This is a genomic window from Pseudomonas sp. GW822-FHT04H02 (assembly GCF_058800645.1).
Genome location: NZ_JBXAMM010000002.1, coordinates 703,733 through 759,712 on the forward strand (window position 1 = coordinate 703,733; position 55,980 = coordinate 759,712).

Genomic DNA, 55,980 nt, shown 5'->3' on the forward strand with positions numbered 1-55,980 from the left:
CTCCAGCAGGCGGTCGCGACCGGTGTGCAGCTCGGCTTCCAGGCGCTCGCGTTCGCCGCGGGCTTCGTCGATCAGCGCTTGCCACTCGCCGTCATCGGCATTTTCCAGCAGCGGCAGCAGGCGTGGGCCGAACTGGTGCTGCAGGGCGTTGCCGGTCGGGCAGGTGTTGAGGAAGGCGTTCAGGGCTTCGTGGTACCACTGGAACAGGCGCTCTTGCGGGCTGGTTTCCAGGTACGGCACGTGCAGTTCGATCACGTGCTTCTGGCCGATCCGGTCGAGACGGCCGATCCGCTGCTCCAGCAGGTCCGGGTGCGACGGCAGGTCGAACAGCACCAGGTGGTGGGCGAACTGGAAGTTGCGGCCTTCACTGCCGATTTCCGAGCAGATCAGCACCTGGGCGCCGAACTCTTCATCGGCGAAGTAGGCGGCGGCACGGTCACGTTCGAGGATGTTCATGCCCTCGTGGAATACCGTGGCCGGGATGCCGGAGCGCACGCGCAGGGCGTCCTCCAGGTCCATGGCGGTTTCTGCGTGGGCGCAGATCACCAGCACCTTGGTGCGCTTGAGCATTTTCAGTTGGTCGATCAGCCACTCGACCCGCGGGTCGAACTTCCACCAGCGTTGTTCGTCATCGCTGACGTCGGGCTGGGCCTGGAAGCTGACTTCCGGGTACAGCTCGGCGTGTTCGCCCAGGGGCAGTTCCAGGTATTCGTCCGGGCATGGCAGCGGGTAGGCGTGCAGCTTGCGCTCGGGGAAACCCTGCACCGCGGCGCGGGTGTTGCGAAACAGCACGCGGCCGGTGCCGTGGCGGTCCAGCAGTTCACGCACCAGGCGTGCGCTGGCTTCGCTGTCGCCGTCGTTGACCGCGGCCAGCAGGGCTTCGCCTTCGTTGCCGAGGAAACCGTGGATGGTCTTGTGCGCCTCGGGAGACAGGCGGCCTTTATCCATCAGTTCCTGCACGGCTTCGGCCACCGGGCGGTAGTTCTCGCTCTCGGCGCGGAAGGCCGCGAGGTCGTGGAAACGGTTCGGGTCCAGCAGGCGCAGGCGGGCGAAGTGGCTGTCCTGGCCCAGTTGTTCCGGGGTTGCGGTCAACAGCAGCACGCCAGGAATGGTCTCTGCCAGCTGTTCCACCAGGGCGTATTCCGGGCTGACCTGGTCTTCGTGCCACACCAGGTGGTGGGCTTCGTCCACCACCATCAGGTCCCAGCCGGCGGCGAACAGCGCGTCCTGGGCCTTCTCGTCGTCCACCAGCCACTCCAGGGCCACCAGGGCCAGCTGGGTGTCTTCGAACGGGTTGCTGGCATCGCTTTCGATAAAGCGTTCTTCATCGAACAGTGCCACTTGCAGGTTGAAGCGCCGGCGCATCTCTACCAGCCACTGGTGCTGGAGGTTTTCCGGTACCAGGATCAGCACCCGGCTGGCGCGACCCGAGAGCAGTTGGCGATGGATCACCAGGCCGGCCTCGATGGTCTTGCCCAGGCCCACTTCGTCCGCCAGCAGGACCCGCGGCGCGATGCGGTCGGCGACTTCACGGGCAATGTGCAACTGGTGGGCGATGGGTTGGGCGCGCACGCCACCCAGGCCCCAGAGCGAGGACTGCAGCTGGCGGCTGGTGTGTTCCAGGGTGTGGTAGCGCAGGGAGAACCAGGCCAGCGGGTCGATCTGCCCGGCGAACAGACGGTCGCTGGCCAGACGGAACTGGATGAAGTTCGAGAGTTGGGTTTCCGGCAGGGTGACGGCTTCGTTCTGCCCGTTGAGGCCGTGGTAGACCAGCAGGCCGTCGACATCATCGACTTCCTGTACGGTCATTTTCCAGCCTTCGAAGTGGGTGATGCTGTCACCCGGAGAGAACCTCACGCGAGTGAGGGGCGCATTCCGTAGCGCATACTGGCGGGTGTCGCCAGTGGCCGGATAGAGCACGGTCAGCAAGCGACCGTCCTGTGCCAGAACGGTGCCTAAACCCAGCTCGGCTTCGCTGTCACTAATCCAGCGTTGCCCCGGTTGATACTGCTGCGCCATGCTGCCTGACTCCCGCTTTGAAAAAGCCGACTATCTTAACGGAACGACGCTTCCAGTCCAAAGAACTCTGATCAATCCCCTGGATTAAAAGGTAGCGTACGGCGTGCATTCGTCGGGTAGGGGGGCACTATCGGCTGACGACTGGGTCACAGTTTTGCGACCGATGGCTCAAGTCGCCCATGCCGCAGCCGACAGCCTGCCGACAGGAGACCAATAATATGCTGCCACCGATGCTCCCCTTGAGTGCCGTGCCGATCACCGCCCAGCAGGATCCGATCCGCCAGCGACCGGACATCCCGCCTGTGGTACCGGTGCAGGAAAGCTCCAACGAAAGCACTATCGACCTGCAAAAGCGCGACCCCGAGGAGTCCGCCCTGCTGCTGCGCGAGGAACAGCGGCGCCAGCAACAGAAGCAGCGCCGTGAGCGTGAGGCCGAGGACGACCCCGAAGAGCACCTGGCAGTGCCCGGCGATGAACTGAACGCCGACAACACCGTGCCGGTGGTGCCGTTGATCGAAGATGCTCCGCGCCAGGGCCTGTGGGTGGATGTCGAGGTCTAGGAGCGCTTGTTCCCCGCCAGTTCCCCGAGGGCCTGCAACAGGCGCTCGATTTCCTCTTGTGTATTGAAGTAACTCAAGGCGATCCGGGCAATGTTGCCCAGGCCTCGGGCCTGCATGTCCAGTGGTGTGTAGTTGACGCCATTGGCGCCGATATTGATGCCGCGCCGCGCCAGTTCCTCCTTGAGTGCCAGCCCGTCCCAACCTTCGAGAGTGAAGGCGATCAGGCCCGATTGCTGCCCCGGGCTGCCCAGGTCCTGGAGTTGCAGGCCGGGCAAGCGCTGCAGCTTCTTGCGCAGCGGCTCGCTCAAGGCATTGATCCTTTGCGCAATGGCGGCCACGCCGATGCTTTCGAACTCCTGCAGGGCATTGGCCAGGCCAGCCAGCAGCACCATCGACACTTCACTGGTTTCAAAGCGTCGGGCATCGTTGCGCAGAGCGAAGCCCTGGCCGTCCCAGGGCGCCGACAGCACGTCCCGCGGCAGCGGATTCAACTGCTCGAGGAAGCCGGGCCTTATATAGAGCAGGGCCGTGCCTCGCGGGCCGCGCAGGTACTTGCGCCCCGCGCCCTTGAGCACATCGCAGTTGAGCGCCTGCACGTCGCAGGGCACCTGGCCCAGAGCCTGGCCGGCATCGATGAAGTAGGGGATGTGCCATTGGCGCGCCAGTTGGCCGATGGCTGCAGCCGGGTTGATCAGCCCGCCATTGGCCGGTAGCCAGGTCAAGGCGATGAGGCGCACCCGGGAGTCGAGCATGGACTCCAGCGCCGGGACTGAAACCGCACCGTGGCTGTCACAGGGAATGACTTCCAGCTGCGCGCCGGCGGCCACGGCCGGGGCCATGCAGGCCAGGTTGCCGGCCCATTCCTGGCGCCCCACCAGGATCCGGTCGCCCGGCTGCCAGGCGGGCAGGGCGTTGAAGGCCATGCCCCAGGCCGCCGAACCACTGCTGGTAAAGGCGATGGCTTGCGGGCAGGTGTTGAGCACTCGGGCGGCGGTCTGTCGCGCCTGCTCCTGCAACTGGGCGCCGGCGCCGGCCGCTTCCATCGGCCCGCTGTGGGCCTCCCGCTGCAGTTGCCCGGACATGGCGTCCAGGGTGCCCTGGCTGGGCAGGGACCCCCCGGCATGGTTGAAGTGACAGACCCGGGTGCAACCCGGTGTGGCCGCCCGTAGCCGGGCGATGTGGTCCGGGTTCAGGGGCATCACGGCTTGAGCTCGAAAATCCCGTCGACCTCCACGGCGACGCCGGCAGGCAGGCTGGCGACGCCCACCGAAGTGCGGGCATGCCGGCCTTTCTCGCCCAGGGCATTGACCAGCAGGTTGGAGGCGCCATTGGCGACCTGGCCATGGCCCTTGAAGTCGGCGCTGGCGGCAATGAACACCCCCAGCCGGCTGATGCGTTGCAGCCTCGACAAGTCGTCCCCCAGGGCCGCCGAGAGTTGCGCCAGCAGGGCCAGGGCCGCCAGTTCCGCGGCCTGGGCACCCTGCTCGATGCTGAGGTTGTCACCGAGCCGGCCCAGCAGATGGGGATGCTGCTCTGCTTGCGGTGTTTGCCCGGAGATGAACAGCAGGTTCTGGCTCTGGGCATGGTTGACGTAGTTGGCAATGGGCTGGCCGGGGATCGGCAGTTCAAGACCCAGTTGTTGCACTCGTTGCTGCAGAGAGTCGCGCATGGCAAGTCCTCGAATGGAAGGCTTGCAGCATCGGTGTTCAGGCTGGGGGCGACAAACGGATAGATCTAATCCGACGTATCTGAATTTTTCATGGGTCGCACCCTTGCTCCAGCAGCCATTGGGCGAAGCACTGCGCCGCCGGATTCGCCGGACCTTCGGCGGTCACCAGCCAGTAGCCGATCTGATCGTTGTGCAGAGCCGGGAGGTCGAAGGCATCCACCAGGCTGCCCTGGGCAAGGTGGCGCCGGATCAACTGGCGGCGGCCCATGGCGATGCCCTGGCCGGCCACCGCCGCTTCCACCACGATGTTGTAGTCGTGGAGCATGACGCTGGGGTGAGGGCTGAGGTCGACGGTGTTCTGCCTGCTCCAGTCGTCCCATTCAAAGGGCCGGTGGGAGCGGGCCATCAGCAAGGTGCCGTTGGCCAGGGCCCCGGCCTTGAACTCGGGGCTGCACACCGGTGACAGTTGCTCGGCGAGAAAGCGCGTGGCCTGGACGTTGGGCCAGTGGCCCTTGCCATAGCGAATGGCCAGGTCGACCTCGGCACCGGCCACATCTGCCAGGTTGATGGCCGGTTGCAGCTCCAGCTGGATCTGAGGGTGGCGGCGGCTGAAGTCCGCCAGGCGCGGCGCCAGCCACAAGGTGGCGAAGGAGGCCAGCAGGCCGATGCGCAGAACCTGCGATGGCTCTGCTGCCAACAGCGTCCGGGTGGCTTCGGCGATCTGCTCCAGGGCCGGCTGGATCTGTTGGTAATAGCTGGCGCCGGCGGTGGTCAGGTCGATGGCCCGGGTGCGTCGTACAAACAGCGGCTGGCCCAGGTGCTGTTCGAGTTTGTGCACTTGATGGCTGACCGCGCTCTGGCTGACGCACAGTTCCTGGGCCGCCTTGCTGAAACTCAGGTGCCGGGCCACGGCCTCGAAGGCGCGCAGGGCCAGCAGCGGGGGCAGGTGCTTGGGCATTTCCACATGCGGTTTCCTGTGGGGAGGGGCGGCCATTGTGCGGATAAAAAGTCTTCCCGGCAGCGACTTTATTGCAGTCGCCTTGGTCTGATCACTGGTCAGGTGCGGCGCCACGTCGCATTATTGGCACATTCGCCAGGGCCGCCCACCGCTTCAAGGCGTGCGGCCGATATTGACCACGAGTGATGCAAGCCAAGCCATGAATCAAGACGACAAGCTGATCGACCTGAACGCCGAGCGTGCCAAGCGTGTGCATGATCTCAATGAAAAGCGCCTGAACGAAGTACGCCAGGCATTCGAACACGCCATGCCCTTGGGCAAGGCCAAGAAAAAACCGAAAAACAAACCGAAAAAGCGCTGATCAGGGCGCTTTCTGTTGATGTAAGTCACTTATTCCCCCTTCCTCGCGCCCAGTCATGGGCGACATTGACCCCGGTCAATTTCCCCCGCCTCCCGTTTGGTTAACTTAGCCCCATCGCAACAGGGCAAGAGCAGGAGGCCAGTCATGTTTTTCGACAATGTGGTGATCGCCGGAGTGCTGACTGTCGGCCTCATGGTTCTGTTTTTCGCAGGGTTTGGATTCTTTATCTGGAAAGACGCGAATAAGCGCAAGAAGCCTTAAGTCTTTCCAGGGCAACGAGCACGCAAGGCATTTTGGGCAACTTCGGTTGCCCTTTTTTTTGCCTGCAAGAAAGCTCAAGGCATAAAAAAAGGTGCGTCCCCAGGGACGCACCTTTTTTGTTGCCGGCTGGGGTATCAGGTACCCAGGATCTTGGAGGCTGCCCAGAACAGGCCGGCGGACAGGGCCACGGTCGCCGGCAGGGTCAGGACCCAGGCCAGGAGGATGGTCCGTACCGTTCCGCTCTGCAGGCCGCTCTTGTTGGCGACCATGGTCCCGGCCACGCCGGAGGAAAGTACGTGGGTGGTGGAAACCGGCAGGCTGAAGATGTTCGCCAGGCCGATCAGGCCGGCGGCGGTGATCTGTGCCGACATGCCCTGGGCGTAGGTCATGCCCTGCTTGCCGATCTTCTCGCCAATGGTCTGCACTACGCGCTTCCAGCCGATCATGGTGCCCAGGCCCAGAGCCAGGGCGACAGCCAGGATGACCCAGAACGGTGCGTATTCGGTGGTGGCGGTCAGGTCTTTGCGCAGCTTGTCCAGGTCGGCCTTTTCACGGGCCGAGATGCCTGGCAGCTTGCCGACCTTTTTCGCGGTGTCATCCAGGCAAAGCAGGTAGCGACGCACTTCGATGCGGCTTTCCGGCGACAACGAATGGTAGTCGGAAACGCCCTTGAGGCTGCTCAGGAGCGCGGCGATGGTCGGTTCGGTTTGCTGCGGATTGCAGCGGAACTTGCCCGGCAGGTCGTCTTTCACGCTTTTGCCCAGGGCCAGGAACTCACCCAGGGACTCGTGATTGCGCTCGTAGAACTGGCTCAGGTGCAGGGTGGCGTCGCGGGTGCGCTCGATCTGGTAGGTGGTGCTGTTGAGGTCCATCACGAACTGGGCAGGCACGATACCAATCAGTACCAGCATGATCAGGCCGATGCCTTTCTGGCCGTCGTTGGAGCCGTGCACGAAGCTCACGGCCATGGCCGAGATCACCAGTACCAGGCGGTTCCAGAACGGCGGGTGCTTCTTGTCATCGACCTTGCGGCGCTGTTCCGGAGTCTTGTGCATCTTCGAAATCGGCCGCCACCATTTCAGGCCGATCAGTACCAGCGCTGCAATAATGAAGCCCGCCATCGGCGAGAACACCAGGGAAGCGCCGATGTCGATTGCCTTCTGCCAGTTCACGCCATCCCCCAGGGGGATGTCGCTGAGCAGGGCATTGGCCAGGCCGACACCGAGGATGGAGCCGATCAGGGTATGGGAACTGGAGGCCGGAATGCCGAAATACCAGGTGCCCAGGTTCCAGGTAATGGCCGCGGCGAGCAACGAGAAGACCATGGCCAGGCCGTGGCCGGTGTTGACGTTGATCAGCAGCTCGACCGGCAGCAGGTGGACGATGGCATAGGCCACGCCAACCCCGCCCAGCAGCACACCGAGGAAATTGAACACACCGGAGAAGAACACGGCCAGGTGCGGCGGCATGGCCTTGGTGTAGATAACAGTGGCAACCGCATTTGCGGTGTCATGAAAGCCGTTGATGAACTCGTAGGCGAGGACAAAAGCCAGGGCGAGCAAGAGGCTCACAAGCACCCAAGCATCCAGTCCGCTGAATAAATCGATCATGAAGGTTTTCTGACCCGGTCATAAGGGGGCGCGATTATGCCAGAAAACCCCGCTAATCAATGCACAAGGTGCTCGCCGGTAACATTCTTCAACGAAAAAACTGACCGGGAGCAGAGTTTTCGCACATCCCCCTCAAGCACGGCAAGCCATTGAGTTTATTGGGCACGAGCGGTCAATCCGATGGCCTGGGCGCGGAAATCAGAGGGTTAAAACGCGTGTATGAAATTTCAACCAAAGGGCTTGCCCGGTAGCCTCTCTCGCTGTGGATAGGCGAGATGGCCATGGGCCCGGGGTAACGAGCATCAATGGTCTGCCTGGCCGCCGGGATGATCGGGCGGGCAAGTAGAGCAAGCCCTGAATGAGTCAGGCTGCCAGCATTACGGCTGTTCGGCCTTGAGCTCTTTTTCCATCTTTTGCAGTTCTTGGGTGAAGGCCTGATCGAGAATACTGGCGCGTTTGCGCCAAGGTTTGCGTTCAGGTTCCGGCTGGGCGGCATAACGGGTGATCTCGCCGCCGTAAACTTCCTTGTAACGTTGCTCCTGGCGCTCAAGTTCCGCGCGCAGTTCATCTTTCGTCACAGTGTTACCTAATTGAGTGAAGGTCCAGTCCGGTGCGACGCATTGCTTGCGGGCATCTACGCGGAGCTGAAGTCAGTGCCAGTCTGGCCTTGACTTCGAGTCTCTCAAGCGTGCCGTTAATTGCATGCGGCCACGTCACCGGATGAAAACAACTGTCGTAGCAACAGTGTTGTTGGTTGCAAGCGGGCTGGCCGAATCTGGTTAGGGGTCAAGCGCTTGCGGCAGGTGACCGATTACCGTTTCAAGCCACCCGAGAGAGGAGCATGGGGCAACTGACTCCACATTCCTCACTCCGGCAGTATAGCTTCGGCGAAGAATAACTCTATGGGTGGCAAGTTTAAAATGACCAACTTTATTGTGAGCGTTTTGTGACACAAAAGTTCTAATCATTTCCTACACGAGGAAAGCCTGATTCTTACTCCGCTGGTACAAGTCTATATGGGGAGTCTGCATCTTGATGCAAGTGGTCGGTTGCAAAAGACTCGGGATAACCGGGCATTCCACTGGTGATTATTACTATGGTTTTTTGCAATAAACCCACGGGCTCACTGCCGCGGATGCCAGGTTTGGCGGATTGCGATTATCGGTCGATGGTTCGATAATCGCCCAATGTTGCCGGCCCCAGCTTGTGCTTCTTCGCCAATACGGCTTGTAATACCGAAGAATTTCGTCGCAGAGAGCCTGAAATGAACGATCAGATGCGTAATTCCTTTACCTCAGTGGCCCCGCCGATCGTGGCGTCTGCGGCAAAGAGGATTCAGGCGTTGACCGGTGACCCGGATTTCATGACCTCTCTGGCCCGGGGCCTGGCGGTGGTGCAGGCGTTCCAGGAGCGCAAGCGGCACTTGACCATCGCCCAGATCAGCCATCGCACGGAAATCCCCCGGGCTGCGGTGCGCCGTTGCCTGCACACCCTGATCAAGCTGGGTTACGCCACCACCGACGGGCGTACCTATTCGTTGCTGCCCAAGGTGCTGACCCTGGGCCACGCCTATCTTTCGTCGACGCCTCTGGCGGTCTCCGCCCAGCCCTACCTGGACCGCATGAGCGAGCAACTGCACGAGGCGTGCAACATGGCCACCCTGGAAGGCGACGACATTCTCTACATCGCCCGTTCCGCCACGACCCAGCGGCTGATCTCGGTCGACCTGTCTGTCGGCGGCCGCTTGCCAGCCTATTGCACCTCCATGGGGCGCATCCTACTCGCGGCCCTGGACGATTCGTCGCTGCATGAATACCTCGACCATGCGGACCTGCAAGCCAAGACCAGCCGCACCCTGCACACCCCGGAAGCCTTGCTGGAGTGCCTGCAGCAAGTGCGCCAGCAGGGCTGGTGCATCGTTGATCAGGAACTGGAGCAGGGCCTGCGCTCCATTGCGGTACCGGTGTATGACGCTTCCGGCCAGGTGCTGGCGGCGCTGAACGTCAGTACCCACGCCGGGCGGGTCAGCCGTGCCGAGCTGGAGCAGCGCTTTCTCCCCGGTTTGCTGAGCGCCAGCCGCGATCTGAGCGCGCAGTTGTTTGCTTAAGCTGTTCGATAAACGCACAGATACGCCTTTGGCGAATTGACGCTGTTTCCCCTGGCTCATTAATGTCGCGGCAGCGTCATCGGCGGCAAGCTGGCATCTTCGCCCGCCGCTGGTGGCCCGCCCAATAATAAAGAAGAGGCCAACACTCATGAGCACGCTTTCCCTGCGTCGTTGCCGCGACCGTTCCTGCCGTCCCGCTCGCATCGCCTGATATCGCCACCCCTTTAGTGACCTGATCAGCCCTGGCGGCCTGTGCTCGCCTGCGTTTTAGCGTGGAAATAACAACAATGAACCAACCCCAATCCGCTGTAGGGAACTGCCTTGATGTGCAGTCCTTCATCAATGCCCAGCCGCTGTCCCGTTACCAGTGGCGCGTGGTGATCCTGTGTTTCCTGATTGTCTTCCTCGATGGCCTGGACACCGCGGCCATGGGCTTCATTGCCCCGGCGCTGTCCCAGGACTGGGGCATCGACCGCGCCAGCCTCGGCCCGGTCATGAGCGCTGCATTGATCGGCATGGTCTTCGGCGCCCTGGGCTCCGGCCCCCTGGCCGACCGTTTCGGCCGCAAGGTGGTGCTGGTGGGGGCGGTGTTGCTGTTTGGTGCCTTCAGCCTGGCTTCGGCCTACAGCACCAACGTCGACCAGTTGCTGGTCCTGCGTTTCCTTACTGGCCTGGGCCTGGGGGCGGGCATGCCCAACGCCACTACGCTGCTTTCGGAATACACCCCCGAACGCCACAAGTCGTTGCTGGTGACCAGCATGTTCTGCGGTTTCAACCTGGGCATGGCCGGCGGCGGTTTCATTTCCGCCAAGCTGATCCCGGCCTTCGGCTGGCACAGCCTGCTGCTGATCGGCGGGGTCCTGCCGCTGATCCTGGCCCTGGTGCTGGTGCTCTGGCTGCCGGAGTCCGCGCGTTACCTGGTGGTGCGTAATCGCGGCACCGACAAGGTGCGCAAGACCCTGGCGCCGATTGCCCCGGCCATAGTCGGCGAGGCTGGCAGCTTCAGCGTGCCGGAACAGAAGACCGTGAAGGCGCGCAACGTGTTCGCGGTGATCTTCTCCGGCACCTATAGCGTCGGCACCCTGTTGCTGTGGCTGACCTATTTCATGGGGCTGGTGATTGTCTACCTGCTCACCAGCTGGCTGCCGACCCTGATGCGCGACAGCGGGGCGAGCATGGAACAGGCGGCCTTTATCGGCGCCCTGTTCCAGTTTGGCGGCGTCCTCAGCGCGGTGGCCGTGGGCTGGGCCATGGACCGTTTCAACCCGCACAAGGTGATCGGCTGTTTCTACCTGCTGGCTGGGGTCTTTGCCTACGCCGTCGGGCAGAGCCTGGGCAACATCACCCTGTTGGCCACCCTGGTGCTGATCGCCGGCATGTGCGTTAACGGTGCGCAATCGGCAATGCCGTCGTTGGCCGCGCGCTTCTACCCGACCCAGGGGCGTGCCACCGGGGTCTCCTGGATGCTTGGCATCGGCCGTTTCGGCGCCATTCTCGGTGCGTGGATGGGAGCGACCCTGCTGGGCCTGGGCTGGAACTTCGAACAAGTGCTGACCGCCCTGGTGATTCCGGCGGCCCTGGCCACCACCGCGGTGGTGATCAAGGGCATGGTCAGTCACGCAGACGCGACCTGACCGCGGACTACCCTGTAGCCGCTGCCGCAGGCTGCGGCCGGGCTCGAAGGGCCCGCTGCTCCTGAAGGGCGCAGAGGGTTCTTCGAACGTTATCCTCGCCCGCGGCAGCGGCCCCAGAAGGCCGGCAGGGCTGTGGCGGGGTTGAGGAAAAGCAATCGATAGCCCTGCAACAATCTGTTCGATAATCGAACGCTCAGTCGATTATCGGATTGTTTGGGGTTTGGCCCCGGCTTAATCTTCAGTCACTGCGGCGCGCCCAGAGCGCCTTTTTCTCCAGTCGCTGAATAACAATCGGGAGACCCCATCCATGGCTGAAATCCTTTCGCTGCACGACGCGGTGAAGCAATTCGTCAACGACGGCGACACCGTCGCGCTCGAAGGCTTCACCCACCTGATTCCTACGGCCGCAGGTCATGAAATCATCCGCCAGGGCAAGAAAGACCTGACCCTGGTGCGCATGACCCCTGACCTGATCTACGACCAGTTGATCGGTGCCGGTTGCGCTCGCAAGCTGATTTTCTCCTGGGGGGGCAACCCGGGCGTGGGCTCCCTGCACCGCCTGCGCGACGCCGTGGAAAAGCAATGGCCACAGCCCCTGGAGATCGAGGAACACAGCCACGCCGACCTGGCCAACGCCTATGTTGCCGGGGCCTCGGGCCTGCCCTTTGCCGTCCTGCGGGCCTACGCTGGTTCCGACCTGCCCAAGGTCAACCCCCTGATCAAGACCGTGACCTGCCCGTTTACCGGTGAAGTGCTGGCGGCGGTGCCTTCGGTGCGCCCGGACGTCACGGTAATCCACGCGCAGAAGGCCGACCGCAAGGGCAACGTGCTGCTGTGGGGCATTCTCGGGGTACAGAAAGAGGCCGCCCTGGCCGCCAAGCGCTGCATCGTCACCGTCGAGGAAATCGTCGACGACCTGAACGCGCCGATGAACGCCTGCGTACTGCCGACCTGGGCGCTGAGCGCGGTCTGCCATGTGCCTGGTGGCGCCCATCCGTCCTACGCCCACGGCTACTCCGAGCGCGACAACCGCTTCTACCAGGCCTGGGATCCGATCGCCCGCGACCGTGAGGCGTTCACCGCCTGGATCAACGAATACATCCACGGCAGTGCCGATTTCAGCGAATTCCAGGCCAAGCTGGCCGCAGCTTCGGAGGCCCAGTAATGACCTACTCCACCAATGAAATGATGACCGTGGCCGCGGCCCGTCGCTTGCAGAACGGCTCGGTGTGCTTCGTCGGCATCGGCCTGCCGTCCAAGGCCGCCAACCTGGCACGCCTGACCTCATCACCGGACGTGGTGCTGATCTACGAGTCCGGCCCGATCGGCGCCAAGCCCAGCGTCCTGCCACTCTCTATCGGTGACGGCGAGCTGGCGGAAACCGCCGACACCGTGGTGCCTACCGGCGAGATCTTCCGCTACTGGCTGCAGGGCGGGCGCATCGACGTGGGTTTCCTCGGCGCGGCCCAGGTCGACCGTTTCGGCAATATCAACACCACCGTGGTCGGCGACTACCACCGGCCCAAGGTGCGCCTGCCGGGCGCCGGCGGTGCTCCGGAGATCGCCGGTTCGGCCAAGAGCGTGCTGATCATCCTCAAGCAATCCTCGCGCTCCTTCGTCGACAAGCTCGACTTCGTGACTTCGGTCGGCCACGGCGAAGGCGGCGATTCGCGCAAGCGCCTGGGCCTGCCAGGGGCGGGGCCGGTGGGGATCATCACCGACCTGTGCATCATGGAGCCGGAAGCCGGTACCCACGAATTCATCGTCACTTCGCTGCACCCGGGCGTGACCCGCGAGCAGGTGGTGGCCGCCACTGGCTGGGCGATCCGCTTCGCCGACCAGGTGGCCGAGACCGCAGCACCCACCGAGGTTGAACTGACCGCCCTGCGTGACCTGGAAGCGCGCACCGCCGCGGCCCATGGCCAAGCCCCTGGAGAAGCCTGATGCGCGACGTATTCATCTGCGATGCCATTCGCACCCCCATCGGCCGTTTTGGTGGCGGCCTCTCGACAGTGCGCGCTGACGACCTGGCGGCGCTGCCGATCAAGGCCTTGATGGAGCGCAACCCCAGCGTGGACTGGAGCGAAGTGGACGAGGTGTGCCTCGGCTGCGCCAACCAGGCCGGCGAGGACAACCGCAACGTGGCGCGCATGGCTCTGCTGCTGGCGGGCCTGCCGGACAGCGTGCCCGGCGTCACCCTCAACCGTCTCTGCGCCTCGGGCATGGACGCCATCGGCACGGCGTTCCGCGCCATTGCCAGCGGCGAGATGGAGCTGGCGATTGCCGGTGGCGTCGAGTCCATGTCCCGCGCGCCCTTTGTCATGGGCAAGGCCGATACCGCCTTTTCGCGCAACATGAAGCTGGAAGACACCACCATCGGCTGGCGTTTCATCAACCCGCTGATGAAGGCCCAGTACGGTGTGGATGCCATGCCGCAGACCGCCGACAACGTGGCGGATGACTACAAAGTGTCCCGCGCTGACCAGGACGCCTTCGCCCTGCGCAGCCAGCAGCGTGCCGCGGCGGCCCAGGCCGCCGGTTTCTTCGCTGAGGAAATCGTTGCGGTGCGCATCGCCCACAAGAAGGGCGAGACAGTGGTGGAGCAGGACGAGCATCCCCGTGCCGACACCACCCTGGAAGCCTTGGCCAAGCTCAAGCCGGTCAACGGCCCGGACAAGACCGTCACCGCCGGCAATGCCTCCGGGGTCAACGACGGTGCGGCGGCGCTGATCCTGGCCTCGGCCGAAGCCGTCAAGAAACACGGCCTGACCCCGCGTGCGCGAGTACTGGGCATGGCCAGCGCCGGGGTTGCGCCGCGGGTCATGGGCATCGGCCCGGTGCCGGCAGTGCGCAAGCTGATCGAGCGCCTGGGCGTGGCGGTCAGCGACTTCGACGTGATCGAACTCAACGAAGCCTTCGCCAGCCAGGGCCTGGCGGTGCTGCGCGAGCTGGGCCTGGCGGACGATGCGCCCCAGGTCAATCCCAACGGCGGCGCGATTGCCCTGGGCCACCCCCTGGGCATGAGCGGTGCGCGGTTGGTGCTGACGGCTTTGCATCAGCTGGAAAAGAGTGGCGGTAAAAAAGGCCTGGCGACCATGTGCGTCGGCGTCGGCCAAGGGCTGGCGCTGGCTATCGAGCGCGTTTGACTGCCTGCCTTATATAAGAAGAGAACGAGGAACCACCATGAGTGACAAGCCCGGTTACCGGCGCCCGCAAGCGGGCACTCAGCCTGATTACCTGCACCCGGCCTACCAGTCGACCAACACCCGCTCGCCGTCCAAGCCGCTGGTGTTCATTCCCCACTCGCTGTCGGAAATCACCGGCCCGAGCATCGGCGCCGAGTCGATCCAGGAACGGGACAACGACCTGACGGCCCAGCACGAAGGGCAGCCCCAGGGCGAGCGCATCATCATCCACGGCCGGGTTCTGGACGAGAACGGCCTGCCGGTGCCGGGCATCCTGGTGGAGATCTGGCAGGCCAACGCGGCCGGTCGCTACAACCACGACCGCGACTTGCACGATGCGCCCCTGGACCCGAACTTCACCGGCACCGGGCGCACCGTGACCGACGCCGACGGCTGGTACCAGTTCCAGACCATCAAGCCCGGGGCCTACCCCTGGGGCAACCACCACAATGCCTGGCGCCCGGCGCATATCCATTTTTCGCTGTTCGGGCCGAGCATTCTTACCCGCCTGGTGACCCAGATGTATTTCCCTGGCGACCCGCTGCTGGCTTATGACCCGATCTACAACTGCGTGCCGGACACCCGCGCCAAGGAACGCCTGATCGCCAGCTTCGACCTGGAGAAAACCATTCCTTCCTACGCCCTCGGTTACCGTTGGGACATTGTCCTGCGCGGCCGCGACGCCACGCCGATGGAGAAATAACGTGACCCTGACCGCGACTACATCCCACACCGTCGGCCCCTACTACCACATCGGCCTGACCTGGCTGAACCGCGAAGACCTGACCGAGGAAGGCACCCTGGGCGAGCGGGTGGCGATCACCGGCCAGGTGGTGGACGGCAACGGCAACTTCGTCAACGACGCCATGCTGGAAGTCTGGCAAGCCAACGCCGCCGGCAAGTACCGCCACCCCGAAGACGATCAGGCCAAACCCCTGGACCCGAACTTCCAGGGGTTTGGCCGGGTGCCGGTGGACGCCGAAGGGCGCTTTCGCTTCACCACCATCAAGCCGGGCACGGTGCCGGGCCTGAAAGGCACGACCCAGGCCCCGCATCTGGTGGTACTGGTGTTCGCCCGCGGTTTGGTCAAGCACCTGCTGACCCGCATCTACTTCGAGGGGGAGCCGGCCAACGCCAGCGATCCGCTGCTGGCCTGCGTGCCCGAGGAGCGCCGAGGCACCTTGCTGGCCAAGGCCGATGCTGACGGTCACTACCAGTGGAACGTGATCCTCCAGGGTACTGACGCCGAAACCGTGTTCTTCGACTACTGACCCGACCTTGTGTGGCCACTGCCGCGGGTTGCGTAGCAGGCGCGGCGGGCTTGAGATCGGCAGAGGTTCGGCTTGAGGCCGCCAAGCAAGGCCCTTCGGGCCTTTTCGCAGCCTCGCCGTGGCTTGGCAGCGGCTACAGTCGCTACAGGTTGACAGGGTCGATTGACCCTTGCCCGGGAGCGGGCAGGGCGCTATCCGCAGGGAACGGGAATGTTGCCAAGTGTGTCTAGACTCACACTGTCCCCCATGAGTGAAAAAACCATGACAACAACGACAAGTCACTACACCGGAGAGGAACGCAGCAAAAGGATCTTTGCCATTGTCGGCGCCTCCTCCGGCAACCTGGTGGAATGGTTCGACTTCTATGTCTATGCCTTTTGCGCCATCTATTTCGCCCCGGCCTTCTTTCCCTCCGACGATCCGACGGTGCAGTTGCTCAACACCGCCGGGGTGTTCGCCGCCGGCTTTCTGATGCGGCCCATCGGCGGCTGGCTGTTCGGCCGGGTCGCCGACCGTCACGGGCGCAAAAACTCGATGATGATCTCGGTGCTGATGATGTGCGCCGGTTCCCTGGTGATCGCCTTCTTGCCCACCTACGCCAGCATCGGTGCCTGGGCGCCGTTCCTGCTGCTGGTTGCGCGCCTGTTCCAGGGCCTGTCGGTGGGCGGCGAGTACGGCACCACCGCCACCTACATGAGTGAGGTGGCGCTCAAGGGCCAGCGCGGCTTCTTTGCCTCCTTCCAGTACGTGACCCTGATCGGCGGGCAACTGCTGGCGGTGCTGGTGGTGGTGATTCTCCAGCAGTTTCTCGATGAGACCGAGCTCAAGGCCTGGGGCTGGCGCATTCCCTTCGTGATCGGTGCCATCGCCGCGGTGATCTCGCTGCTGCTGCGCCGTTCGCTGAAGGAAACCACCAGCAAGGAAATCCGTGAGGACAAGGACGCCGGCAGCATCGCTGCGCTGTTCAAGAACCACTCGGCGGCGTTTATCACCGTGCTCGGCTACACCGCCGGCGGCTCGCTGATTTTCTACACCTTCACCACCTACATGCAGAAGTACCTGGTGAACACCGCGGGCATGCACGCCAAGACCGCCAGCTACATCATGACCGGCGCGCTGTTTCTCTACATGTGCATGCAGCCGCTGTTCGGCATGCTGGCGGACAAGATCGGCCGGCGTAACTCGATGCTCTGGTTCGGTGCCCTGGGTACGCTGTTCACAGTGCCGATCCTGCTGACCTTGAAGACCGTCACCAGCCCGTTCCTGGCCTTTGTGCTGATCACCCTGGCCCTGGCCATCGTCAGTTTCTACACCTCCATCAGCGGCCTGGTGAAGGCCGAGATGTTCCCGCCGCAAGTGCGCGCACTCGGGGTGGGCTTGGCTTATGCGGTGGCCAATGCGATCTTCGGTGGCTCGGCGGAATGGGTGGCCCTGAACTTCAAGAACATGGGCATGGAAAACACCTTTTACTGGTATGTCACGGCGATGATGGCGATTGCCTTCCTGTTCAGCCTGCGCCTGCCGAAACAGGCCGCCTACCTGCACCACGACCTTTGACCTGTGTACCTGCGCCCGGCTCGGGCGCAGGTTTGCCAAGGACTGTTTATGACCCTGACTGCGAGCAATCAGTTGTTCGATGCCTACTTTACTGCCCGGGAAATGCGCGGGGTGTTCTGCGATCAGGGGCGGGTCCAGGCCATGCTCGATTTCGAAGCCGCCCTGGCCCGGGCCCAGGCCCGCGTCGGGGTGATCCCGGCCAGTGCCGTAGCGCCCATCGAGGCCGCCTGCCATGCCGGGCTGTATGACTTCCAGATGCTGGGCGAGGCGATTGCCACGGCCGGCAACTCGGCCATTCCCCTGGTCAAGGCCCTGGGCCGGCAGATCGCCCGCAGCGATGGCGAGGCCGAGCGCTTTGTGCACCTGGGGGCCACCAGCCAGGACGTGATGGACAGCGGGCTGGTGCTGCAATTGCGCCGCGCCATGCTCCTGCTGGAGCAGGACCTGGAGCGCCTGGGGGACATCCTTGTTGCCCAGGCCCAACGTTACGCCACGACCCCGATGGCCGGCCGCACCTGGCTGCAACATGCCACGCCGGTGACCCTGGGGATGAAGATCGGCGGCTGGCTGGGGGCATTGACCCGCAGCCGCGAGCGCCTGCAGCAGCTCAAGCCGCGTTTGCTGGTGCTGCAGTTCGGCGGCGCTTCCGGAACCCTGGCGGCTTTGGGCGAGCAGGCCTTGCCGATTGCCCAGGCCCTGGCCGACGAGCTGCAATTGGCCCTGCCGGAGCAGCCCTGGCACACCCAGCGCGACCGCCTGGTGGAGTTCGCTTCGGTGCTGGGCCTGTTGGCCGGCAGCCTGGGCAAGCTGGGGCGGGATATCAGCCTGCTGATGCAGACCGAGGCGGCGGAGGTCTTCGAGCCCTCGGCGCCGGGCAAGGGCGGGTCGTCCACCATGCCGCACAAGCGCAACCCGGTGGGCGCTGCGGTGCTGATCAGCGCCGCGACCCGGGTTCCCGGCCTGCTGGCGACGATGTTTGCCGCCATGCCCCAGGAGCACGAGCGCAGCCTGGGCCTGTGGCACGCCGAATGGGAAACCCTGCCGGAGATCTGCTGCCTGGTGTCTGGCGCGTTGCAACAAGCATTACTGGTGGCCGAAGGCCTGGAGGTCGACAGCGCGCGCATGGCGCACAACCTCGACTTGACCCAGGGCCTGGTGCTGGCCGAAGCGGTGAGCATTGCCCTGGCCCAGCGCCTGGGGCGGGAAACCGCCCACCATCTGCTGGAACAATGCTGCAAGCGCGCAGTGGCCGAGAAACGCCATCTGCGTGGGGTATTGGGGGAGGATTCCCAGGTTACCGCCGAGCTGTCGGCGGCGGACCTGGATCGTCTATTGGACCCGGCGCACTACCTGGGCCAGGCGCAGGCCTGGGTCGAGCGCGCCGTGGCTGAACATTTTGCCTTGAAGGCCTGAAGGAGACTGCTGTGGGATTCGTGAAACTCGCCGAGGGCGAACTGCACTATCAACTCGAAGGGCCCGAGGGCGCGCCGGTACTGGTGCTGTCCAACTCCCTGGGCACCGACCTGCACATGTGGGACAAGCAGATGGCGGCCTTCACCCGGCACTTCCAGGTACTGCGCATGGACACCCGTGGCCACGGCCGTTCCCTGGTCACCGAAGGTCCCTATAGCATCGAGCAACTGGGCCGCGACGTGGTGGCGCTGCTGGATGCGCTGGATATCCAGCGTGCGCATTTCTGTGGCCTGTCCATGGGCGGGCTGATCGGCCAGTGGCTGGGGATCAATGCCGGCGAGCGTCTGCACAAGCTGGTGGTGTGCAACACCGCGGCGAAGATCGGCGACCCGTCCGTATGGAACCCGCGGATCGAGACCGTGCTACGTGACGGCCAGGCAGCCATGGTGGCACTGCGCGATGCCTCCATCGCCCGCTGGTTCACCAGCGACTTTGCCGAAGCTCACCCTGACCAGGCCAAGCTGATCACCGACATGCTCGCGGCCACCTCGCCGCAAGGCTATGCGGCCAACTGCGCGGCGGTGCGGGACGCGGATTTCCGTGAACAGCTGGGGGCGATCAAGGTGCCCACCCTGGTGATTGCCGGCACTGAAGACGCCGTGACACCACCGTCCGGCGGGCACTTCATCCAGCAGCATGTGGCGGGCGCGGAGTATGCCGAGTTCTATGCCGCGCATTTGTCCAACGTCCAGGCCGGCGACGCTTTCAGCGCCCGGGTCGTGGATTTTCTGCTGGCCTGAGAGTCGATTCAAGGAGCCCTTTGTGGATGAGAAACAGCGTTATGACGAAGGCATGCAGGTTCGCCGCGCGGTGTTGGGCGATGCCCATGTGGACCGCAGCCTCAATGCCCTGACCGAGTTCAACTCGGAGTTCCAGGAAATGATCACCCGCCATGCCTGGGGCGACATCTGGACCCGCCCGGGCCTGCCGCGACACACCCGCAGCCTGATCACCATCGCCATGCTGATCGGCATGAACCGCAACGAGGAGCTCAAGCTGCACCTGCGGGCCGCAGCCAACAATGGGGTGAGCCGCAGCGAGATCAAGGAAGTGATCATGCAGAGCGCGATCTACTGCGGAATCCCGGCGGCCAACGCCACCTTCCACCTGGCGGAGTCGGTGTGGGACGAACTGGGCATCGAATCCCGCAGTTGAGGCGCCGGGGCTGCACCGCGCGATTTCAGACGGTGGCCAGAATGAACACCCGCTTGAACGGGAACAGCGTCCGGCCATCGCCTTCGGGCGGATAGTAGCGATGTACCCGTGCCAGGTAATGGTTGAGGAAGCATTGTCGTTGCCGCTCGTCCAGGCTCAGGAGTACGGGGCGCAAGGCCGAGACCTTGACCCAGTCGAAGATCGGCGACTGGCCTTCCACGACCTGCAGGTGTTCGGTTTCCCAGATGTCCAGTTCCCGAGTCAGGGGCGCCAGCAAACGGTAGTAGCTATCCAGCGACAGTACCCGGCGCTCGGCCATGAACGCCCGCAGCTCCGGGGTGCCCAGCGGCTTGCCGTCCGGTCCTGCCTGTTCCAGGCTTTCGAGTATCAACTGATACCACAGGGCGTCGCGCCAATTGGGCATATGCGCCGCCAGGCAGCCGCCGGGGTTGAGCTGGTTCAACAGGCGCGGCAGCAGGTGTTCGTGGTCACTCATGAAGTGCAGCACTGCGGCAGCGAACAACAGGTCTGCAGGCTGTTCGGCTTTCCATTGCAGCAGGTCGCACCTGCGCCACAGCGCCTTGATCGGCAGGCAGCTGGCTTCGGCAAGCATTTCCGAGGAGCTGTCCACGCCTGTCAGCTCCGCGTAGGGCCAGCGCTGCGCCAGCAGTTGAGTGGCGATACCTGTTCCGCAACCCAGGTCGTAGATGTGATGGGGGTGCTGCAGGGCGACATGATCCAGTAGCTCGACCGCCGGTCGTTCTCGCAGGCGCACGAACTGCTGGTAGGCCTGGGGATCCCATTGGGTGCTGAGGTTCCTGGCCGTGGTCGGCTGAGGCTTGGTACTCATGTAAACATCCTTTTTAAAGTTGTCGTCCAATGACATTCAGGGTTCTGAGGAGCAGGGCTGCGCCACGTCGCGTGTCCTCCTCACGCAGCAGCGAGAGCAGCCCGTACAGGCTGGGAGCGGTACCTTGCGCTGAGGTTTCGGCCTTGGCCATGCGTAGTGCATTGCCCAGCATCCAGGTGGCAGCGGTGGCTTCTTCAAACTGTTGCGCAAGTTTTTCGATCATCGCCTGATCGAGCATGTCGATCAGATCGCAAAGCAGGGACAACAGGTCGACCATGTTGTCCAGGCGAGCGCTGTCCAGCAGCGGCTGGAGCTTTTTCATCAGGGCTTCCAGGCCTGGCGTGCTGGCGACTTCAGGCTGGGTCGCCCTTGGACCAGGCATGCTTGGATCAAAGCTGTCCATGGCGTTGTCTCCTCCCTGTGTAGGGTCAAAGCATTCCGCGGGCTACGGCCCAGTACAGGCCGCGATTGAATCCGGTGCGCAGCAGGCCACCCAACTTGCTCGACGGGGTGGGCAGAACGTCGTGGGCATAGTCGTACCAAAGGGGCATGCCGGCATTGAGGCCCATCTGCGCGACCGCCTGGACCCTACCGTCATAAACCGCCTCGGGAGAGCCCAGGCGGATTTCTCCGGCAATGTTGTTGGCAATCACCGGGGCCTGGTTGTGGCAGGCGCCGCCGGCCTTGCTGATCGGCAGGTCGACGGTATCGCCAATCACATAGACCCGCTCCAGGCCATAGACTTGCAGGGTCTCGTGATGGGTCGGCAACCAGCCCTCCTGGCCCTGTGCCTGAGAGGCGCCGGATTCGAGCACGGCGTCCACGGCCCGGATCGGCGGGGTGGCCATGAGGATGTCGAAAGGCTGCTCAGCGCCTTCCTCCGAGTAGGCGATGCGCCGGTCCGGGTCGACCCTGGCCAGGGTGAAGCCGCGCTGGAAGCGGATGTTCCTCTGTTCGAAGATATCCGGCAGTACCTCGCCGACCGGGCGTTGCAGGAACAGGCAATTGCGCAGTAGCTGCGCGGTGCTGGGGTAGGTGTAGATGATCTCGACCCGATCCCGTACTCCGCGCCGCCGCAGGAAGTCATCGAGCATCAGGGTCGTTTCTACCGGCGCGATGCCGCATTGATGAGGAACATTGGGTGTTTGCGGAAACGACACGGTGATGAACACCCGGCCCTTGTCGATCCGGCTCAGGCGCTGTGCCAGTTGCCGGGCAGGCTGGTATTGGTAGAAGTGGTCGCCGGCTTCCTTGAGCCCCTCGATCCGTTCCGGTGCCGGCACGCAGCCGGTGGCGATCACCAGGAAATCGTAGCCAAGACGTTTGCCGCTGCGAGTGTGCAGGCTCTGGCCGGCAAAATCGAAGCGGGTGACGGGGTCGACCCGGAAGGTTATTTCGGGGCGTAGCAGGGAGCGTTCGGGTCGCTTGAGTTCTTCTTGGAAGAACAGGTTGAACGCCACATACATGAAGGCGGGCTTGTAGAAATGATCCGGCGATTCGGACAGCAGGGTGATTTTGACCTCGTCCCTGAGTATCTCCGGGTAGAGCTTGCTGACCAGTTGATTGGCCAGGATGGTACCGCCTACACCTCCTCCGACAATGACGATGTGCTTGCTCATAACGCAGACCCTCCAAGGCTACGCCAGCTTCACGTACGACATCCGATGGATAACGGAACTGAATCGATAGGTTTCCTTTCCTGGAAGCGAGCACTGCCCGCCTGAAGTGAATACCCCTTTACTTTATCTGTGTATTGGATTTTTTTTACTAAGCCCGACCAGCGGACCTCTCCTTGGGCGCCACGGTTCAAGGCCGACAACTGCAGGGGCCGGCCTTTTGGCTCGGCCCCGTGTTGGAGGGGCTTACAGCAGGCTGAGGGGATAGCTGATGATCAGGCGGTTCTCGTCGAACTCGTTGTTGCTGAAGTCCCGGCGCATGGTGGAGTTGCGCCACTTCAGGTTGAGGTTCTTCAGTGTGCCGCTCTGGACCGTGTAGGCCACTTCGCTTTCCCGGCCCCATTCCTTGCCGTCGCTGACGGTGGCGGTGTGTACGTTGCTGCCGCTGATGTAGCGGTTCATCAGGGTCAGGCCGGGAACGCCCAGCGCGGCGAAATTGTAGTCATGGCGCACCTGCCAGGACTTCTCCTTGGCGTTGTCGTAGCTGGCGTTGTAGCTGTCGTTGGCCAGGGTGCCGCCGCTGGTGCCATTGACCCGCATCCAGGCGCTGTCGCCAGTGAGCTTCTGCAGGCCTACATAGAAGGTGTTGCCGCCATATTTGGCCGAGAACAGGCCGGACCAGGTGCGGTTCTCCATGTCGCCGGCGCGGGCGCTGCCGTCTTCCTTGCCATAGAAGAAGCCCAGGTTGGCGCCCAGGGTCCAGTCGCCCAGGGGTTGGCTGTGGATCAGGTTGATGAACTGCTGGCTGTAGATGTCCTTGAGCTGGGCATTCCACAGGGCGATCTGGGTGCGCTTCTCGTTGAAGGCATATTCGGCGCCCTGGAAGTTGAAACGGTCGGAGGTGAAGGCCGCTTTGCCGAACATGCTCATGTCACTCATGCTGCTGTCGTCACGCGGGCTGTTGGCGCGGAACTGGCCGCCATAGAGAGTCAGGCCGGCAATTTCCTTCGAGGTGATCTGGCCGCCGCGAAAGGTCTGTGGCAGCGAGCGGCCGTCGTCGGAGCGCAGGATCGGCAGCACTGGCATCCATTCGCCGACCTTGACCTCGGTCTGAGACAGTCGCGCCTTGAAGGCTACTCCCAGGCGTCCGAAGTTGTCCGCCGGGCGGCCGTCGTGATCCAGGGGCAGCAGTTGGGTGCCGCCGGTGCCCTTGCCGCCGTTGAGTTTCAGCGAGTAGAGGCCCAGCACGTCCATGCCGAAACCGACGGTGCCCTGGGTGAAGCCGGACTTTGCATCGAGGATGAAGCTCTGGGTCCATTCCTCGGCCTTGCCCTGGGCCTTGGTCGGGTTGGTGAAGTTGCGGTTGAAATAGAAGTTGCGCAGGGTCAGGTTGGCCTGGGCATCTTCGAGAAAGCCCGACTCTGCGGCCAGTGCCGGCAGGGCGGTGCTGCTCAGCGCCAGGGCCAGGAGGCTGGGCAGAAGGTAGGACGGCGGGGTGCTTGGCTTCATTCGTCGGTCTCTCTAATTGTTAGGGGTGCAGCCGGCCAGTGCCGCGCAAAGGGTCTGGGCACAGGTTTCAGGGGAGCAGGGTGGAACCAGAGGTATCAGCCGCAGCGGGCAGGGCGTGGGGGCATGGCATCGGACCTGTTGTTATTGGTGTGTCCAGGTGCCGGGAATGGTGCGTCGCGGATCAGGGCCAATCAATTGGACGAAACACTTTTTGGGCGGTAATCGAACACAAATGTTCCAGTTGGTACATATAAAAAAACCCACCGTCAGGTGGGTTTTTCATATGGCCAGGTGACGCTTCAGAACAGGTGCAGCGCCGGGGCTTTTTCCGCCAGTGGCTCGTTCTTCGCTGTCTGTTCGCTCCAGCCACCGCCGAGGGCCTTGTACAGGTTGACCTCGCTGGTGAGCTGTGACAGGCGATCGGTGATCAGTGCCTGCTGGGCGCTGAACAGCGACCGCTGGGCATCGAGGAAGGTCAGGTTGCTGTCGACCCCGATACGGTAGCGGCGCTCGGCCAGACGATAGTAGTCCTGGTTGGCGTTGACGAAATCACGCTGGGCCTGCAACTGCTGGTTGTAGGTCTGGCGTGCCGCCAGGCCATCGGAGACTTCCTGGAAGGCGGTCTGGATGGATTTCTCGTACTGCGCGACGGTGATGTCTTTCTGGATTTTCGAGTAGTCCAGGCTGGCGCGCAGGCTGCCGGCGTTGAAGATCGGCAGGTTGATCTGCGGCTGGAACAGCCAGGTGCCCGAGCCCCCCTTGAACAGGCCCGAGAGATCCGGGCTCAAGGTACCGGCATTGGCGGTCAGGCTGATGCTCGGGAAGAACGCTGCCCGCGCCGCGCCGATATTGGCGTTGGCCGCTTTCAGCTTGTACTCGGCTTCGAGGATGTCCGGACGCCGTTGCAGCAGCTCCGACGGCAGGCCGGCTGGCAGGTCACTCAGCAGGTCGGCCGAGAGCGGTTGAGCCGCCGGCAGGTTGGCCGGAATCGCCGCACCCAGCAGCAGGGTCAGGCTGTTTTCATCCTGGGCCACCTGGCGGGTGTAGCGCGCCAGCTGGACCCGGGCGTTTTCCACCGAAGTCCGCGACTGGCTCAGGTCCAGGGCCGAGGCCACGCCCACTTCGTTGCTGCGCGAGGTCAGCCGGTAGCTTTCCTCGTAGGCGGCGAGGGTGTCCTGGGTCAGCTTCAGCAGTTCCTTGTCGGCCTGCCAGGTCATGTAGGCGTTGGCCACGCTGGCCACCAGGCTGATCTGGGTGCTGCGCCGGGCTTCTTCGCTGGAGAAGTAGGTCTGCAAGGCCTGCTCGCTCAGGCTGCGAACGCGGCCGAACAGGTCCAGTTCATAGGCACTGACGCCCACGGTGGCCGAGTACTGGCTGGTGATCCCGGCTTCGCCGGTCTGCGACATGCGTGCCGGAGTGCGCTGGCGGCTGCCGCTGGCGTTGGCCGAAACCGCCGGGAACAGGTCCGCACGCTGGATCTGGTACTGCGCGGCATAGGCATCGATGTTCAGCGCCGCGACCTTGAGGTCGCGGTTGTTTTCCAGGGACGTCTGGATCAGTTGCTGCAGCGCCGGGTCATGGAAGAACTGCCGCCAGCCCTGTTCGGCGGCCGCCACGTTGGCGGCCTCCTTTGGCGAGTAGGCAGGGCCTTGGGGGAACTGCGCCGCCACCGGCGCTTCCGGGCGCTGGTAATCCGGGATCAGCGAGCAACCACTTAGCGCGATGGCGGTGATTGCCAGGGAGAGTAGCGACTTGCTCATTGGCCAGCCTCATTAGGGGTTGCAGTAGTTTCTGACAGGTCCGCTTTCCTGCGGCCCATGGACGATACGGTGACGAAGAACAATGGCACCCAGAAGATCGCCAGGATAGTCGCGGTGAGCATACCGCCGATCACCCCGGTACCGATCGCATGCTGGCTACCCGAGCCGGCGCCCGTGGAGATGGCCAGTGGCACGACCCCGAGGACGAAGGCCAGGGAGGTCATGATGATCGGCCGCAGACGCATCCGGCAGGCTTCCACCGCGGCGTCTACCAGGCTGCGGCCCTGCTCGTGCAGTTCCTTGGCGAACTCGACGATCAGAATGGCGTTTTTCGCCGCCAGACCAATGGTCACCAACAGACCCACCTGGAAGTACACGTCGTTGGACAGGCCGCGCATGCTGGTTGCCATCAGTGCACCGATGATCCCCAGGGGCACAACCAGCATCACTGCGATCGGAATCGACCAGCTTTCATACAGCGCTGCCAGACACAGGAACACCATCAGCAGGGACAAGGCGTACAGCGCAGGTGCCTGGGAGCCCGACAGACGTTCCTCGTAGGACAGGCCGGTCCAGGAGATACCGACACCCGCCGGCAGCTTCGCGGCAATGGCCTCGACTTCGGCCATGGCTTCACCGGTACTGTAGCCAGGGGCCGGGGCACCGAGCACTTCCATGGCTTCCACGCCGTTGTAACGGGCCAGCTTGGGCGAGCCGTAGATCCACTCGCCCTTGGCGAAGGAGGAGAACGGCACCATGGTTCCGGCGCTGTTGCGTACGTACCACTTCTTCAGGTCTTCGGGGCTCATGCGGGCACCGGCCTGACCCTGGATGTACACCTTCTTCACCCGACCACGGTCGATGAAGTCGTTGACGTAGCTACTGCCCAGGGCAATCGACAGGGTGTTGTTGATGTCGGTGAGGGTCACGCCCAGGGCACTGGCGCGCTCGTCGTCGATGGTCAACTGGTACTGCGGTTCATCGTTCAGGCCGTTCGGACGTACCTGGGACAGCACCTTGCTCTGGGCTGCCATGCCGAGGAACTGGTTGCGTGCAGCCATCAGTTTCTCATGGCCGATACCGGCGCGGTCCTGGAGGAACACGTCGAAACCGGTGGCGTTACCCAGCTCCAGTACCGCCGGAGGGGCGAAGGCGAACACCATCGCGTCACGGAAACTGAAGAAGTGCTGCTGGGCGCGGGCTGCCAGGTTGAACACGTTGTTTTCCGCGGAACGCTCGCCCCACGGCTTGAGCATGATGAAGGCCATGCCCGAGCTCTGGCCGCGACCGGCGAAGTTGAAGCCGTTCACGGTGAACACCGAAGCCACGGTGTCCTTTTCCTTGTCCAGCAGGTAGGCGCGCATTTCGTCCACCACCACCTGGGTCCGCTCGGCACTGGAGCCGGCCGGCGTCTGTACCTGGGCGAACAGAACGCCCTGGTCTTCTTCCGGCAGGAACGCGGTCGGGATGCGAGTGAACAGCCAGATCATGCCCAGGACGATCAGCACGTAGGCCAGCAGGTACGGAACCTTGTGGCGCAGCATGTTGCCCACGCCGCGTTCGTAGCTCTTCACGCTGCGATCGAAGGTGCGGTTGAACCAGCCGAAGAAGCCGCGCTTCTCGGTGGCGTGTTCGCCTTGCGGTACGGCCTTGAGCATGGTGGCGCACAGGGCCGGAGTGAAGATCAGGGCAACCAGCACCGACAGGGCCATGGCCGAGACCACGGTGATCGAGAACTGCTTGTAGATCACCCCGGTGGAGCCGCTGAAGAAGGCCATGGGCAGCAGTACCGCGGACAGCACCAGGGCGATACCCACCAGGGCTCCCTGGATCTGGCCCATGGACTTTTTCGTCGCCTCCTTGGGCGACAGCCCTTCCTCGTGCATCACCCGCTCGACGTTCTCCACCACGACGATGGCGTCGTCCACCAGCAAGCCGATGGCCAGCACCATGCCGAACATGGTCAGGGTGTTGATGCTGAAACCGGCCGCCGCAAGGATGCCGAAGGTACCCAGCAGTACCACCGGCACCGTCATGGTGGTGATCACCGTGGCGCGGAAGTTCTGCAGGAACAGGAACATCACCAGGAACACCAGGACGATCGCTTCCACCAGGGTTTCAACCACACCCTTGATGGATTCGGTCACCACCGGGGTGGTGTCATACGGGAACACCACCTTCATCCCTTGCGGGAAGAAGGGTTCCAGGTCCTTGATGGTGTTGCGCAGGGCCTTGGCGGTATCCAGGGCGTTGGCGCCGTTGGCCAGTTTCACTGCCAGGCCGGACGCCGGCTTGCCGTTGAACTGGGCGCTGATGGCGTAGTTCTCGCCACCCAGGCCGACGTCCGCGACATCGCCCAGACGCACTTGCGAGCCGTCCTTGTTGACCTTCAGCAGGATCGCCTTGAACTGCTCGGCAGTCTGCAGGCGGGTCTTGCCGATGATGGTGGCGTTGAGTTGCTGGCCGGGCAGGGCAGGCAGGCCGCCGAGCTGGCCGGACGATACCTGGACGTTCTGCGCGGCAACCGCGGTCTTCACGTCCACCGGGGTCAGGTTGTAGTTGTTGAGCTTGGCCGGGTCGAGCCAGATCCGCATCGCGTACTGGGCACCGAATACCTGGAAGTCACCGACGCCCGCGGTCCGCGAGATCGGGTCCTGCATGTTCGACACGATGTAGTTCGACAGGTCGTCCTTGGACATGCTGCCGTCCTCGGAAACCACGCCGATCACCAGCAGGAAGTTCTTCACTGCCTTGGTCACGCGGATACCCTGCTGCTGCACTTCTTGAGGCAGCAGCGGAGTGGCCAGGTTGAGCTTGTTCTGTACCTGAACCTGCGCGGTGTCCGAGTTGGTGCCCTGTTCGAAGGTCGCAGTGATGGTCATGCTGCCGTCGGAGTTACTTTCCGAGGACACATAACGCAGGTTGTCGATACCGTTGAGCTGCTGCTCGATCACCTGAACCACGGTGTCCTGCACGGTCTGTGCGGAAGCGCCTGGGTAGGTCACGGAGATGGCGATCGCTGGCGGCGCGATGCTCGGGTACTGGTTGATCGGCAATTTGAGGATCGATAGAGCCCCGACCAACATGATCACCAGGGCGATTACCCAGGCGAAGATCGGACGGTCGATAAAAAATTTCGACATGGTTTACTCCCCTTTGCCGCCTGCAGCTTTGTCAGTTGCCTGTGCAGGGGCCGGGTTCTTCGCTGGAACGTTGGTTGCTTCGCTGGCCTTGACTTCAATGCCCGGCTTGACGAACTGCAGGCCTTCGGTGATCAGGCGATCGCCGGCTTTCAGCCCATCTTCCACCAACCACTGGCTGCCGACCGTGCGGCTGGCCTTGAGTTGACGCAGCTCGACCTTGTTATCCAGGCCAACCACCAGGGCGGTCGGGGTGCCTTTCAGGTCGCGCGTCACGCCTTGCTGGGGAGCCAGGATCGCCGCGCTGTTCACCCCGGCTTGCAGTTGGGCGTGGACGAACATGCCAGGCAGCAGAGTGTGCTCAGGGTTCGGGAACACTGCGCGCAGGGTCACCGAGCCGGTGGTTTCGTCCACCGAGACTTCGGAGAATTCCAGCTTGCCGTCGAGCTTGTACTGGCTGCCGTCTTCCAGGGTCAGTTTGACCTTGGCGGCATTGTCGCCGACTTTCTGCAGGCGACCGCTTTCCAGTTCGCGACGCAGTTCCAGCAGTTCTACCGAGGACTGGGTAACGTCGACGTAGATTGGGTCCAGCTGCTGGATCACGGCCATGGCATCGGCCTGGCCATTGCTCACCAGGGCGCCTTCGGTCACCGAGGAACGGCCGATTCGGCCGGTCAGTGGCGACAGCACTTTGGTGTAGCGCAGGTTGATCTGGGCGCTTTGCAGCGAGGCTTCCGACTGCAGGCGGTTGGCCACGGCAGTGTCGTATTCCTGGCGGCTTACGGCCTGCTCGTTGACCAGTTGCTTGTAGCGATCAGAAATCGACTTGGTCGATTGCAGATTAGCCTCGGCACTTTTCAGCGTTGCCTCATAGACCGATGGATCGATCTGATAAAGCTGCTGACCTTCCTTGACGTCTCCACCTTCTTTGAACAGACGCTTGAGAATAATCCCGTTTACCTGTGGGCGAACTTCGGCGATGCGGAACGCAGTGGTCCGGCCCGGGAGTTCGGAAGTCAAGGTAAAGGCTTGTGGTTGCAGGGTAACGACGCCGACCTGAGGGGCTTGAGGGGCAGGCGCCGCCTCTTCCTTTTTACATCCGCTGAGCAGCGATGCCAGGGCGACGGCAGTGACCAGAGCGGTAACAGCTGGCTTGAGTTGCATGAAAATCCTCGGGTCAGGCACGCAAGATGCGCACAAGAAAAGTGGAAGGGTAAAAATGCTTGGCTGAGTGGATAAGTAGCTTGCTAAGGAATATACTTACGTTCATGGTTGTTTGTAAATACCCCTGCGGCGTACCCATCCGGTTACAAAAGCCCCTGTAGGTGTTGAATTGTAGGCTGGGCAAACGGCACTCGAGATGCCGTTCCATATTTATTCAGAAGGTCTTCACGCATCGCTGAAAGATCCTGATCGAGGTTTTACTGCCATGGTCCGTCGTACCAAAGAGGAAGCTCAAGAAACTCGCAGCCAGATACTCGAGGCCGCCGAAAAGGCCTTTTACGAGCGTGGCGTGGCGCGTACCACCCTGGCCGACATCGCGGCGCTGGCGGGAGTCACGCGAGGTGCCATCTATTGGCACTTCAGCAACAAGGCCGACCTGGTGCAGGCCATGCTCGACAGCCTGCGTGAACCTTTGGATGAAATGGCCGCGGCCAGTGAGAATGTAGATGAAATGGACCCGTTGGGCTGCATGCGCAAGCTGCTCATTCATTTGTTTCATCAAGTTGCCCTGGACCCGAAAACCCGACGCATCAATGAAATCCTGTTTCACAAGTGCGAGTTCACCGACGAAATGTGCGACCTGCGCCGACAGCGTCGCGCTGCCAGCCTGGACTGCAACGTACACATCGAGCTGGCGTTGCGTAATGCAGTGAATCGTGGGCAATTGCCCGAGAACCTCGATGCGGCGCGGGCAGCTATCACGCTGCATGCATTCATCGATGGCATTCTCTACCAGTGGTTGCTGGCCCCGGACAGCTTCGCCCTGCACACCGAAGCAGAGCGCTGGATCGACATCGGGCTGGATATGCTGCGCTTGAGCCCCAACCTCCGTCATTAAGACAAAATGCGTAATTGAGTCCGGTTGTGTCAACATTTAAGGCGAGGGACGTTCATACCCGGGGTCGCACTTCACAATGGGGTGCTTTTATATACGGGCTTGCTGCAGGTTGATAGATAGCGAGCTACGTATTTTGTAGGGATTTTGTTGCGGGTGTGTGAATGAGTGTGAGCCCTTCACCGTTCAACGGCGCGGAACACCCCATCAAGGGGATCGCCCTGATCTGCCTGGCGGTCCTGCTGTTTGCCAGCCACGACACGTTATCCAAATACCTGTCGGCTTTTTATCCCATCGTCATGGTGGTCTGGGCCCGCTATGTGGTGCACACCCTGTTGATGCTGGTGGTCTTCGTGCCGCGCAGTGGTTTCTCTGCGGTGGTGCGCACCAAGCGCCCCGGGTTGCAATTGCTGCGGGCCCTGTGCCTGATCGGCACCAGCCTGCTGTTCACCACCGGCCTGCGCTATATACCCCTGGCAGAAGCGACCGCGGTCAACTTCCTGGCGCCCTTGCTGGTGACTGCCCTGTCGGTGCCGTTTCTGGGGGAGCGGGTCAGTCGCGCCCAGTGGCTGGCAGTGCTGGCGGGGTTCGTCGGGGTGCTGATTGTGGTGCGTCCCGGTGGCGCGTTGTTCACGCCGGCAATCCTGCTGCCGCTGGGGTCGGCGCTGTGCTTCGGCTTCTACCAGTTGCTGACCCGCAAGCTCAGTGGTGTTGACAGCCCGACCACCAGCAACTTTCTCACCGGGATCCTCAACAGCCTGATCATGAGCGCGCTGCTGCCGTTCTTCTGGAGCACGCCGACGTTGTTTCATGGGCTGTTCATGATCGGCCTGGGCACCTGCGGCATGCTCGGCCACATGTTGCTGACCCAGGCGTTCCGCCATGCCGCGCCGGCGATGCTGGCGCCTTTCAGCTATGGGCAGATTCTTTTCGCCGGGCTCTTTGGCTACCTGATCTTCGACCATACCCCGGACCAGTACGCCCTGGTCGGTATCGCGGTCATCTGCCTCAGCGGCCTGGCGGTGGCCTGGGCCCAGCGCAAACGCTGAATGGCTTTCTGTAGCCCCTGCCGCAGGCCGCGACAAGGTCCGCAGGACCTTCATCGAACTTGAGATGATCGCGCCCCTTCGGGGCGACCGTGCGTACGCGGCCCGAGCCTGCGGCAGCGGCTACAACGAATGTGCAGGCCATGAAAAAGCCCCGGCTCGCGAGAGTCGGGGCTTTTTATCGAGCGATGCAGGCTTACAGAGTCGGGTAGTCGATATAGCCGACCGGGCCCTTGCCGTAGAAGGTTTCCGGGTGCGCTTCGTTCAACGGCGCATCGGCCTTCAGGCGGGCTGGCAGGTCCGGGTTGGCGATGAAGGGCACACCAAAGGCCACGGCGTCAGCCTTGCCAGCGGCCAGCCAGGCGTTGGCGCTGTCCTTGGTGAAGCGTTCGTTGGCGATGTAGGGGCCGCCGAAGGCTTCTTTGAGTTGCGGGCCCAGGCTGTCGGCGCCTTCTTTCTCGCGGGAGCAGATAAAGGCGATACCGCGTTTGCCCAGCTCCCGAGCGACGTAGGTGAAGGTCTCCGCCAGGTTGGCATCACCCATGTCATGGGAGTCGGCACGTGGTGCCAGGTGCACGCCTACCCGGCCGGCACCCCAGATCTCGATGGCCGCGTCGGTGACTTCCAGCAGCAGGCGGGCACGGTTTTCCAGGGAGCCGCCGTACTGGTCGGTACGCTGGTTGGTGCTGCTTTGCAGGAACTGGTCCAGCAGGTAGCCGTTGGCGCCGTGGATTTCCACGCCGTCGAAACCGGCGGCCTTGGCGTTTTCCGCGCCGACCCGGTAGGCGTCGACGATGTCGGCGATCTCAGCGGTTTCCAGGGCCCGCGGAGTTGGGAAGTCGGCCAGTGGGCGCACCAGGCTGACATGCCCCTTGGGCTGGAGGGCGCTGGGTGCCACCGGGGTTTCGCCGTTCAGATAGGACGGGTGGGAGATGCGTCCGACGTGCCACAGCTGCAGGAAGATCTTGCCGCCGGCGCCGTGTACTGCCTTGGTCACATTGGCCCAGCCACGCACCTGGTCGTTGGACCAGATGCCGGGGGTGTCCGGGTAGCCCACGCCCATGGGGGTCACCGAGGTGGCCTCGCTGAGGATCAGGCCGGCGGAAGCCCGTTGTACGTAGTACTCGGCCATCAGCGCGTTGGGTACGCGGCCGGCATCGGCGCGGCAGCGGGTCAGCGGCGCCATGATGATGCGGTTGGACAGTTCGAGATCGCCGAGTTTGATCGGATCAAAGAGAGTCGTCATGGAATGCAGCCTTCTTTAAGGGATAGGGAGAGGATCAGTGGGTTGCAGGAGCCAGTTCGGCCTTGCCGCCCTGGCGAAAGGTAATCAGCGTCACCAGCAGGGCCAGGATCGCCAGGGCCGCTGCTGCCAACGGCACGCTGGTCAGGCCGAAGCCGTGGGCGATGACGCTGCCGCCGACCCAGGCACCCAGGGCATTGCCGATGTTGAAGGCGCCGATGTTCAGGGTCGAAACCAGGTTCGGTGCGGCCTTGCCGAAGGTCACTACGTTGACCTGCAACGCCGGCACTGCGGCAAACGAAGCGGTGGCCCAGAGGAACAGGGTGATCTCGGTGGGGATCAGCGCCACGCTGGTCCAGGTCAGTACGGTGGAGACCACGGCCATGGCCGCGAACACGCCGATCAGGGTGGCGCCCAGGCGCTTGTCCGCCAGTTTGCCGCCGATGATGTTGCCCAGGGTCAGGCCCAGGCCGATCAGCAGCAGGGTCCAGGTCACGCCCTTGGGCGAGACACCGGTGACATCACCGAGCAGCGGTGCAACGTAGGTGAAGAGGGTGAACATCGACGCGGCGAACAGCGCGGTCATGCTCAGGGACAGCCAGATGCCCGCGCCCTTGAGGGCTGCCAGCTCTGCACGCATGTCGAGTTTTTCCTCGTCGCGCTTGGCCGGCAGGAAGCGCAGCAGGCCGATCAGCGCCACCACGCCGATGACCGTCACCGCCCAGAAGGTCGAGCGCCAGCCCGCTGCCTGGCCCAGGGCGGTGCCCAGGGGCACGCCAAGGACGTTGGCCAGGGTCAGGCCGGTGAACATCAGGGCCACGGCCGAAGCGCGCTTGTTGGCGGGCACCAGGCCGGCGGCCACCACTGAACCGATACCAAAGAAGGCTCCGTGGCACAGCGCGGTGATCACCCGGGCAAACATCAGCACGTTGTAATCACTGGCCAGTGCACACAGCAGGTTGCCGACAATGAAGATTCCCATCAGCGCCACCAGGGCTGCCTTGCGGGGCAGGCGGGCGGTGGCCAGGGCCATGAAGGGCGCGCCGATGGCCACCCCAAGGGCGTAGCCGGTGACCAGCCAGCCGGCGCCGGGAATCGACACCCCGAGGTCCGCCGCCACATCGGGCAGCAGGCCCATGATGACGAACTCGGTGGTACCGATGGCGAAGGCACTCAAGGCCAGGATGAGAAGCGAAAGGGGCATTGTCGGGTCCTTGTCAGGTCAGAGCTGTTGGCTCATTTGCGTGAGGAACTGCTGGATGGTTTCCTCGTTGCGTTTGAAAAAATGCCATTGGCCGACTTTCCGGCTGCTGATCAGGCCTGCGCGTTGCAAGGTGGCGAGGTGGGCGGACACGGTCGACTGCGACAGGCCGCAGCGTTGGTCGATCTGCCCGGCGCAGACGCCGTGCTCATTGCTGTGAGCCTGATCGGGAAATTCGACAGTCGGGTCTTTCAGCCAGTGCAGGATTTCCCTGCGAACCGGATGTGCCAGGGCTTTTATTATTTCGTCGAGGTCGAGGGACATGGCGGTGCTCGTTTTTTGTGAAACGTTGTATCGCGATGAAGCGAAATTTAAATCGTTATTTCGCGATATACCAATATGATTTTGGTCTTAAATCATTACTTATCGGTATATCGGGTTATAACGATATGTCGGTCGCAGTGCTAAGCTGCGTCCATGAATTATCTCGCACATCTGCACCTTGGCGGCCAGCGCCCGGGTCAATTACTCGGCAGCCTGTATGGCGATTTCGTCAAGGGACGCCTGCAAGGGCAGTTTTCGCCCGAGGTCGAGGCGGCGATCCAGCTGCATCGGCGCATCGATACCTACACCGACAGTCACCCGCTGGTGGCGGCGGCGCTGTCGCGTTTCTCCCTGACGCGAAGGCGTTACGCCGGCATCGTCATCGACGTGTTCTTCGACCATTGCCTGGCCCGGGACTGGCAGCATTACGCCGACCCGCCCCTGCCGTTGTTCACCGCCGAGGTGTACCGGGTGCTGGCGGCCGAGCCGCAGTTGCCGGCGCGGCTGGCGCAGATTGCGCCTTACATGGCGGCGGATGACTGGCTGGGTTCCTATCGCGAGTTCGCGGTGCTGGAGCCGGTGTTGCGGGGGATTGCCCGGCGCCTGTCACGGCCAGAGGAGCTGACCGCGGCGATGGTCGAGCTGGAACGGCTGTATGAACCGTTGAGCGAAGACTTCCGCGCTTTCTACCCGCAATTGCAGGCATTCGCCGCGCAGCACATCCAATTGCCCTGACTCACGATGGCTGTTGTAGGAGCTGGCTTGCCAGCGAAGGTGCTCTCATGACCGACGCAGGTTTCAAGGGCCTTTTCGCCGGCAAGCCGGCTCCTACAGAGAGTTTCAGGCCGCGACCAGTTCGCCGTTGCGGCGTGGTTCGGTGGGCAGCATGACATCACCGAACAGCGCCTTCTGCACTGCTTGCTGGGCCTGGAAGGCCAGCGCCGCACGTTCCTGGCCCTGGCAGGCAATCGGCTTGAGCAGGTGGATCTCCACCTGGCCCCGGTCATTGGCGAACAGGCGCATCAGGTGCGAGAGCAGATCGTCGTCGCCGATGAAGGGCGCCAGGGTATCGATCTGGCCGTCGCGCAGGTAACGGATCGCCACCGGTTGCAGGCAGACGTCGGCATCGATGGCGCTGGCCAGCAAGCGCCCGTGGAAGGTGCGCAGGCCACGGCCATCGGTGGTGGTGCCTTCGGGGAACAGCAGCAGTGGGTGCTGCTCCTGCAAATGCCGGGTCATCTGCTTGCGGATCAACTGGCTGTCACCGGCGCCGCGGCGGATGAACAGGCTGCCGGCCTTGGCGGCCAGCCAACCGGCCACCGGCCAGGTGCGCACTTCGGCCTTGGACAGGAAGGACAGCGGCGTCAGCATGCCCAGCAGCGGGATATCGGTCCAGGACACATGGTTGCTGATCCAGAGCATCGGTTGGCGGGGCAGCTCGCCATGCACCGAGACCTGAAAGGGCAGGGCATTGCTCAAGCGTGCCATGAAGAAGCGCGACCAGCGCTGGCGCCGGACCATGGAGTTGGCGACCCCCAAGCGTTCCAGCAAACCGAAGATACTGGCCATGCTCAGGCCCAGCGCCACCACCAGCAGCACTCGGGCGATGCGCCCGTAGACCCGCAGCCGGCGCATCAGACCGCCGCCTTGAAGTGCCGGGCGTAGCGCGGGCACAGCTCGTCGCGCTTGAGCAGGATGAACACATCGGCGACCTGGAAATCCTCGTCCCAGCACGGCTCGCCGCAGATCTTCGCGCCCAGGCGCATGTAGGCCTTGAGCAGGGGCGGCATCTCGGCGATCACATTGGACGGAATGTCCAGGCTCGGCAGCGGGTTCTTCGGCTCGGCCCGCAGGTGCTCGGTGCACAGGTAGCGCTCGCGCAGGCGCTGCATGATCGCCTGGGCCTGCACGCCGCCGTCCTGCATGGGAATGCTGGCGCAGCCCATGAGGTAGCTGTAGCCACCCTGATTGAGCACTTCCGCCAGTTCGCCCCAGAGCACGGCGATGGTGCCGCCGTTGCGGTAGGCCGGGTCGACGCAGGTGCGGCCGATCTCCAGGATCGGCCCTTTGAGCTGCACCAGGCCGTGCAGGCTGAATTCTTCTTCGCTGTAGAAACGCCCCAGGCTGCTGGCGGCCTGGTGGTCCAGCAGGCGGGTGGTGGCCACCAGGCGCCCGGTGTTCAGGTCGCGCACACCGATGTGGCTGCAATGAACGTCATAGTCATCCATGTCCAGACCCAGTTCCGCGCCCTTGAGCTTGGCGTTGAACTCGCCACTGAAGACGTTGAAACGCAGGGCCTGGGCTTCTTGCAGAGCCTTCGCGCCGATCAGGCGTTCGGCTTGCAGGCGGCGTTCAGTGCCGGTGTCGCTGATGCGGGCGATCTGAGTCATCGTGAATCTCCGTGCGGGCTACTGACCCACCTTGGGTTGCAGCCAATCGACTTTGTTGTGCAAAGTCAGGCTATGTAGCCCCGGTGTCATCGCCATGAAGCTTTGGTGATGCTTATATGACAGCCCCTGAGGACCTTCGAATGCCCTGGCAAGCCCTGCTCGAGAGCCGTGAACGATTGCCCGCCAACCCCGACCTGGCCGAGGGCTACGGGGCTTTGCTGGCGCACCTGGGCAACGTCACGCCCTTCGAACTGGCGGTGCGCGGCGGGCGCTTGATGGCCACCCCGGGGCTGGCCTTCCTGGTGGGCTACCAGGCGGCATTGCGCATGTTGTGGCCCAGCGCGCCGTCCAGTCTGGGGGCTTTGTGCGCGACCGAACGCCGCAGCCTGCGCCCGGCGGACATGCAGACCCGCCTGGAGGATCTGCGCCTGCACGGGCGCAAGGATTTCGTCACCGCCGGAGATGCCGCCGACTGGCTGCTGGTGGCGGCTCGCTGCGAAGCCCCGGGGGAGCGCGCAGCCCTGCGCCTGACGGTGGTCTATCCCGGCGAGCCCGGGGTCAAGGTCCAGACCCTGCCCGCCATTGCCTTGATGCCGGAGATCAGCCACGGCTGCCTGGAGCTGGATAACGCCGCCTGCGAGTTGCTGGCCGGCGACGGCTGGGATGCCTACGTCAAGCCGTTCCGCACCCTGGAAGATATCTATGTCCTGAGCGCCATGCTGGCCTGGCTGTATGGCGTGGGGCAGGACAGCGGCTGGCCGCAGCCTTTGCAGTTGCAACTGCTGGGCTTGCTGGCCGGCTGTGCCGAAGCCAGCCGGCAGAACCCGGCGCTGAGCAGCGGGCACATTCTGCTGGCGGGCCTGTTCGTGCAGTTCGAGGCGCTGAAACCCGAGATCGGCATTGCCTTCGCCCAGGGGCCACAGCTCTGGCGCGAGCAATGGACCCGCGACCAGGCCCTGCTGGACCTCGCCGCCAGCGCTCGCGCACAGCGCCTGGCCAAGGCCCTGGCCTCCCTGTAGGAGCCGGCTTGCCGCGAGGAGTGTGCAGTCTCCGAAACCGCATTCGCTGGCAAGCCAGCTCCTACAAGAAGCGGTTCTCGCGCCCTATCGAATATTCGGCCAACCCTGTAGGAGCCGGCTTGCCGGCGAAGGTTGTCGCGAAACGGTCATGTGCCCGCAATAGGCTCGGCCCCAGACGGCTCTCGAGTGTCCTTCATGCCCAAAGCTTGGTTGCTGCTGGCCCTGCTTCTATTACTCAGCCTGCCGGCCCGGGCCGAGGAGTGGCCGGCGCTGCAATGGAGCCAGGGCACGCCAGCCAGCGGCCCGGCGTTGCAGGCCCTGGAGGATTACGCCTTTGTGCCCCGGGACGATGAATCCCGCCAGGGCATTCGCACCGACGCCTTGCTGGTGATCCGCGACGGTCGACTGCTCTACGAGCGCTACGCCGGGGCAACCGGGCCACAGACGCCCCATCTCGCCTGGTCCGCCAGCAAGAGCCTGCTGGCGGTGCTGCTGGGGGTGGCTTTTGGCGAGGGGCGGTTCCAGTTGCAGGACCCGGCGGCGAAGTTCTACCCGCCGCTCGAGGCCCATCCCGACATCACCCTGGCGGACCTGCTGCACTGGGCCTCGGGCCTGGATTGGCAGGAAGACTATGAATACGCCCCTCTCAACTCTTCGGTGGTGGCCATGCTCTACACCCGCGGGCACCGGGACATGGCCGCCTTCACCGCGCAACAGGCCGCCTCCGGCCCGCCGGGCCAGGTGTTTCGCTATTCCAGCGGCGACAGCAACCTGCTGGCGGCCAGCCTGCGGGGCATGGTGGGGGAGGGGCAGTATGCGGACTATCCCTGGCGTGCCCTGTTCGAACCCCTGGGTATCACCCAGGCGGTGTGGGAGCGGGATGCTGCTGGCACTTTCGTCGCTTCCTCGTACCTCTACCTGACGGCCCGTGATCTGGCTCGCATTGGCCTGCTGATGCAGCGCGATGGCCGTTGGCGCGACCGGCAATTGCTGCCCAAGGCCTGGGTCGAATTCTGCCGCACGCCCTTTCGTGGCTATCGGGCCAACCAGGACGTGGCCGTGGCGGGCGGGCACTGGTGGCTCAACCGCGAGGTGGACGGGGCGCCAAGGCCCTGGCCGGATGCCCCCGCCGATACCTACGCTGCGCTGGGACACTGGGGCCAGGCGCTGTATGTGCTGCCGGCGCAGCGCCTGGTGATCGTGCGCTATGGCGACGACCGTGACGGCAGCTACCAGCACAATGAACTGCTCAAGCGGGTGCTGGCCGCCTTCGCCACGCCGGAGCAGCCATGAAGCCCTGGCCCTTGATCCGTCGGCGTCCGCTGCTCAGCCTGCTGGCGCTCGGGCTGCTCCTGCTGCTGGGCTGGGGCTGGCAGCAGCGGGTGGCGTTGCAGGCCTTCCCGGACATCCTCGGGGCCTACACCGCCAAGGAGTACTGCTCCTGCCGTTACGTCATGCAACAACCTGCCGACTACTGCCGCGCCTACGTGCGCCAGTACCTGCCCACCAGCGCTTTTCTCGATGAGCCGCAGCCCCGTCGTGTCACCGCCAGCGCGCTGGGGCGCACCCATAGCGCGGTCTGGCGCAGTGCCCGTGAAGGTTGCCGCCTGGACCCCTGACCGGGGTCGAAACGATGGCGGCAGCTTTGTGTTCCATCCAGTGGAACCACATTTGATTGTCCTGTGCCCCGGCTCGCGGTTATCTGACGCAGAGCTTCGAGCACGCCCTGGCCCTCGTGCAGCGCTCCGAAAAAAAGAACGGGAACCCACCCGGCCCAGAGGAGATACGCCATGACCCGACACCAGCACATTCTTGCCTGGCTCAACGATGTCGCCAGCGACCTGCGGGCCATCCGCCAGGACATTCACGCCCACCCCGAGCTGGGTTTCGAGGAAAACCGCACCGCGGCGCTGGTGGCCCGCAGCCTTGAAGAGTGGGGTTATGAAGTGCACACCGGCGTGGGCCGGACCGGCGTCGTAGGGGTGCTGCGCAACGGCAGCAGCCCCCGCACCCTGGGCCTGCGGGCCGACATGGACGCCCTGCCGATCATCGAGAACACCGGGGTGCCCTACAGCAGCCGCTACAGCGGTTGCATGCACGCCTGCGGGCATGACGGCCACACCACCCTACTTCTCGGGGCGGCCCGTTACCTGGCGGCCACCCGGCAGTTCGACGGCACCCTGAACCTGATCTTCCAGCCGGCGGAGGAGGGCCAGGGTGGCGCCGAGGCCATGCTTGCCGACGGCCTGCTGGAGCGTTTCCCCTGTGATGCCCTGTTTGGCCTGCACAACATGCCGGGGCTGCCGGCCGGGCACCTGGGCTTTCGCGAGGGGCCGATGATGGCCTCCCAGGACCTGCTCAACGTGATAGTCGAAGGCGTCGGCGGCCATGGCTCCATGCCGCACCTGACGGTAGACCCGCTGGTGGCAGCGGCGAGCATGGTCATGGCCTTGCAGACAGTGGTAGCGCGCAACATCGATGCCCAGGAAGCCGCGGTGGTCACCGTCGGGGCCCTGCAAGCGGGCGAGGCGGCCAACGTCATTCCCCAGCAGGCCCTGCTGCGCCTGAGCCTGCGGGCCCTCAACGCACCCGTGCGCGAGCAGATGCTGGAGCGGGTCAAGGCCATTATCCGCACCCAGGCCGAGAGTTTCGGTTGCTCGGTCAGCATCGAGCATCGCCCGGCCTATCCGGTGCTGGTCAACAGCCCGGAGGAAACCGAGTTCGCCCGCAAGATCGGTGTCGAGCTGGTGGGGGCCGAGGCGGTCAACGGCAATACGCCGAAGCTGATGGGCAGCGAAGACTTCGGCTGGATGCTGCAGCGCTGCCCGGGCAGCTACCTGTTCATCGGCAACGGCGTGGCCCAGCCGATGGTGCATAACCCGGGTTACGACTTCAACGACGACATCCTCCTCACCGGCGCGGCCTATTGGGGTGCCCTGGCGGAAAGCTGGCTCAAACCGTCCTGACCCTTCCTGTTCCTGTGTCCCTGACTGCCCCGGGCGTGTTGTAGGCGCCCGGCACTTTAGCGAGCCCGCCAGAAGGCTCAAAAGTCTCCAAGGAACATCCCATGAGCGTCTCGACTCCCTCTGTTTCCAGGACCCGGCAGGTGGTTGCCGCCGTGGTCGGCAACGCCCTGGAATGGTACGACTTCATCGTCTACGGCTTTCTCGCCAGCTTCATCGCTCGCCAGTTCTTTCCCGCGGAAGACGAATACACCTCGCTGCTGATGGCCCTGGCCACCTTCGGCGTGGGTTTCTTCATGCGCCCGGTGGGCGGTGTGCTGCTGGGGATCTATTCCGATCGCAGGGGCCGCAAGTCGGCGATGCTGGTGATCATCCAACTGATGACCCTGGCCATCGCGATGATCGTGTTCGCCCCCAACTATGCGGCCATCGGTATCGGAGCGCCGCTGCTGATCGTGGTGGCACGCATGCTCCAGGGCTTTGCCACCGGTGGCGAGTACGCCAGCGCCACGGCCTACCTGGTGGAGAGTGCGCCGCCCCACCGCAAGGGCCTTTACGGCTCCTGGCAGTTGGTGGGGCAGTGCCTGGCGGTATTCAGCGGGGCGGCGATGGTGGCGGCGGTGACCCATTTCTTTTCGCCCCAGACCCTGGAACTCTGGGGCTGGCGCCTGCCATTCGTGATCGGCCTGCTGATCGGTCCGGTGGGGCTGTGGATCCGCAAGTACATGGAAGAGCCGCAAGCCTTTGTCGAGGCACGCAAGCAGGTGCGTGGCAAAGGGCCCGGGTTGTGGCAGGTGGTATCGGCCTATCGCCGAGCGATCCTGGTGTCCATGTGCATGTGCTGCGGGGGCACCGTGTCCTTTTATGTGGTGCTGGTGAACATGCCGACCTTTGCCCACACCAACCTCGGCCTGCCCCTGGATCAGGTGCTGTTGGTGCAGATGTTCGCCGTGGCCCTGATGACCTTGGTGATTCCCTTTGCCGGGGCCTTGTCGGATCGCATTGGGCGACGTCCAGTGCTGATGGCGTTCACCCTGGCGTTTTTTGTCATGGTCTATCCCTTGTATGTGTGGGTCGCTGCGGCGCCGTCCATCGAGCGCCTGCTGGTGATGCAGATGCTGCTTTGCGGGGCCATCGGCGGTTTCTTCGGCCCCGGCCCCACGGCCCTGGCCGAGCAGTTTCCCATCGAGGTGCGTTCCACCGGAGTGTCGGTGGCGTATAACGTCACGGTCATGCTGTTCGGTGGCTTTGCGCCGTTGATCGTGACCTGGCTGAGCAAGGTCATGGCCACGCCGGTGGCACCAGCCTTCTATGTCCTGCTGACCTCGGTCCTCAGCCTGCTGGGTACCTACTGCATGTATGACGCGGTCAGAGACGAAAAACCCGATGCCGTGACCCTGGGAGGTGAGTCTTGATCAACCCCGCAGAACCATCGATCAATGCGTCGATTGTCGACCTGGATGCCCTGGCGCTGTCCCGGGCCATCCATGCCCGCGAGCTGTCCTGCCGCGAAGTGATGCAGGCCTACCTGGCGCAGATCGAGCGCTGCAATCCACTGGTCAATGCCCTGGTCTCGCTGGGGGACCCCGAGGCCCTGCTGGAGCAGGCCGACGAGCGAGACCGGCAGTTGGCCCAGGGCCAGTCCATGGGCTGGATGCACGGCATGCCCCAGGCGATCAAGGACCTGGCGGCCACCGCCGGAATGACCACCAGCATGGGTTCGCCGCTGTTTGCCGAGCATGTGCCCCAGGGGGATGCCATCAGCGTGGCGCGGGTCCGGGCCAGTGGCGCGATCATCGTCGGCAAGAGCAACGTGCCCGAGTTCGGCCTGGGCTCCCATACCTACAACCAGCTGTTCGGCACCACGGGCAACGCCTACGACAGCACCCTGTGTGCCGGCGGCAGCAGCGGCGGCGCCGCGGTGGCTCTGGCCCTGCGCATGCTGCCGGTGGCCGACGGCAGCGACATGATGGGCTCGTTGCGCAACCCCGCAGCCTTCAACAACGTGTTCGGCATGCGCCCCTCCCAGGGCCGGGTGCCGTTCGGCCCGACTCCGGAACTGTTCGTGCAGCAGTTGGCCACCGAAGGTCCCATGGGGCGCACGGTGGCCGACGTGGCGCGGCTGTTGGGTACCCAGGCCGGGTTTGACGCCCGGGCGCCTCTGTCGCTGAAGGACCCATCGGCGCAACCGGAGGCGGCGCTACAACGAAATGTGAAGGGCCTGCGCCTGGGCTGGCTGGGGGACTACAACGGCTACCTGGCCATGGAGCAGGGCGTACTGGGCCTGTGCGAAAAGGCCCTCGGGGATTTCGCCAGCCTGGGCTGCGAGGTGGAAAGCTGCCAGCCGGACTTTTCCCTGGCCCAGCTCTGGGATTGCTGGCTGGTACACCGCCACTGGCTGGTCCAGGGCTCCCTGGGGACGCTGTACGACGACCCGGACAAGCGCCGCTGGCTCAAGCCGGAAGCGTGCTGGGAAGTGGAGGGTGCGGCGAAGCTGAGCGCGGCGGATGTGTATCGCGCTTCCCAGAGCCGCAGCGACTGGTATCGCGCGTTGCAGCGCCTGTTCGAGCGTTACGATTTCCTGCTGCTGCCCACCGCCCAAGTGTTCCCTTTCGATGCACGGCAAGCCTGGCCGCGGCAGATCGATGGGCAGGAAATGGACACTTACCACCGCTGGATGGAAGTGGTGATCGGCCCGACCCTGGCCGGCTTGCCCAGTATCAGCATTCCGGTGGGTTTCAACCTAGCCGGTTTGCCCATGGGGCTGCAGATCATCGGTCCGGCCCAGGCCGACCACGCCGTGCTGCAATTGGCTTACGCCCATGAGCAGCTGACGCAGTGGGTGCGGCAGCGGCCGCCGGGCAACCTGCGGTAATCAAAGGGGTGTGGTCGCCAAGGTCCGCAGGCCCGCATCTTGCTGGGTAAAACCTTTTCCTCAGTCAGGGAACTCGGACTATGGCCAGCAAGGTAGAAACCGGCAGCGTGCGCTCAGTGGAGCGGGCCCTGGCCATTGTCGAGCTGATCGGCCAGCACCAGGCCCTGGGCCTGGAGGAGCTGCACTATCTGACGGGCCTGGCCAAGGCCACGGTATCGCGCATGCTGCTGACCCTGCAGGAACAGGGCTGGATCTATCGAGGCCTGAGTGACCGGCGCTACCGCCTGAGCGCCCGGAGCTTGTTCGGTGACAGCCGGCAGCGCTTCAAGCGCCAGATGGTGGAGCAGGCGGCACCCTGGTTGCTGGAATTGAGTGCACGTACCGGGTTGGTCACCGACCTGTCGAGCTTCGACGGCGAGAGCCTGGAGGTCCTGGAAAGTGCGGTGCCCGAGGTATTGCGCAAGCGCTACCCGAGCAACAGCCGGATTGTCGGCCAGCATGCCAGCCTGTTTCATTCGGCCATGGGCAAGGCCTGCCTGGGGGCCCTGGCCAGTGCAGAAGTCGAGCGTCTGGCCGAGCAGGAGCAGGTGCCGGCCGAAGCCCGGCAACAGTGCCTGGAATCCCAGCACCTGGGGTTCGGCCAGCGCACCGAAGGGCACTGGGAATACCCGGTGCGCCTGCCGTTCCTGATCCGCGCCGTGGCCTTGCCGCTGCAGGCCGAAGGCCGGGTGATCGGCAGTATCGCCCTGCACTGGCCGCGGGACCTGGCCTGTGTCGAACAGGTGCGCAACCGCCACCTGTGGCTACTGGCGGAAACCGTCGAGCAGGTGCAGAAAGACATCGCCTGAAACCTCCCGCTCGGGCATTCCGGCTGCCCTGATCGTGCTGCGCGGACAACGCTCTCCTTCAGACACAGGGTTCCATTCTGCGGAACCAGTGCCCATTGCCCTTTGCCCCGCTGCTCCGAGAATGAAGCCTGGTCCGCCTTCGGCGGCCATGACGCCAATTCCAATAATAAGAACAGGTGATCTCATGCGGGCTGAGCAACGTTATCTGAGCGGGCTGTTGTGTTGTCTGGTGGCCGGTGGGGCCTTGGCCGAGGGCTTTTTCGAGGACAGCCGCAGGTCCTTGCGTTACAGCCAGTCCTACTGGAAGGAAAACGACGGGGGAGGGTTCGGTCCGACCCGGGATGAATGGGTACAGGCCACCCAGTTCAGCTTCAGTTCCGGCTGGTACCGCGAGGTGCTGGGGCTCGACTACAGCTATGGCCTGGCCGATGCCTTGCACGTAGGGCGAGACGCCAACAACATCAGCAACCTGCGAGCCGACCGCAGCGTGCAGCAGCCCCATGGCATCGCCAAGCCACTCGAGCTGTACCTGCGTGGGCGCTGGGTGGATGAAGCCGGAACCTTCAGCGCCGGAGTGGGGAAAAAAAGCCGGCAATACCAGCTTTACCGCGACGATCGCTATTCGCGCATCCTGCCGGCGGCCACCCTGGGCCAGGACCTGAGCTACGAGCGTGGCGCGCTGAGCCTGAACTTCAGCCGCATCGACGGTTTCAGCCCGCGCAACGACTCGGGCTGGAGCCAGGACCTGCGCAACTATCGAGGGCAGAGGATCGATGACCTGCGGCTCTATGCCCTGGGTCATGTGTTGCCTGGTGGCAGCAACCTGCAGCTTGAATACGGCGTGGCCCGGGACTACCTGCGCGCGTCCTCGGTGAAACTGACCCACAGTTTCGAACTGGCCCCCGAGCGCGGCATCGATGTGTATGCCATCTGGGGGCGCCAACAGGATGCCGGCAAGCGCTTCGAGTATTCCGGCGTGCGGGGGCTGTATGAGGCGGAGCGCTCTCACGATGCTCGGCATCTGGATCTGCTGTTCAAGTACCGGTTCAGCCGCTACTACGCCGGGCTGACCTGGAACAAGGTCTGGGGTGACGACTATGACCGCACCTTCTTCGCCCAGGACAACGGCACCTGGAACAGCAGCGGCAAGCTGTTCTACTACTTCGGCCTGCAGGACGAGGAGATGTTCAAGCTGCTGGGAGGCATGGATTTCGCCGACTTCGGCTTGCCGCGGCTGAAGTTGGATATGCACTACGCTGCCTCCAATCACGCCAAAGGCTACGCAGGTTTTTCCCGCCGGGAATTTCAGAGCGTGCTGCGCTATGCCTTCGACGGCTGGTTCGATGGGCTCGATGTCGCCTGGCTGCACGGGCGCTTTCGTACCCACGGGGAGCCCGACGGCATCCAGCGCCAGAGCCTCTCCAGAGGACCGGCAGGCATCATCAGCCATAGCGCCGAACGCTTCTACCTGAACTATACCTACCGCTTCTAGCTCTACTGCGCCGCCTGCCGTGACGTTTGCCAGCCTTCTGGCGGGCGGTTAAGGTGGCGCCTTCTGTACATGGGAGCTTGCATGCGTACGCCGATCCGCCTTCTTTTCAGCCTGCTCGGGGTACTGGCCCTGCCGGCCCAGGCCAACTGGTACCTGGACAACGAATCTTCCCGCGTGTCCTTCGTCACCACCAAGAACGCCAGTGTTTCCGAGGTCCAGCGCTTTCTGGTGCTGCATGGCAAGGTCGATGGCAAGGGCCAGGCGCAGTTGCAGATCGAACTGGAGTCGGTGAGCAGCGGGATTCCCTTGCGCGATGAGCGCATGCGCCAGGAACTGTTCCAGATCGCCCAGTTTCCCGAGGCGCGGATCAGTGCACAGATCAACCTGCGACCGATCAACGACCTGGCCCCCGGCGCACAGATCGAATTGCTGCTGCCGGTCACCGTCGCCCTGCACGGCGAGGAACACACCTACAACGCCGAATTGCTGGCCACCCGCCTGGATGACCGGCGCTTCCAGGTGGTGACCCTGGAACCTCTGGTGCTCAACGCCGAGGACTTCAACCTGGCCCCCGGCCTCGACAGCCTGCGCAAGATGGCCGGGTTGTCGGCCATCAGTTTCTCGGTGCCGGTGGGTGCGGTGCTGATCTTCACGGCGCGCTGACATGCGCGCAGCGGTGTTCCCCTGGCGCGAAGGCAACCGCTTCGAGTTGCTGATCGACGGCCCGCAGTTCTTCCCGCGGATGCTGGTGGCCATTGCCCGCGCCCAGCACCAGGTGGAACTGGAGCTGTACCTGGTGGAAGCCGGGACCTGCGCCGAGGCCATGGTCCAGGCCCTGGTGCAGGCAGCGCAGCGCGGGGTACGGGTGCGCTGCCTGTTCGACGACTACGGCAGCCTGGCCTTTACCCAGGCCCTGCGCCGCAGCCTGACCGAGGCCGGTGTCGAACTGCGCTTCTACAACCGGCTGAAATGGCGCCAGGGCTTTCTCAACCTGTACCGCGATCATCGCAAGCTGCTGCTGGTGGACCAGGCCCTGGCGGTGGTGGGCGGCACCGGAGTCACCGATGAGTTCTGGAAGCCCGAGGACAACAGCTGCGACTGGCATGAGGTGATGGTGGAGATTGCCGGCCCCATGGTCAGCGACTGGCAGCAGCTGTTCGACCGGCAATGGAGCGCCAACCTGTATCGCGGGGCCTGGAAGCCCGGTGCCGATTTCGGCCTGCCACGCCTGCCGCGCCTGCCCGATACCGGCGAGGGCATGGGCCGGGTGGCCTACGCCGACGCCCGCCAGCACCGCGACATCCTGCATTCGCTGATCCGGGCCCTGAGCAGCGGGCAGCGGCGCATCTGGCTGGCGACCCCGTATTTTCTGCCCACCTGGTCGGTGCGCCGTTCGTTGCGCAAGGCGGCGGCCCGAGGCCTCGACGTACGCCTGCTGCTGACCGGGCCGCGCACCGACCACCCGGCGGTGCGCTATGCCGGGCACCGCTACTACCCGCGCCTGCTCAAGGCCGGGGTGCGGATTTTCGAGTACCAGCCGCGTTTCCTGCACCTGAAGATGGCACTGGTGGACGACTGGGTGAGCGTGGGCTCGTGCAACTTCGACCACTGGAACCTGCGCTTCAACCTGGAAGCCAATCTGGAAGCCCTGGACCCTGCGTTGACCCAGGCAGTGGTGGCGAGTTTTGACGCCGACTTTGCCCAGAGCGAGGAAGTCAGCCTGGCGGTGTGGCGCAAGCGACCGCTGTGGCGGCGGATCAAGCAGCGGATCTGGGGTTGGGTCGACCGTCTGGTGGTCAACCTGCTGGATCGGCGCGGCTGACTCACGTGGCTGACTGTCACGGCTGACACGGCTGGCTGTGGCCGCTGCCGCAGGCTGCGAACGAGCGCGAAGCGGTCGCGGCGGTCGTGAGTCCGATGGAGGTTTGGCGGGAGATCGACAAGCACGGTCCTGCGGACCTTTGCGCAGCCTCGCAGGCTCGGCAGCGGCGACAGATATTGCAGCGATTGTGGGGATTACAGAAGGAGTCGGCCGGCGCAGGTCCTGCGCCGGCCGCTGGCAGGCTCAGAGCAGTTCGAAGCTCTGTTGCTTGACGTCCTGGGAATCCAGGCCGATCTGCACATTGAAGTCGCCCGGCTCTGCGGCGTACTTGAGCTGCGCGTTGTAGAACTTCAGGTCGTCCTCGGTGATGGTGAAGTGAATGGCTTTCTCTTCACCGGCCTTGAGCATGACTTTCTGGAAGTTCTTCAATTCCTTGATCGGGCGGATCATCGAGCCGGCCACGTCCTGGATGTACAGCTGCACCACGGTTTCGCCGTCACGCTTGCCGGTGTTCTTCACCGTCACGCTGGCGTCGAGCTTGCCGCTCTTGTTCAGGGTGGTGGAGGACAGGGCCATGTCCGACAGGCTGAAGCTGGTGTAGCTCAGGCCATAGCCGAACGGGAACAGCGGGCCGGTGGTGTCGTCGAAGTACTGCGAGGTGTAGTTGCCCGGCTTGCCCGGGGTGAACGGCCGGCCGATGGTCAGGTGGTTGTAGTAGGTGGGGATCTGCCCCACGGAGCGGGGGAAGGTGATCGGCAGCTTGCCCGACGGGTTGTAGTCGCCGAACAGCACGTCGGCGATGGCGTTGCCACCTTCGGTGCCGCTGAACCAGGTTTCCAGGATCGCATCGGCCTGCTGGTTTTCTTCCAGCAGCGACAGCGGCCGGCCATTCATCAGCACCAGCACCAGTGGCTTGCCGGTGGCCTTGAGGGCCTTGATCAGGTCGCGCTGGCTGGCAGGAATGTGCAGGTCGGTGCGGCTCGAGGATTCGTGGGACATGCCCCGGGATTCACCCACCGCGGCCACGATCACATCCGATTGCCGGGCGGCCTTGACCGCTTCGTCGATCATCTGCTGCGCCGTGCGCGGGTCGTCCACCACTTCCGGGGCATCGAAGTTGAGGAAGTTCAGGTAGTCCACCACCTTCTTGTCGGCGGTGATGTTGGAACCCCGGGCGTACACCAGTTGGGCCTTGTCTCCCAGTACATTGCGCATGCCGTCGTAGAGGGTCACCGATTGCGCCGGCACCCCGGCGGCGGCCCAACTGCCCATCATGTCGATCGGCGCCTTGGCCAGCGGGCCCACCAGGGCGATCTTCGCGGTTTTCTGCAGTGGCAGGGTGTCGTTCTGGTTCTTCAGCAGCACCAGGCTGCGTCGCGCGATATCCCGGGCGTCGCTGCGGTGCAGGCGGCTTTCGGCGTTGGTGTCGGCGGGGTCGTCCTCGGCCTTGCCGATGCGCACGTACGGGTCCTTGAACAGGCCCATGTCGTACTTGGCGGCCAGCACTTCACGCACGGCGTTGTCGATGTCCTTCTGTTCGATCTCGCCGGACTTGAGCAGCCCCGGCAGCTCCTTGCCGTACAGCGAATCGTTCATGCTCATGTCGATGCCGGCCTTGATCGCCAGTTTGGCCGCTTCACGTCCGTCCTTGGCGACGCCATGGCGGATCAGTTCGATGATCGCCCCGTGGTCGCTCACCGCCAGGCCCTTGAAGCCCCACTCCTTGCGCAGCAGGTCGTTCATCAGCCAGGTGTTGGAGGTGGCGGGCACGCCGTTGATCGAGTTCAGGGCCACCATCACCCCGCCGGCGCCGGCGTCGATCGCCGCGCGGTAGGGCGGCAGGTAGTCCTGGTACATCTTCACCGGGCTCATGTCGACGATGTTGTAGTCGCGACCGCCTTCCACCGCGCCATACAGGGCGAAGTGCTTGACGCTGGCCATGATGCTGTCCGGCAGGGCCGGGCTCTGGCCCTGGTAGGCCTTGACCATGACCTTGGCGATGCGCGAGACCAGGTAGGTGTCTTCGCCAAAGCCTTCGGAGGTACGGCCCCAGCGCGGATCGCGGGAGATATCCACCATCGGCGCAAAAGTGATGTCCAGGCTGTCGGCGCTGGCTTCCTTGGCGGCAATGCGCCCGGAGCGGCCGATGGCATCCATGTCCCAGCTGGAGGCCAGGGCCAGGCTGATGGGGAAGATGGTCCGGTGGCCGTGGATCACGTCGTAGGCGAAGAACATCGGGATCTTCAGCCGGCTGCGCATGGCCGCGTCCTGCATCGGCCGGTTTTCCGGGCGGGTGATGGAGTTGAAGGTGCCGCCGATATTGCCCGCGGCAATTTCCTTGCGGATCAGCTCGCGGGGCATTTCCGGGCCGATGCTGATCAGCCGCAGCTGGCCGATCTTCTCTTCCAGGGTCATGCGCTTGAGCAGGTCGCTGATAAAGGCTTCTTTGTTTTCCAGGGGGACCGGGGCAGTTTCGGCCAATACAGGGTGACTGGCCAGGCTGACCAGCAGGCCCAGCAAACACAGCTTCTTCATGAATATTGTTCTCAAGGGCTCAAGACCGACGCATGAGTGACGCGTCGAACAGCCAAAATTTAGGGAGCGACTATTGTTGTTCAGATAATTCCCGCACACTTCAGGCCATGTGAAAACTGCTGCGTTCGGCAATACGGCGTTAAAAACAGGCTCGGAATGCTCATGTAGGCTCCTACACTCCGCTTCCTCGCCTGTTTTTGCCTTGTCTTGCCTTCACTCGCGACGTTTTCACACCGCCTTATTTCTGAACTCTTTTTCGCGCTGGGCATCTTTTAGCCCATCAGCCCGATGCATTCCAGTGGCGCAGGCAGATTTTGCCCACAGGATGTGTGAAAGCGGGCAAAAGCTTCATTTCAATCAGGTTGTGCAAGGAGCCTCACCCATGAACATCACTCAAAGCCTGCGTTCGAGCTGGCCCATCGCTGCCTTGTTGCTGCTTACCAGCCTGCTCAGCGGCTGCGGCATCAACAACATTCCGACCCTGGACGAGCAGGTCAAGGCCGACTGGGGCCAGGTGCAGAACCAGTACCAGCGCCGCGCCGACCTGATCCCCAACCTGGTGGAAACCGTCAAGGGCTACGCCAAGCACGAAGAGCAGACCCTCACCGCGGTGATCGAGGCGCGGGCCAAGGCCACCTCGATCCAGGTGGACGCCAGCACCCTGGACAACCCGGAAAAACTCAAGCAGTTCCAGCAGGCCCAGGACCAGTTGAGCGGTGCCCTGAGCCGCCTGATGGTGGTCTCCGAGCGCTACCCGGACCTCAAGGCCAACCAGAACTTCCTGGCCCTGCAATCCCAGCTTGAAGGCACCGAGAACCGCATCGCCGTGGCCCGTCGCGACTTCATCCTGGCGGTGCAGAAGTACAACACCGAGATTCGTACCTTCCCCGGCCGCCTGTGGCACAGCCTGATGTACAGCGACATGCCGGTGCGTGAATCCTTCGAGGCCACCAGCCCCGACGCCGACAAAGCGCCGCAAGTCAAATTCTGATGAGCCATGGGCGGCGCGTGCTGCAAGGCGCGCTGCTGTGGCTTTGGCTGGTGGGTGGCGCCGTACTGGCGCAAACACCCGGGCCCACACCCACGGATGGGGTGCCGTTGCGTTCGTCGCAACCCGCTGTCCAGGTCGAGCCCGCACCGACCACTGCGACAGCGGCACCGATTGAACGCCTGTTTCCCAAGCTGACCGGGCGGGTGGTGGACACCGCGCAGTTGCTCACGCCATCGGCGCAGGTCTACCTGGCGCAGATGCTGGAGCGGCTCGAGCAGACCACCACCGACCAGGTCGTGGTGGCCACGGTGCCGAGCCTGGGTGGCCATAGCATCGAGGAGTTCGGCCTGCAGTTGGGCCGGCACTGGGGGATCGGCCGGAAGGACAAGAACAACGGCGTCCTGCTGCTGGTGGCCAAGGACGATCGCAAGGTGCGGATCGAGGTCGGTTACGGCCTGGAGGGGCGGCTCAACGACATGGTGGCCCACTTCATCATCGATGGTTCGATCATTCCGTACTTCAAGGACGACCTGTATTCCTCGGGGATCATTGCCGGGGCCACGTCCATCGTGAGCGTATTGTCGTCCACCGACCGGCCGATGCTGGTGTACCGCTCGGTGGAGAAAAGCTGGTACCAGGACATCGAGTGGATGTGGTGGTTCGAGAGGTTGTTCTACCTGGTGTTCGTCGGTGTACCGTTGTTCGGGTTCCTGACCCAATGGCGCAGCGGCGATGACTCGCCGGTTGTTGCCAGCGGCGATTCGGCCAGGCGCGAAACCAGGGCCGAGCGCGACACCGGTTCGAGCAGCAGTGCGTTCGACTGGTTCGACTCCAGCAGCTCCAGCTCCAGTTCAAGCTCGGACAGTTTCAGCGGGGGCGGCGGCAGTTTTGGCGGTGGCGGGGCGTCCGGCAGTTGGTAGCACACGCGGACAAACATTAAGGATGAGGTGCTGATGCGACTTTATAAAATCGGCCTGGTGCTGTTGCTCTGGGTCTTTGCGGTCACGGCCCAGGCCGAGCTGAGGTTTCCGGCCCTGAGCGGGCGGGTGGTGGACGACGCGCAGATGATCGAGCCGACCATCAGCGCCCTGCTGACTCGGCAACTGCAAGCCCACGAACAGGCCACCGGCGAACAGTTGGTGGTGGTGACCCTGCCGAACCTGCAAGGCGTCAGCATCGAGGAGTTCGGCTACCAGTTGGGGCGCCACTGGGGCATCGGCCAGAAGGACAAGAACAACGGCGCGCTGCTGATCGTCGCCCGGGACGAGCGCAAGCTGCGCATCGAAGTGGGCTACGGCCTGGAGGAGCGCCTGACCGACGCCCAGGCCTCGGTGATCATCAACCAGGTGATCACCCCGGCGTTCAAGACCGGGCAGTTCAGCAAGGGCATCAGCGACGGGGTTTCGGCCATGCTCCTGGTGCTCGGCGGCACGCCGCTGGACGAGCCGGCCACGGCCTATGACAGCGGCGGCCAGAGCAGCGACCAGGACGATTTTGTCCAGCGTCACCCGTGGCTGTTCATCTTCATGGTGCTGCTGTTCATCCTGGTGGTGATGGTGGCGCAGGCGCTCGGGTTCATCACCACCACCAGCGGGCGCGGCGGTGACGGAGGCGGTGGCTTCGGCGGTTTTGGTGGTGGCTCCGGCGGCGGGGGCGGCTTCAGTGGGGGCGGCGGCAGCTTTGGCGGCGGCGGTTCCTCCGGCGGCTGGTAACTGACAATAAAAAGCGGAAATCCAACGACATGGCATTACTCAGTGAATTCGAACAACGGCAGGTGGCCGAAGCCATCGCCCGGGTGGAACAGCAGACCGACGCCGAACTGGTGACGGTACTGGCGGCCCGGGCCGACGACTACGCCTATATCCCGCTGCTCTGGGCCAGCCTGCTGGCGCTGGTGGTGCCGGGGCTGGTGCACTACGCCACCGGCTGGCTGAACATGCACCTGTTGCTGCTGGCGCAGTGGGCGACCTTTATCGTGCTGTGCCTGGTGTTCCGCCTGCCGCGGGTCACCACCCGGCTGATTCCGCGATCGGTGCGTCACTGGCGCGCTTCCAACCTGGCCCGGCGCCAGTTCCTCGAACAGAACCTGCACCACACCGTGGGCGGCACCGGGGTGCTGATCTTTGTCAGCGAAGCCGAGCGCTATGTGGAGATCCTGGTGGACGAGGGCATCTCCAGGCGCCTGGACAACAAGAACTGGAACGCGATTGTCCAGGCCTTTACCCAGCAGGTCCGGCAAGGCCAGACCCTGCAGGGCTTCCTTGATTGCATTGAAGCCAGCGGCGAGTTGCTCAAGACCCATGTGCCCCTGACCCAGGTACGCAACGAATTGCCCAACCGCCTGGTGGTGCTCAACTGACCCACCCAGCTGGGGACTATGGCGTGCTACCTGTGTAGGAGCCGGCTTGCCGGCGAAGAGGCCCGTGAGCCTTGCACCGCCCTTGGGGACGCCTTCGCTGGCAAGCCAGCTCCTACGGGGCGGGATTGGGGGGGATTTTTCCGGAGGGCGACAAAATTTTACCGTCGGGTGAATAACTTCGTGCCCCGGCGGGGCTTGCTCCCTAAAATACCCGCCATTCCCTGATCGACACCGCGCATCGCCCGAGGCTCCTGCCCCCATGTCTGTTACCGCACCTTCCGCCCGCCCTGTGCCGGATCATCACGCCCAGTTCCTGCAACTGCTCGACACCAGCCTCACGCAGAACGCCTTTATCAAGCTGGTACTGGCCAAGCACGTGGGCCCGGAGGCGGACCTGCAACGCCTGATCATCAAGCAACTGACGGTCAAGGAGCAGCCGTGCCTGTCCTTCGTCTATCGCTACAAGACCCGGGACATCACCAAGAACTTCTCCCTGGACGAAGGCATCGCCGCCATCGCCGAGCTACTGCCGGCTGCGTTCAAGAACGCCCACCTGCTGACCCTCACCGACGAGGTACAGCTCGAATACAGCAAGAAGGGCAAGAGTTCGCTGTTCAAGGGCAAGCCGCAAACCCAGCGCGATGCGCCGTCCGCCGAGCACAACCGGGAGAAGAACCGCTTCCTCGACCTCAGCCGGCCGTTTCTCGCCGACCTGGGGGTGACCAACAAGCAGCATGAGCTGATTCCGGCGATGTCACGCAAGTGGAAGCAGATCAACAAGTTCATCGAGGTCTTCAGCCACGCCCTGGGCAGCTCGCCGATCAAGCTCGACCAGCCGGTGCGGGTGGCGGACTTCGGCTCCGGCAAGGGCTACCTGACCTTCGCCATCCACGACTACCTGCGCAATACCCTCAAGGCCGAGGGCGAAGTCACCGGCGTCGAGTTGCGTGAAGACATGGTGACCCTGTGCAACGCCGCCGCGCAGCGCCTGGAGCACCCGGGCCTGGTGTTCAAGTGCGGTGACGTGCGCAGCGTGGCCCCCAGCCAGCTGGAAGTGATGATCGCCCTGCACGCCTGCGACATCGCCACCGACTACGCGATCCACACCGGTATCCGCTCCGGCGCGGCGATCATCATGTGCTCGCCGTGCTGCCACAAGCAGATCCGCCAGCAGATCCAGAGCCCGCTGCTGCTCAAGCCGATGCTGCAATACGGCCTGCACCTGGGGCAGCAAGCGGAAATGGTCACCGACAGCCTGCGGGCGCTGTTCCTCGAAGCCTGCGGTTATGAAACCAAGGTCTTTGAATTCATCTCCCTGGAGCACACCAACAAGAACAAGATGATTCTGGCGGTCAAGCGTGCCGAACCGCAGGATCCCAGCCAGCTGCTGGCCAGGATCGAAGAGCTCAAGGCCTTCTACCAGATCAGCGAACACTGCCTGGAAACCCTGCTCAAGGCCGACGGTTACCTCGGCTGAGGGCTGGCCGGCGGCGTGGGCAGCGGTGTGGCCGGGCGCACCGCGGTCTTGCGCCCCAGGACCACGGTAAGGATCACGCCCACCGCGAACACCCAGGTAATGGGCTGCACCTGCTCACCGAAGAACAGGGCGGAAAAGGCGATGGTGAAGAAGATCTGCAGTAGCTGGATCTGGCTCACCCGAGCAATTCCGCCCATGGCCAGCCCGGCATACCAGGCGAAAAAACCCAGGAACTGCGAGAACAGCGCAACGTAGCCGAAGGCCCACCAGGTCCTCATGGAAATCGCCCCCTGGTGCTGCGCCGCCAGGTACCACACCGGTCCGATCAGCAGCGGCATGGACAGCACCAGAGCCCAGCAGATCACCTGCCAGCCACCCATCTCCCGCGCCAGCCGGCCCCCTTCGGCATAACCCAGGCCGCCCACGGCAATCGCCCCGAGCATCAGCACATCACCGGCCTGGATGCTGCCCGCGCCACTGAGCAGCGCATAACCCAGCACCAGCGCACTGCCCAGGGCGGCGCAAGCCCAGAAGGCCTTCGACGGCCGCTCGTGGGACAGCCACGCCGCATACAGCGCTACGCACAACGGTTGCAGGCCATTGACCAGCGCGCCGTGGGACGCGGGCAGGGTCTGCATGGC

Annotated in this window: 52 protein-coding genes (2 of these 52 only partly in view); 32 read left to right on the forward strand and 20 right to left on the reverse strand. The window is 63.8% G+C overall.

Features of this window, described 5'->3' with window-relative positions; all coding sequences use genetic code 11:
• Positions 1-2,019, reverse strand: the 5' portion of a protein-coding gene (rapA, locus tag AC1RMG_RS10020; RefSeq protein WP_015634418.1) for an RNA polymerase-associated protein RapA. 831 nt of this gene lie to the left of the window's left edge; only the first 2,019 of its 2,850 coding nucleotides appear in the window; it begins with the start codon at positions 2,017-2,019; its stop codon lies off the left edge, out of view.
• Positions 2,020-2,237: 218 nt separating this feature from the next.
• Here rapA and AC1RMG_RS10025 point away from each other — a divergent pair, with 218 nt between their 5' ends.
• On the forward strand, positions 2,238-2,579 hold the full coding sequence (locus AC1RMG_RS10025; RefSeq protein WP_011059650.1) for a hypothetical protein: 342 nt from the start codon (positions 2,238-2,240) through the stop codon (positions 2,577-2,579).
• Here the strand turns inward: AC1RMG_RS10025 and AC1RMG_RS10030 are convergent.
• The 3 genes from AC1RMG_RS10030 to gcvA all read right to left on the reverse strand — a co-directional run bounded on the left by AC1RMG_RS10030 (position 2,576) and on the right by gcvA (position 5,206).
• On the reverse strand, positions 2,576-3,778 hold the full coding sequence (locus tag AC1RMG_RS10030; RefSeq protein WP_492576016.1) for an aminotransferase class V-fold PLP-dependent enzyme: 1,203 nt from the start codon (positions 3,776-3,778) through the stop codon (positions 2,576-2,578). The genes AC1RMG_RS10025 and AC1RMG_RS10030 overlap by 4 nt on opposite strands.
• A complete protein-coding gene (locus tag AC1RMG_RS10035; RefSeq protein WP_011059652.1) occupies positions 3,778-4,248 on the reverse strand; it encodes a RidA family protein in 471 nt (156 codons plus the stop codon). The genes AC1RMG_RS10030 and AC1RMG_RS10035 overlap by 1 nt, the downstream gene beginning before the upstream one ends.
• An 88-nt stretch (positions 4,249-4,336) precedes the next feature.
• Entirely contained in the window at positions 4,337-5,206 is an 870-nt protein-coding gene (gene gcvA / locus AC1RMG_RS10040) for a transcriptional regulator GcvA (protein WP_493169301.1), read from the reverse strand.
• A gap of 199 nt (positions 5,207-5,405) precedes the next feature.
• Between gcvA and AC1RMG_RS10045 the strand changes: the two genes are divergently transcribed.
• Both AC1RMG_RS10045 and ccoM read left to right on the forward strand, forming a co-directional pair.
• Entirely contained in the window at positions 5,406-5,567 is a 162-nt protein-coding gene (locus AC1RMG_RS10045) for a hypothetical protein (RefSeq protein WP_015634422.1), read from the forward strand.
• Positions 5,568-5,711: 144 nt separating this feature from the next.
• On the forward strand, positions 5,712-5,828 hold the full coding sequence (gene ccoM, locus AC1RMG_RS10050; protein ID WP_015634423.1) for a cytochrome c oxidase subunit CcoM: 117 nt from the start codon (positions 5,712-5,714) through the stop codon (positions 5,826-5,828).
• 134 nt (positions 5,829-5,962) lie between these two features.
• On the opposite strand, the gene AC1RMG_RS10055 is transcribed toward ccoM, so the two are convergent.
• Positions 5,963-7,438: an inorganic phosphate transporter gene (locus AC1RMG_RS10055; RefSeq protein ID WP_011059655.1), complete on the reverse strand. Its 1,476-nt coding sequence runs from the start codon at positions 7,436-7,438 to the stop codon at positions 5,963-5,965.
• A 377-nt stretch (positions 7,439-7,815) separates the two neighbouring features.
• Positions 7,816-8,016 (reverse strand): hypothetical protein, encoded by a 201-nt coding sequence (locus tag AC1RMG_RS10060; protein ID WP_011059656.1) that lies wholly within the window; start codon positions 8,014-8,016, stop codon positions 7,816-7,818.
• Positions 8,017-8,702: 686 nt separating this feature from the next.
• Between AC1RMG_RS10060 and pcaR the strand changes: the two genes are divergently transcribed.
• The 11 genes from pcaR (at position 8,703) to pcaC (ending at position 19,820) form a co-directional block, all read left to right on the forward strand.
• Positions 8,703-9,545 (forward strand): pca regulon transcriptional regulator PcaR, encoded by an 843-nt coding sequence (pcaR, locus tag AC1RMG_RS10065; protein ID WP_011059657.1) that lies wholly within the window; start codon positions 8,703-8,705, stop codon positions 9,543-9,545.
• Between the two features lie 287 nt (positions 9,546-9,832).
• Positions 9,833-11,179, forward strand: coding sequence for a 4-hydroxybenzoate transporter PcaK (gene pcaK, locus AC1RMG_RS10070; protein WP_011059658.1), 1,347 nt, complete (start codon positions 9,833-9,835; stop codon positions 11,177-11,179).
• 307 nt (positions 11,180-11,486) lie between these two features.
• Entirely contained in the window at positions 11,487-12,344 is an 858-nt protein-coding gene (locus AC1RMG_RS10075) for a CoA transferase subunit A (protein ID WP_011059659.1), read from the forward strand.
• Entirely contained in the window at positions 12,344-13,123 is a 780-nt protein-coding gene (locus AC1RMG_RS10080) for a CoA-transferase subunit beta (RefSeq protein WP_011059660.1), read from the forward strand. The genes AC1RMG_RS10075 and AC1RMG_RS10080 overlap by 1 nt, the downstream gene beginning before the upstream one ends.
• Positions 13,120-14,325: a 3-oxoadipyl-CoA thiolase gene (gene pcaF, locus AC1RMG_RS10085; protein WP_493169303.1), complete on the forward strand. Its 1,206-nt coding sequence runs from the start codon at positions 13,120-13,122 to the stop codon at positions 14,323-14,325. The genes AC1RMG_RS10080 and pcaF overlap by 4 nt, the downstream gene beginning before the upstream one ends.
• 37 nt (positions 14,326-14,362) lie before the next feature.
• Positions 14,363-15,067 (forward strand): protocatechuate 3,4-dioxygenase subunit beta, encoded by a 705-nt coding sequence (gene pcaH / locus AC1RMG_RS10090; RefSeq protein WP_041116326.1) that lies wholly within the window; start codon positions 14,363-14,365, stop codon positions 15,065-15,067.
• A 1-nt stretch (position 15,068) separates the two neighbouring features.
• Entirely contained in the window at positions 15,069-15,635 is a 567-nt protein-coding gene (pcaG, locus tag AC1RMG_RS10095; protein WP_053156683.1) for a protocatechuate 3,4-dioxygenase subunit alpha, read from the forward strand.
• A gap of 246 nt (positions 15,636-15,881) precedes the next feature.
• A complete protein-coding gene (locus AC1RMG_RS10100; RefSeq protein WP_276574282.1) occupies positions 15,882-17,192 on the forward strand; it encodes an MFS family transporter in 1,311 nt (436 codons plus the stop codon).
• Positions 17,193-17,240: 48 nt separating this feature from the next.
• The gene (locus AC1RMG_RS10105; RefSeq protein ID WP_011059665.1) at positions 17,241-18,605 is read left to right on the forward strand and encodes a 3-carboxy-cis,cis-muconate cycloisomerase; all 1,365 of its coding nucleotides are present in this window, start codon (positions 17,241-17,243) and stop codon (positions 18,603-18,605) included.
• Between the two features lie 11 nt (positions 18,606-18,616).
• Positions 18,617-19,405 (forward strand): 3-oxoadipate enol-lactonase, encoded by a 789-nt coding sequence (gene pcaD, locus AC1RMG_RS10110; protein ID WP_041116332.1) that lies wholly within the window; start codon positions 18,617-18,619, stop codon positions 19,403-19,405.
• A gap of 22 nt (positions 19,406-19,427) precedes the next feature.
• Positions 19,428-19,820, forward strand: a complete 393-nt coding sequence (gene pcaC / locus AC1RMG_RS10115) for a 4-carboxymuconolactone decarboxylase (protein WP_011059667.1) — start codon at positions 19,428-19,430, stop codon at positions 19,818-19,820.
• Between the two features lie 25 nt (positions 19,821-19,845).
• On the opposite strand, the gene AC1RMG_RS10120 is transcribed toward pcaC, so the two are convergent.
• The 7 genes from AC1RMG_RS10120 to emhA all read right to left on the reverse strand — a co-directional run bounded on the left by AC1RMG_RS10120 (position 19,846) and on the right by emhA (position 29,859).
• Positions 19,846-20,670 carry a methyltransferase domain-containing protein gene (locus AC1RMG_RS10120; protein ID WP_011059668.1) on the reverse strand — a complete coding sequence of 275 codons (825 nt, stop codon included), beginning with the start codon at positions 20,668-20,670 and terminating at the stop codon, positions 19,846-19,848.
• Positions 20,671-20,683: 13 nt separating this feature from the next.
• Positions 20,684-21,073 carry a helical membrane plugin domain-containing protein gene (locus AC1RMG_RS10125; protein ID WP_210693035.1) on the reverse strand — a complete coding sequence of 130 codons (390 nt, stop codon included), beginning with the start codon at positions 21,071-21,073 and terminating at the stop codon, positions 20,684-20,686.
• Positions 21,074-21,098: 25 nt separating this feature from the next.
• Positions 21,099-22,289 carry an NAD(P)/FAD-dependent oxidoreductase gene (locus tag AC1RMG_RS10130; RefSeq protein WP_041116335.1) on the reverse strand — a complete coding sequence of 397 codons (1,191 nt, stop codon included), beginning with the start codon at positions 22,287-22,289 and terminating at the stop codon, positions 21,099-21,101.
• Positions 22,290-22,532: 243 nt separating this feature from the next.
• Positions 22,533-23,795: an OprD family porin gene (locus AC1RMG_RS10135; RefSeq protein WP_493169127.1), complete on the reverse strand. Its 1,263-nt coding sequence runs from the start codon at positions 23,793-23,795 to the stop codon at positions 22,533-22,535.
• 299 nt (positions 23,796-24,094) lie between these two features.
• A complete protein-coding gene (adeC, locus tag AC1RMG_RS10140; protein WP_493169129.1) occupies positions 24,095-25,555 on the reverse strand; it encodes an AdeC/AdeK/OprM family multidrug efflux complex outer membrane factor in 1,461 nt (486 codons plus the stop codon).
• A complete protein-coding gene (locus AC1RMG_RS10145) occupies positions 25,552-28,698 on the reverse strand; it encodes an efflux RND transporter permease subunit (RefSeq protein ID WP_041751993.1) in 3,147 nt (1,048 codons plus the stop codon). Before AC1RMG_RS10145 ends, adeC begins: the two co-directional genes overlap by 4 nt.
• A gap of 3 nt (positions 28,699-28,701) precedes the next feature.
• Positions 28,702-29,859 carry an efflux RND transporter periplasmic adaptor subunit EmhA gene (emhA, locus tag AC1RMG_RS10150; protein ID WP_493169131.1) on the reverse strand — a complete coding sequence of 386 codons (1,158 nt, stop codon included), beginning with the start codon at positions 29,857-29,859 and terminating at the stop codon, positions 28,702-28,704.
• Positions 29,860-30,124: 265 nt separating this feature from the next.
• On the opposite strand from emhA, the gene emhR reads away from it, so the two are divergent.
• Complete coding sequence (gene emhR, locus AC1RMG_RS10155; RefSeq protein WP_011059675.1) at positions 30,125-30,757, forward strand: efflux system transcriptional repressor EmhR; 633 nt, start codon at positions 30,125-30,127, stop codon at positions 30,755-30,757.
• A 161-nt stretch (positions 30,758-30,918) separates the two neighbouring features.
• A complete protein-coding gene (locus tag AC1RMG_RS10160; protein WP_220223812.1) occupies positions 30,919-31,803 on the forward strand; it encodes a DMT family transporter in 885 nt (294 codons plus the stop codon).
• 193 nt (positions 31,804-31,996) lie between these two features.
• Here the strand turns inward: AC1RMG_RS10160 and AC1RMG_RS10165 are convergent, their stop codons facing one another.
• Genes AC1RMG_RS10165 through AC1RMG_RS10175 form a run of 3 tightly spaced genes read right to left on the reverse strand, consistent with a single transcriptional unit; the run spans position 31,997 to position 34,568 of the window.
• A complete protein-coding gene (locus AC1RMG_RS10165; protein WP_011059677.1) occupies positions 31,997-33,046 on the reverse strand; it encodes an alkene reductase in 1,050 nt (349 codons plus the stop codon).
• Between the two features lie 34 nt (positions 33,047-33,080).
• Positions 33,081-34,247: an MFS transporter gene (locus AC1RMG_RS10170; protein ID WP_493169133.1), complete on the reverse strand. Its 1,167-nt coding sequence runs from the start codon at positions 34,245-34,247 to the stop codon at positions 33,081-33,083.
• Positions 34,248-34,265: 18 nt separating this feature from the next.
• A complete protein-coding gene (locus AC1RMG_RS10175; RefSeq protein WP_011059679.1) occupies positions 34,266-34,568 on the reverse strand; it encodes an ArsR/SmtB family transcription factor in 303 nt (100 codons plus the stop codon).
• A gap of 153 nt (positions 34,569-34,721) precedes the next feature.
• Here AC1RMG_RS10175 and AC1RMG_RS10180 point away from each other — a divergent pair, with 153 nt between their 5' ends.
• Positions 34,722-35,303: an acyl carrier protein phosphodiesterase gene (locus tag AC1RMG_RS10180; RefSeq protein ID WP_493169135.1), complete on the forward strand. Its 582-nt coding sequence runs from the start codon at positions 34,722-34,724 to the stop codon at positions 35,301-35,303.
• Positions 35,304-35,408: 105 nt separating this feature from the next.
• Here the strand turns inward: AC1RMG_RS10180 and AC1RMG_RS10185 are convergent, their stop codons facing one another.
• Both AC1RMG_RS10185 and olsB read right to left on the reverse strand, forming a co-directional pair.
• Complete coding sequence (locus AC1RMG_RS10185) at positions 35,409-36,203, reverse strand: lysophospholipid acyltransferase family protein (RefSeq protein WP_493169137.1); 795 nt, start codon at positions 36,201-36,203, stop codon at positions 35,409-35,411.
• Positions 36,203-36,958, reverse strand: a complete 756-nt coding sequence (gene olsB / locus AC1RMG_RS10190; protein WP_015634439.1) for an L-ornithine N(alpha)-acyltransferase — start codon at positions 36,956-36,958, stop codon at positions 36,203-36,205. The genes AC1RMG_RS10185 and olsB overlap by 1 nt, the downstream gene beginning before the upstream one ends.
• Before the next feature lie 140 nt (positions 36,959-37,098).
• Between olsB and AC1RMG_RS10195 the strand changes: the two genes are divergently transcribed.
• The 10 genes from AC1RMG_RS10195 (at position 37,099) to AC1RMG_RS10240 (ending at position 47,977) form a co-directional block, all read left to right on the forward strand.
• Positions 37,099-37,977, forward strand: a complete 879-nt coding sequence (locus AC1RMG_RS10195) for an acyl-CoA dehydrogenase middle domain-containing protein (protein WP_011059683.1) — start codon at positions 37,099-37,101, stop codon at positions 37,975-37,977.
• A 195-nt stretch (positions 37,978-38,172) separates the two neighbouring features.
• Positions 38,173-39,270: a serine hydrolase domain-containing protein gene (locus AC1RMG_RS10200; protein ID WP_212806006.1), complete on the forward strand. Its 1,098-nt coding sequence runs from the start codon at positions 38,173-38,175 to the stop codon at positions 39,268-39,270.
• Positions 39,267-39,596 (forward strand): hypothetical protein, encoded by a 330-nt coding sequence (locus tag AC1RMG_RS10205; protein WP_011059685.1) that lies wholly within the window; start codon positions 39,267-39,269, stop codon positions 39,594-39,596. The genes AC1RMG_RS10200 and AC1RMG_RS10205 overlap by 4 nt, the downstream gene beginning before the upstream one ends.
• 171 nt (positions 39,597-39,767) lie before the next feature.
• Positions 39,768-40,943: a M20 aminoacylase family protein gene (locus AC1RMG_RS10210; protein WP_011059686.1), complete on the forward strand. Its 1,176-nt coding sequence runs from the start codon at positions 39,768-39,770 to the stop codon at positions 40,941-40,943.
• A gap of 101 nt (positions 40,944-41,044) precedes the next feature.
• Positions 41,045-42,355, forward strand: coding sequence for an MFS transporter (locus tag AC1RMG_RS10215; protein WP_493169140.1), 1,311 nt, complete (start codon positions 41,045-41,047; stop codon positions 42,353-42,355).
• Positions 42,352-43,815, forward strand: coding sequence for an amidase (locus AC1RMG_RS10220; RefSeq protein WP_493169142.1), 1,464 nt, complete (start codon positions 42,352-42,354; stop codon positions 43,813-43,815). The genes AC1RMG_RS10215 and AC1RMG_RS10220 overlap by 4 nt, the downstream gene beginning before the upstream one ends.
• 80 nt (positions 43,816-43,895) lie before the next feature.
• Complete coding sequence (locus AC1RMG_RS10225) at positions 43,896-44,663, forward strand: IclR family transcriptional regulator (RefSeq protein ID WP_015634445.1); 768 nt, start codon at positions 43,896-43,898, stop codon at positions 44,661-44,663.
• A 184-nt stretch (positions 44,664-44,847) separates the two neighbouring features.
• A complete protein-coding gene (locus AC1RMG_RS10230) occupies positions 44,848-46,155 on the forward strand; it encodes an OprD family outer membrane porin (RefSeq protein ID WP_103290492.1) in 1,308 nt (435 codons plus the stop codon).
• Between the two features lie 81 nt (positions 46,156-46,236).
• Positions 46,237-46,818, forward strand: a complete 582-nt coding sequence (locus AC1RMG_RS10235) for a YceI family protein (protein WP_011059691.1) — start codon at positions 46,237-46,239, stop codon at positions 46,816-46,818.
• Between the two features lies 1 nt (position 46,819).
• Positions 46,820-47,977 carry a phospholipase D-like domain-containing protein gene (locus AC1RMG_RS10240; protein WP_015634449.1) on the forward strand — a complete coding sequence of 386 codons (1,158 nt, stop codon included), beginning with the start codon at positions 46,820-46,822 and terminating at the stop codon, positions 47,975-47,977.
• Between the two features lie 243 nt (positions 47,978-48,220).
• On the opposite strand, the gene bglX is transcribed toward AC1RMG_RS10240, so the two are convergent.
• Positions 48,221-50,512, reverse strand: coding sequence for a beta-glucosidase BglX (gene bglX, locus AC1RMG_RS10245; RefSeq protein WP_053156707.1), 2,292 nt, complete (start codon positions 50,510-50,512; stop codon positions 48,221-48,223).
• 382 nt (positions 50,513-50,894) lie between these two features.
• On the opposite strand from bglX, the gene AC1RMG_RS10250 reads away from it, so the two are divergent.
• The 5 genes from AC1RMG_RS10250 to AC1RMG_RS10270 all read left to right on the forward strand — a co-directional run bounded on the left by AC1RMG_RS10250 (position 50,895) and on the right by AC1RMG_RS10270 (position 55,339).
• Positions 50,895-51,503 carry a LemA family protein gene (locus AC1RMG_RS10250; protein WP_011059694.1) on the forward strand — a complete coding sequence of 203 codons (609 nt, stop codon included), beginning with the start codon at positions 50,895-50,897 and terminating at the stop codon, positions 51,501-51,503.
• On the forward strand, positions 51,503-52,423 hold the full coding sequence (locus AC1RMG_RS10255; protein ID WP_123397661.1) for a TPM domain-containing protein: 921 nt from the start codon (positions 51,503-51,505) through the stop codon (positions 52,421-52,423). The genes AC1RMG_RS10250 and AC1RMG_RS10255 overlap by 1 nt, the downstream gene beginning before the upstream one ends.
• Positions 52,424-52,456: 33 nt before the next feature.
• The gene (locus tag AC1RMG_RS10260) at positions 52,457-53,215 is read left to right on the forward strand and encodes a TPM domain-containing protein (protein WP_019094796.1); all 759 of its coding nucleotides are present in this window, start codon (positions 52,457-52,459) and stop codon (positions 53,213-53,215) included.
• Positions 53,216-53,244: 29 nt separating this feature from the next.
• Positions 53,245-53,862 carry a TPM domain-containing protein gene (locus AC1RMG_RS10265; RefSeq protein WP_041116364.1) on the forward strand — a complete coding sequence of 206 codons (618 nt, stop codon included), beginning with the start codon at positions 53,245-53,247 and terminating at the stop codon, positions 53,860-53,862.
• Between the two features lie 259 nt (positions 53,863-54,121).
• The gene (locus tag AC1RMG_RS10270; RefSeq protein ID WP_210457477.1) at positions 54,122-55,339 is read left to right on the forward strand and encodes a class I SAM-dependent methyltransferase; all 1,218 of its coding nucleotides are present in this window, start codon (positions 54,122-54,124) and stop codon (positions 55,337-55,339) included.
• Here the strand turns inward: AC1RMG_RS10270 and AC1RMG_RS10275 are convergent.
• A protein-coding gene (locus tag AC1RMG_RS10275; RefSeq protein ID WP_493169146.1) for a DMT family transporter crosses the window boundary here: on the reverse strand, positions 55,327-55,980 show its 3' portion. 261 nt of this gene lie beyond the right edge of the window; the window shows 654 of its 915 coding nt (coding positions 262-915); its start codon lies beyond the right edge, outside the window — the gene reads right to left on this strand; its stop codon occupies positions 55,327-55,329. The two genes, AC1RMG_RS10270 and AC1RMG_RS10275, sit on opposite strands and share 13 nt — an antisense overlap.

Excerpts from the sequence above, each read along its gene's own strand:
- AC1RMG_RS10105 (WP_011059665.1), top strand. The coding sequence starts at position 17,241 with ATGACCCTGACTGCGAGCAATCAGTTGTTCGATGCCTACTTTACTGCC.
- AC1RMG_RS10100 (WP_276574282.1), top strand. The coding sequence starts at position 15,882 with ATGAGTGAAAAAACCATGACAACAACGACAAGTCACTACACCGGAGAG.
- AC1RMG_RS10260 (WP_019094796.1), top strand. The coding sequence starts at position 52,457 with ATGCGACTTTATAAAATCGGCCTGGTGCTGTTGCTCTGGGTCTTTGCG.
- gcvA (WP_493169301.1), bottom strand. The coding sequence starts at position 5,206 with ATGCCCAAGCACCTGCCCCCGCTGCTGGCCCTGCGCGCCTTCGAGGCC.
- AC1RMG_RS10185 (WP_493169137.1), bottom strand. The coding sequence starts at position 36,203 with ATGCGCCGGCTGCGGGTCTACGGGCGCATCGCCCGAGTGCTGCTGGTG.
- AC1RMG_RS10170 (WP_493169133.1), bottom strand. The coding sequence starts at position 34,247 with ATGCCCCTTTCGCTTCTCATCCTGGCCTTGAGTGCCTTCGCCATCGGT.
- AC1RMG_RS10235 (WP_011059691.1), top strand. The coding sequence starts at position 46,237 with ATGCGTACGCCGATCCGCCTTCTTTTCAGCCTGCTCGGGGTACTGGCC.
- AC1RMG_RS10080 (WP_011059660.1), top strand. The coding sequence starts at position 12,344 with ATGACCTACTCCACCAATGAAATGATGACCGTGGCCGCGGCCCGTCGC.
- AC1RMG_RS10135 (WP_493169127.1), bottom strand. The coding sequence starts at position 23,795 with ATGAAGCCAAGCACCCCGCCGTCCTACCTTCTGCCCAGCCTCCTGGCC.
- pcaH (WP_041116326.1), top strand. The coding sequence starts at position 14,363 with ATGAGTGACAAGCCCGGTTACCGGCGCCCGCAAGCGGGCACTCAGCCT.
- AC1RMG_RS10125 (WP_210693035.1), bottom strand. The coding sequence starts at position 21,073 with ATGGACAGCTTTGATCCAAGCATGCCTGGTCCAAGGGCGACCCAGCCT.
- AC1RMG_RS10270 (WP_210457477.1), top strand. The coding sequence starts at position 54,122 with ATGTCTGTTACCGCACCTTCCGCCCGCCCTGTGCCGGATCATCACGCC.
- AC1RMG_RS10215 (WP_493169140.1), top strand. The coding sequence starts at position 41,045 with ATGAGCGTCTCGACTCCCTCTGTTTCCAGGACCCGGCAGGTGGTTGCC.
- AC1RMG_RS10180 (WP_493169135.1), top strand. The coding sequence starts at position 34,722 with ATGAATTATCTCGCACATCTGCACCTTGGCGGCCAGCGCCCGGGTCAA.
- AC1RMG_RS10250 (WP_011059694.1), top strand. The coding sequence starts at position 50,895 with ATGAACATCACTCAAAGCCTGCGTTCGAGCTGGCCCATCGCTGCCTTG.
- AC1RMG_RS10045 (WP_015634422.1), top strand. The coding sequence starts at position 5,406 with ATGAATCAAGACGACAAGCTGATCGACCTGAACGCCGAGCGTGCCAAG.
- AC1RMG_RS10120 (WP_011059668.1), bottom strand. The coding sequence starts at position 20,670 with ATGAGTACCAAGCCTCAGCCGACCACGGCCAGGAACCTCAGCACCCAA.
- AC1RMG_RS10195 (WP_011059683.1), top strand. The coding sequence starts at position 37,099 with ATGCCCTGGCAAGCCCTGCTCGAGAGCCGTGAACGATTGCCCGCCAAC.
- AC1RMG_RS10165 (WP_011059677.1), bottom strand. The coding sequence starts at position 33,046 with ATGACGACTCTCTTTGATCCGATCAAACTCGGCGATCTCGAACTGTCC.
- AC1RMG_RS10225 (WP_015634445.1), top strand. The coding sequence starts at position 43,896 with ATGGCCAGCAAGGTAGAAACCGGCAGCGTGCGCTCAGTGGAGCGGGCC.
- AC1RMG_RS10035 (WP_011059652.1), bottom strand. The coding sequence starts at position 4,248 with ATGCGCGACTCTCTGCAGCAACGAGTGCAACAACTGGGTCTTGAACTG.
- emhA (WP_493169131.1), bottom strand. The coding sequence starts at position 29,859 with ATGCAACTCAAGCCAGCTGTTACCGCTCTGGTCACTGCCGTCGCCCTG.
- AC1RMG_RS10200 (WP_212806006.1), top strand. The coding sequence starts at position 38,173 with ATGCCCAAAGCTTGGTTGCTGCTGGCCCTGCTTCTATTACTCAGCCTG.
- AC1RMG_RS10030 (WP_492576016.1), bottom strand. The coding sequence starts at position 3,778 with ATGCCCCTGAACCCGGACCACATCGCCCGGCTACGGGCGGCCACACCG.
- AC1RMG_RS10205 (WP_011059685.1), top strand. The coding sequence starts at position 39,267 with ATGAAGCCCTGGCCCTTGATCCGTCGGCGTCCGCTGCTCAGCCTGCTG.
- pcaR (WP_011059657.1), top strand. The coding sequence starts at position 8,703 with ATGAACGATCAGATGCGTAATTCCTTTACCTCAGTGGCCCCGCCGATC.
- adeC (WP_493169129.1), bottom strand. The coding sequence starts at position 25,555 with ATGAGCAAGTCGCTACTCTCCCTGGCAATCACCGCCATCGCGCTAAGT.
- AC1RMG_RS10055 (WP_011059655.1), bottom strand. The coding sequence starts at position 7,438 with ATGATCGATTTATTCAGCGGACTGGATGCTTGGGTGCTTGTGAGCCTC.
- AC1RMG_RS10240 (WP_015634449.1), top strand. The coding sequence starts at position 46,820 with ATGCGCGCAGCGGTGTTCCCCTGGCGCGAAGGCAACCGCTTCGAGTTG.
- AC1RMG_RS10175 (WP_011059679.1), bottom strand. The coding sequence starts at position 34,568 with ATGTCCCTCGACCTCGACGAAATAATAAAAGCCCTGGCACATCCGGTT.
- bglX (WP_053156707.1), bottom strand. The coding sequence starts at position 50,512 with ATGAAGAAGCTGTGTTTGCTGGGCCTGCTGGTCAGCCTGGCCAGTCAC.
- pcaK (WP_011059658.1), top strand. The coding sequence starts at position 9,833 with ATGAACCAACCCCAATCCGCTGTAGGGAACTGCCTTGATGTGCAGTCC.
- AC1RMG_RS10210 (WP_011059686.1), top strand. The coding sequence starts at position 39,768 with ATGACCCGACACCAGCACATTCTTGCCTGGCTCAACGATGTCGCCAGC.
- AC1RMG_RS10130 (WP_041116335.1), bottom strand. The coding sequence starts at position 22,289 with ATGAGCAAGCACATCGTCATTGTCGGAGGAGGTGTAGGCGGTACCATC.
- AC1RMG_RS10255 (WP_123397661.1), top strand. The coding sequence starts at position 51,503 with ATGAGCCATGGGCGGCGCGTGCTGCAAGGCGCGCTGCTGTGGCTTTGG.
- AC1RMG_RS10230 (WP_103290492.1), top strand. The coding sequence starts at position 44,848 with ATGCGGGCTGAGCAACGTTATCTGAGCGGGCTGTTGTGTTGTCTGGTG.
- AC1RMG_RS10265 (WP_041116364.1), top strand. The coding sequence starts at position 53,245 with ATGGCATTACTCAGTGAATTCGAACAACGGCAGGTGGCCGAAGCCATC.
- AC1RMG_RS10075 (WP_011059659.1), top strand. The coding sequence starts at position 11,487 with ATGGCTGAAATCCTTTCGCTGCACGACGCGGTGAAGCAATTCGTCAAC.
- AC1RMG_RS10160 (WP_220223812.1), top strand. The coding sequence starts at position 30,919 with ATGAGTGTGAGCCCTTCACCGTTCAACGGCGCGGAACACCCCATCAAG.
- emhR (WP_011059675.1), top strand. The coding sequence starts at position 30,125 with ATGGTCCGTCGTACCAAAGAGGAAGCTCAAGAAACTCGCAGCCAGATA.
- AC1RMG_RS10145 (WP_041751993.1), bottom strand. The coding sequence starts at position 28,698 with ATGTCGAAATTTTTTATCGACCGTCCGATCTTCGCCTGGGTAATCGCC.
- AC1RMG_RS10025 (WP_011059650.1), top strand. The coding sequence starts at position 2,238 with ATGCTGCCACCGATGCTCCCCTTGAGTGCCGTGCCGATCACCGCCCAG.
- olsB (WP_015634439.1), bottom strand. The coding sequence starts at position 36,958 with ATGACTCAGATCGCCCGCATCAGCGACACCGGCACTGAACGCCGCCTG.
- ccoM (WP_015634423.1), top strand. The coding sequence starts at position 5,712 with ATGTTTTTCGACAATGTGGTGATCGCCGGAGTGCTGACTGTCGGCCTC.